This is a genomic window from Streptomyces sp. NPDC002125, assembly GCF_053593715.1.
In genome coordinates, this window is record NZ_JBSFDD010000022.1 from 57515 (window position 1) to 115185 (window position 57671).

At 71.4% G+C, this 57671-nt stretch carries 49 protein-coding genes (2 of these 49 running past the window's edge); 18 read left to right on the top strand and 31 right to left on the bottom strand.

The window, feature by feature from the left end; all coding sequences use genetic code 11:
• The 3 genes from ACWCQM_RS29815 to ACWCQM_RS29825 form a co-directional block, all read right to left on the bottom strand.
• Positions 1-1744: the 5' portion of an ABC transporter ATP-binding protein gene (locus ACWCQM_RS29815; protein ID WP_450918194.1), read on the bottom strand. Its footprint begins 17 nt before the window's first position; 1744 of the gene's 1761 nt are visible here — the first part of the coding sequence; the start codon lies at positions 1742-1744; its stop codon lies beyond the left edge, outside the window.
• Positions 1745-2094: 350 nt separating this feature from the next.
• Entirely contained in the window at positions 2095-2859 is a 765-nt protein-coding gene (locus ACWCQM_RS29820; RefSeq protein WP_267080166.1) for an NUDIX hydrolase, read from the bottom strand.
• 153 nt (positions 2860-3012) lie between these two features.
• The gene (locus tag ACWCQM_RS29825; protein WP_450918195.1) at positions 3013-4356 is read right to left on the bottom strand and encodes a DUF4192 domain-containing protein; all 1344 of its coding nucleotides are present in this window, start codon (positions 4354-4356) and stop codon (positions 3013-3015) included.
• Between the two features lie 111 nt (positions 4357-4467).
• On the opposite strand from ACWCQM_RS29825, the gene ACWCQM_RS29830 reads away from it, so the two are divergent.
• Positions 4468-6639, top strand: a complete 2172-nt coding sequence (locus ACWCQM_RS29830; protein WP_450918196.1) for a RecQ family ATP-dependent DNA helicase — start codon at positions 4468-4470, stop codon at positions 6637-6639.
• A gap of 216 nt (positions 6640-6855) precedes the next feature.
• Positions 6856-7488 carry a hypothetical protein gene (locus ACWCQM_RS29835; RefSeq protein ID WP_267080163.1) on the top strand — a complete coding sequence of 211 codons (633 nt, stop codon included), beginning with the start codon at positions 6856-6858 and terminating at the stop codon, positions 7486-7488.
• A gap of 56 nt (positions 7489-7544) precedes the next feature.
• Here the strand turns inward: ACWCQM_RS29835 and ACWCQM_RS29840 are convergent, their stop codons facing one another.
• The 6 genes from ACWCQM_RS29840 to ACWCQM_RS29865 form a co-directional block, all read right to left on the bottom strand.
• On the bottom strand, positions 7545-8210 hold the full coding sequence (locus ACWCQM_RS29840; RefSeq protein ID WP_450918197.1) for a hypothetical protein: 666 nt from the start codon (positions 8208-8210) through the stop codon (positions 7545-7547).
• Between the two features lie 60 nt (positions 8211-8270).
• The gene (locus ACWCQM_RS29845) at positions 8271-8981 is read right to left on the bottom strand and encodes a ribonuclease HII (RefSeq protein WP_267080161.1); all 711 of its coding nucleotides are present in this window, start codon (positions 8979-8981) and stop codon (positions 8271-8273) included.
• A 450-nt stretch (positions 8982-9431) separates the two neighbouring features.
• Positions 9432-11321 carry a DUF4153 domain-containing protein gene (locus ACWCQM_RS29850; protein WP_450918198.1) on the bottom strand — a complete coding sequence of 630 codons (1890 nt, stop codon included), beginning with the start codon at positions 11319-11321 and terminating at the stop codon, positions 9432-9434.
• A 265-nt stretch (positions 11322-11586) separates the two neighbouring features.
• Positions 11587-12504, bottom strand: coding sequence for an ADP-ribosylglycohydrolase family protein (locus tag ACWCQM_RS29855; RefSeq protein WP_450918199.1), 918 nt, complete (start codon positions 12502-12504; stop codon positions 11587-11589).
• Between the two features lie 12 nt (positions 12505-12516).
• Positions 12517-13176, bottom strand: a complete 660-nt coding sequence (locus ACWCQM_RS29860; RefSeq protein WP_450918200.1) for a histidine phosphatase family protein — start codon at positions 13174-13176, stop codon at positions 12517-12519.
• 201 nt (positions 13177-13377) lie between these two features.
• Positions 13378-13983: a YdbC family protein gene (locus ACWCQM_RS29865; RefSeq protein WP_450918201.1), complete on the bottom strand. Its 606-nt coding sequence runs from the start codon at positions 13981-13983 to the stop codon at positions 13378-13380.
• A gap of 203 nt (positions 13984-14186) precedes the next feature.
• On the opposite strand from ACWCQM_RS29865, the gene ACWCQM_RS29870 reads away from it, so the two are divergent.
• Positions 14187-14717 carry a TerD family protein gene (locus tag ACWCQM_RS29870; RefSeq protein ID WP_450918202.1) on the top strand — a complete coding sequence of 177 codons (531 nt, stop codon included), beginning with the start codon at positions 14187-14189 and terminating at the stop codon, positions 14715-14717.
• A 169-nt stretch (positions 14718-14886) separates the two neighbouring features.
• Here the strand turns inward: ACWCQM_RS29870 and ACWCQM_RS29875 are convergent, their stop codons facing one another.
• Positions 14887-17790 carry a vitamin B12-dependent ribonucleotide reductase gene (locus ACWCQM_RS29875; protein ID WP_450918203.1) on the bottom strand — a complete coding sequence of 968 codons (2904 nt, stop codon included), beginning with the start codon at positions 17788-17790 and terminating at the stop codon, positions 14887-14889.
• Between the two features lie 156 nt (positions 17791-17946).
• Entirely contained in the window at positions 17947-18462 is a 516-nt protein-coding gene (gene nrdR / locus ACWCQM_RS29880; protein ID WP_267080153.1) for a transcriptional regulator NrdR, read from the bottom strand.
• A gap of 574 nt (positions 18463-19036) precedes the next feature.
• Between nrdR and lexA the strand changes: the two genes are divergently transcribed.
• On the top strand, positions 19037-19834 hold the full coding sequence (gene lexA / locus ACWCQM_RS29885; protein ID WP_073748110.1) for a transcriptional repressor LexA: 798 nt from the start codon (positions 19037-19039) through the stop codon (positions 19832-19834).
• A 152-nt stretch (positions 19835-19986) separates the two neighbouring features.
• On the opposite strand, the gene ACWCQM_RS29890 is transcribed toward lexA, so the two are convergent.
• The 5 genes from ACWCQM_RS29890 to ACWCQM_RS29910 form a co-directional block, all read right to left on the bottom strand.
• Positions 19987-21954 carry an ATP-dependent DNA helicase gene (locus ACWCQM_RS29890; RefSeq protein ID WP_450918204.1) on the bottom strand — a complete coding sequence of 656 codons (1968 nt, stop codon included), beginning with the start codon at positions 21952-21954 and terminating at the stop codon, positions 19987-19989.
• Between the two features lie 50 nt (positions 21955-22004).
• Positions 22005-23855 carry an IucA/IucC family protein gene (locus tag ACWCQM_RS29895; protein ID WP_450918205.1) on the bottom strand — a complete coding sequence of 617 codons (1851 nt, stop codon included), beginning with the start codon at positions 23853-23855 and terminating at the stop codon, positions 22005-22007.
• Positions 23856-23915: 60 nt separating this feature from the next.
• Positions 23916-24584, bottom strand: coding sequence for a GNAT family N-acetyltransferase (locus tag ACWCQM_RS29900; RefSeq protein WP_450918249.1), 669 nt, complete (start codon positions 24582-24584; stop codon positions 23916-23918).
• Between the two features lie 98 nt (positions 24585-24682).
• Positions 24683-26596, bottom strand: a complete 1914-nt coding sequence (locus ACWCQM_RS29905) for an IucA/IucC family protein (protein ID WP_450918206.1) — start codon at positions 26594-26596, stop codon at positions 24683-24685.
• Positions 26597-26624: 28 nt separating this feature from the next.
• The gene (locus ACWCQM_RS29910) at positions 26625-28016 is read right to left on the bottom strand and encodes a diaminobutyrate--2-oxoglutarate transaminase family protein (RefSeq protein WP_450918207.1); all 1392 of its coding nucleotides are present in this window, start codon (positions 28014-28016) and stop codon (positions 26625-26627) included.
• Between the two features lie 346 nt (positions 28017-28362).
• On the opposite strand from ACWCQM_RS29910, the gene ACWCQM_RS29915 reads away from it, so the two are divergent.
• On the top strand, positions 28363-29571 hold the full coding sequence (locus ACWCQM_RS29915; RefSeq protein WP_450918208.1) for a trypsin-like serine peptidase: 1209 nt from the start codon (positions 28363-28365) through the stop codon (positions 29569-29571).
• Between the two features lie 76 nt (positions 29572-29647).
• Here the strand turns inward: ACWCQM_RS29915 and hflX are convergent, their stop codons facing one another.
• The 6 genes from hflX to miaA all read right to left on the bottom strand — a co-directional run bounded on the left by hflX (position 29648) and on the right by miaA (position 37587).
• Complete coding sequence (gene hflX / locus ACWCQM_RS29920; protein WP_450918209.1) at positions 29648-31168, bottom strand: GTPase HflX; 1521 nt, start codon at positions 31166-31168, stop codon at positions 29648-29650.
• A 133-nt stretch (positions 31169-31301) separates the two neighbouring features.
• Entirely contained in the window at positions 31302-32792 is a 1491-nt protein-coding gene (locus ACWCQM_RS29925; protein ID WP_450918210.1) for a M1 family metallopeptidase, read from the bottom strand.
• A 94-nt stretch (positions 32793-32886) separates the two neighbouring features.
• Positions 32887-35034, bottom strand: a complete 2148-nt coding sequence (locus ACWCQM_RS29930) for a RelA/SpoT family protein (RefSeq protein ID WP_450918211.1) — start codon at positions 35032-35034, stop codon at positions 32887-32889.
• A gap of 140 nt (positions 35035-35174) precedes the next feature.
• A complete protein-coding gene (dapF, locus tag ACWCQM_RS29935; protein ID WP_450918212.1) occupies positions 35175-36047 on the bottom strand; it encodes a diaminopimelate epimerase in 873 nt (290 codons plus the stop codon).
• Between the two features lie 55 nt (positions 36048-36102).
• A complete protein-coding gene (locus ACWCQM_RS29940) occupies positions 36103-36540 on the bottom strand; it encodes a hypothetical protein (RefSeq protein ID WP_267080802.1) in 438 nt (145 codons plus the stop codon).
• A 108-nt stretch (positions 36541-36648) separates the two neighbouring features.
• A complete protein-coding gene (gene miaA / locus ACWCQM_RS29945; RefSeq protein ID WP_450918213.1) occupies positions 36649-37587 on the bottom strand; it encodes a tRNA (adenosine(37)-N6)-dimethylallyltransferase MiaA in 939 nt (312 codons plus the stop codon).
• Between the two features lie 154 nt (positions 37588-37741).
• Here miaA and ACWCQM_RS29950 point away from each other — a divergent pair, with 154 nt between their 5' ends.
• On the top strand, positions 37742-37987 hold the full coding sequence (locus ACWCQM_RS29950; RefSeq protein ID WP_450918214.1) for an antitoxin: 246 nt from the start codon (positions 37742-37744) through the stop codon (positions 37985-37987).
• A gap of 84 nt (positions 37988-38071) precedes the next feature.
• Here ACWCQM_RS29950 and ACWCQM_RS29955 read toward each other — a convergent pair whose 3' ends face one another.
• Together ACWCQM_RS29955 and miaB are read right to left on the bottom strand one after the other, a co-directional pair.
• Positions 38072-38800 (bottom strand): class III extradiol dioxygenase subunit B-like domain-containing protein, encoded by a 729-nt coding sequence (locus ACWCQM_RS29955; RefSeq protein WP_450918215.1) that lies wholly within the window; start codon positions 38798-38800, stop codon positions 38072-38074.
• Between the two features lie 14 nt (positions 38801-38814).
• The gene (gene miaB / locus ACWCQM_RS29960) at positions 38815-40335 is read right to left on the bottom strand and encodes a tRNA (N6-isopentenyl adenosine(37)-C2)-methylthiotransferase MiaB (RefSeq protein ID WP_450918216.1); all 1521 of its coding nucleotides are present in this window, start codon (positions 40333-40335) and stop codon (positions 38815-38817) included.
• Positions 40336-40530: 195 nt separating this feature from the next.
• Here miaB and ACWCQM_RS29965 point away from each other — a divergent pair, with 195 nt between their 5' ends.
• Positions 40531-41448, top strand: a complete 918-nt coding sequence (locus ACWCQM_RS29965; RefSeq protein WP_450918217.1) for a YceI family protein — start codon at positions 40531-40533, stop codon at positions 41446-41448.
• A gap of 107 nt (positions 41449-41555) precedes the next feature.
• Positions 41556-42554, top strand: coding sequence for a TAXI family TRAP transporter solute-binding subunit (locus ACWCQM_RS29970; protein WP_450918218.1), 999 nt, complete (start codon positions 41556-41558; stop codon positions 42552-42554).
• A 19-nt stretch (positions 42555-42573) separates the two neighbouring features.
• Here ACWCQM_RS29970 and ACWCQM_RS29975 read toward each other — a convergent pair whose 3' ends face one another.
• Together ACWCQM_RS29975 and ACWCQM_RS29980 are read right to left on the bottom strand one after the other, a co-directional pair.
• Entirely contained in the window at positions 42574-43968 is a 1395-nt protein-coding gene (locus tag ACWCQM_RS29975) for a sensor histidine kinase (protein ID WP_450918219.1), read from the bottom strand.
• Positions 43969-43983: 15 nt separating this feature from the next.
• Positions 43984-44676: a response regulator transcription factor gene (locus ACWCQM_RS29980; protein ID WP_073748091.1), complete on the bottom strand. Its 693-nt coding sequence runs from the start codon at positions 44674-44676 to the stop codon at positions 43984-43986.
• Positions 44677-45074: 398 nt separating this feature from the next.
• Between ACWCQM_RS29980 and ACWCQM_RS29985 the strand changes: the two genes are divergently transcribed.
• The 9 genes from ACWCQM_RS29985 to ACWCQM_RS30025 all read left to right on the top strand — a co-directional run bounded on the left by ACWCQM_RS29985 (position 45075) and on the right by ACWCQM_RS30025 (position 52628).
• On the top strand, positions 45075-45860 hold the full coding sequence (locus ACWCQM_RS29985) for an amino acid ABC transporter ATP-binding protein (protein WP_450918220.1): 786 nt from the start codon (positions 45075-45077) through the stop codon (positions 45858-45860).
• Between the two features lie 63 nt (positions 45861-45923).
• On the top strand, positions 45924-46766 hold the full coding sequence (locus tag ACWCQM_RS29990) for a glutamate ABC transporter substrate-binding protein (protein WP_450918221.1): 843 nt from the start codon (positions 45924-45926) through the stop codon (positions 46764-46766).
• Between the two features lie 75 nt (positions 46767-46841).
• On the top strand, positions 46842-47510 hold the full coding sequence (locus tag ACWCQM_RS29995; RefSeq protein WP_073748088.1) for an amino acid ABC transporter permease: 669 nt from the start codon (positions 46842-46844) through the stop codon (positions 47508-47510).
• Positions 47507-48418 carry an amino acid ABC transporter permease gene (locus ACWCQM_RS30000; RefSeq protein WP_450918222.1) on the top strand — a complete coding sequence of 304 codons (912 nt, stop codon included), beginning with the start codon at positions 47507-47509 and terminating at the stop codon, positions 48416-48418. Before ACWCQM_RS29995 ends, ACWCQM_RS30000 begins: the two co-directional genes overlap by 4 nt.
• Positions 48419-48607: 189 nt before the next feature.
• Entirely contained in the window at positions 48608-50242 is a 1635-nt protein-coding gene (locus ACWCQM_RS30005; RefSeq protein WP_450918223.1) for an FAD-dependent monooxygenase, read from the top strand.
• 32 nt (positions 50243-50274) lie between these two features.
• Positions 50275-50361, top strand: coding sequence for a putative leader peptide (locus ACWCQM_RS30010; protein ID WP_311605579.1), 87 nt, complete (start codon positions 50275-50277; stop codon positions 50359-50361).
• A 75-nt stretch (positions 50362-50436) separates the two neighbouring features.
• Positions 50437-51144: a cysteine dioxygenase gene (locus ACWCQM_RS30015; protein WP_450918224.1), complete on the top strand. Its 708-nt coding sequence runs from the start codon at positions 50437-50439 to the stop codon at positions 51142-51144.
• On the top strand, positions 51141-51548 hold the full coding sequence (locus tag ACWCQM_RS30020; protein ID WP_450918225.1) for a rhodanese-like domain-containing protein: 408 nt from the start codon (positions 51141-51143) through the stop codon (positions 51546-51548). Before ACWCQM_RS30015 ends, ACWCQM_RS30020 begins: the two co-directional genes overlap by 4 nt.
• Before the next feature lie 363 nt (positions 51549-51911).
• On the top strand, positions 51912-52628 hold the full coding sequence (locus ACWCQM_RS30025; RefSeq protein WP_450918226.1) for a DUF6197 family protein: 717 nt from the start codon (positions 51912-51914) through the stop codon (positions 52626-52628).
• A gap of 126 nt (positions 52629-52754) precedes the next feature.
• On the opposite strand, the gene recX is transcribed toward ACWCQM_RS30025, so the two are convergent.
• From recX to ACWCQM_RS30045, 4 genes are all read right to left on the bottom strand, one after another.
• Positions 52755-53447 (bottom strand): recombination regulator RecX, encoded by a 693-nt coding sequence (recX, locus tag ACWCQM_RS30030; RefSeq protein WP_450918227.1) that lies wholly within the window; start codon positions 53445-53447, stop codon positions 52755-52757.
• Between the two features lie 3 nt (positions 53448-53450).
• A complete protein-coding gene (gene recA, locus ACWCQM_RS30035; protein ID WP_450918228.1) occupies positions 53451-54581 on the bottom strand; it encodes a recombinase RecA in 1131 nt (376 codons plus the stop codon).
• Positions 54582-54849: 268 nt separating this feature from the next.
• Entirely contained in the window at positions 54850-55974 is a 1125-nt protein-coding gene (locus tag ACWCQM_RS30040) for an AI-2E family transporter (RefSeq protein ID WP_450918250.1), read from the bottom strand.
• Between the two features lie 362 nt (positions 55975-56336).
• Positions 56337-56531 carry a DUF3046 domain-containing protein gene (locus tag ACWCQM_RS30045; protein WP_450918229.1) on the bottom strand — a complete coding sequence of 65 codons (195 nt, stop codon included), beginning with the start codon at positions 56529-56531 and terminating at the stop codon, positions 56337-56339.
• Positions 56532-56610: 79 nt separating this feature from the next.
• Here ACWCQM_RS30045 and ACWCQM_RS30050 point away from each other — a divergent pair, with 79 nt between their 5' ends.
• Positions 56611-57543: a hypothetical protein gene (locus ACWCQM_RS30050; RefSeq protein WP_450918230.1), complete on the top strand. Its 933-nt coding sequence runs from the start codon at positions 56611-56613 to the stop codon at positions 57541-57543.
• 11 nt (positions 57544-57554) lie between these two features.
• Here the strand turns inward: ACWCQM_RS30050 and ACWCQM_RS30055 are convergent, their stop codons facing one another.
• A protein-coding gene (locus ACWCQM_RS30055; RefSeq protein WP_450918231.1) for an AzlD domain-containing protein crosses the window boundary here: on the bottom strand, positions 57555-57671 show its 3' end. The gene runs 189 nt beyond the window's last position; only the last 117 of its 306 coding nucleotides appear in the window; its start codon lies beyond the right edge, outside the window — the gene reads right to left on this strand; it ends in the stop codon at positions 57555-57557.

Sequence of the window (57671 nt, forward strand, 5' to 3'; positions counted from 1 at the left end):
CTCGAAGGCTGGTGACCACATATGCGCAGATCAGAGCCGACAGGGAGAGGGACAACGCCAGCCCCACGGGCTGTGTCACGACCCGTACGGCGGCCATGGCCCACCGGTCCGTCTCGTACGGCCACTGCAGCCAGGCGAGTTCGCGGAGCCTGCCCGGCAGTCCGACGATCGAACGGGCGGACGGACCCGCGAGGAGCTTCTGGATCAGCGGTACGACAAGCACAGGGACCGCGAGCACCGCCGCGACTCCGGCGACGGCGAGCCTGAAGACACCTGCCGCCAACAGCCCCGCCCAGGCGCAGCCGACCGCCAGGCCCGCCCAACTGACGGCCAGCTGCGGCGCGTTCGCCGGGACGGTCACCAAGTCGCCGCCGTACACGAGACGCAGCGCTTCGGCATCCGCCAGTACGCAGAGCAGGGCGAGCAGCAGCGCGACGCCCGCGGACACCGTCAGCTTGGCCAGCAGAAGACCGAGTCGGCGCGGAACCGTTCCGCGTCCTGCGGCGAGCGCCGGGTAGCGGAACTCGTCCCCGAAGGAGAGGGCGCCCAGCAGCCCCGCCGCGAACGCCGCGGGCGGGAGGGGCAGCACGTCCGGCCAGGCGACCAGGAGATCGGGCAACGGCGTTCCGCCCGAGCGGGCCAGCAGCACGGAGACACCCGCCGAGACCAGCAGAACGGCCGTCATGATCATGACGGTTGTCCTCACGCCGAAGAGGCGGCGCAGTTCGTACCGGAGGGGCCGGAGCGGGCCACGGGCGGGACGTACGGGGATCGGAGGGGGCAGCTCCGAGATCGCCACGGCCGAGGCGGGCCCGGGCCGAACCGTCCTCGCCGTACCGCCCGCCGGACCCTGGGCCGGAGGGGCGACCGGGCCCGCGTCCCCGATCTCGTCGGCGAGTTGGTGCAGGGGCACACCGTGCCGGTACGCCGCGTCCCCGACCTCCGCGCAACTGCTGCCGTACACGGACAACCTGCTGCCGTCCTCGGCGACCACTTCGACCGAGCGCCGCGCGGCACGCGCCTCCCGGCTGACCACGGCTGCCAGACGCGCGGCATGCGGGGTCCGTACGGCGACCCGGGGCCGCAGCCGCGTACGGGAGAAGTCGGCGACGCCCTGGTCGGCGACGAGGCGCCCCTCCTCGATGGTGACCACACGGTCGGCCGCTCCGGCCGCCACCTTGGGGTCGCTGGTCGTGTGCAGGACCGTGCCGCCTTCGGCGGCGTGCGCGCGGAGCAGCCCGTGGAGCCAGTTCCTCTCCCTGGGCGACAGGCCGTCGGCGGGTTCGTCGAGAACGAGCGTGTGCGGATCACCGAGCAGCGCCGAGGCCAGGCCGAGCCGTCGGTCCATGCCCGCCGAGAGTGTTCCGATGCGCTGGTCCCCCAGCCCGGCGAGCCCGACGACTTCGAGCAGTTCGTCCGCTCGCGACGCGGGAACACCCGCGGCGGCGCAGAGCATGCGGAGCTGCCCCCGGGCGGTGCGCGCGGGATGGCCCGGTACGTCCCCGAGCAGCACCCCGACCTCGCGGGCGGGGTGGCCGATGCGGTGCAGCTGGCGGCCCCTGAAGTAGGTGACGCCCCTGCCTGCTTCGAGTTCGAGCATCAGACGGAGGGCGGTGGTCTTGCCGGAGCCAGGAGCGCCGAGCAGCGCGGTGACGCTGCCGGGCGGGGCTTCGAAGGTCAGGTCGTCCACGGCGGGCGGGCCGTCGCGGCGGGGTGTGCTGGTGAGTCCGATGGCCTGGAGCATCGCTTCTCTCGCGGAGGGTGAGACCGCTCGGCGGCAGGGTGGAGTACCCCAGCAAGATAACGCGACATTTCAGACTTTTGGTGCACCACAGCGCCTGAGGCGTTCCGCGGGTTCGAGCGGCGGACGCCGCCTTCGTCACCGGGCCCGGGCTCCAGGAGGACCGGGTCGGATCCTCCCGGAGTCCGACCGGCTCCAGGATTCCGGCTTCCCTATGACCTCGCGACTTCCGGGGTTCCGGCTTCCGGACTCCGTGAGACTTCGCGAATCCGGGCTTCCGACTTCCGTATGACTTCGCGACTTCGCGACTTCGCGACTTCGCGACTTCGCGACTTCCGGACGTCCGGGCTCCGTCAGACCTCCGGCCTGAGCATCGGAGGGTTGAGCACGGTGGCCGCACCCGCCCGGAAGAGTTGTGCGGGACGACCGCCCTGCCGGGTGGTCGTCCCTCCGGACGGAACCAGGAAGCCGGGTGTGCCCGTGACCTTGCGATGGAAGTTCCTGGGGTCCAGGACCACGCCCCACACCGCCTCGTACACCCTCCGCAGCTCGCCTACGGTGAACTCCGGTGGGCAGAACGCCGTGGCCAGCGAGGAGTACTCGATCTTCGAACGGGCACGCTCCACCCCGTCGTCAAGGATCCTCGCGTGGTCGAAGGCCAGTGGCGCGGACTGTTCACCGTCGCGGCCGAAGCCCCCTCCCGGCCCGAGCAGGTCCTCCACCGGCGCCCAGCGGGCACTGTTCGCGTCACCACCCGCACGCGGAGCGGGGAGGTCGGGCGCAAGTGCGAGATGGGCGACGCTCACGACCCTCATCCGGGGGTCGCGCGCGGGGTCGCCGTAGGTGGCCAGCTGTTCGAGGTGTGCGCCGTTGCCCACGGCGGGCGTGGCCGGGTCGTGGGCGCAGAGTCCCGTCTCCTCGACCAGTTCACGCGCTGCCGCCGCACCCAGGTCCTCGTCGGCGCGGACGAATCCGCCGGGCAGTGCCCACCTGCCCTGGAACGGTGATTCGCCACGGCGCACCACCAGGGCGCAGAGCGCGTGACGGCGCACCGTGAGGACGACCAGGTCGACGGTGACGGCGAAGGGCGGGAAGGTCGACGGGTCGTAGGGCGGCATGCCGAAATCATAGTCGTCTTCCTGACGATAAACACTCCCTTCGCGATGTTGGTTCCGTGCGCGGCACCTGTTCCGCGCGCGGCTGCGGTCCCCCTTTCTCCCCGGCCGGTCCCCGAGGGGCGCGGACCCCGTCCCCCGGCGGGCAGACGCCTGTCAGCCCCGGCTCTCGGCGCTCCCGTGCGCACGGCGCCGGGCCACCCGGACCCGGCGCCTGCCGGTGGACGGGCGCGGGCGGGGGGCCTCGCCCGGTGCGGTCCGGGCCGTCGCCCTCCGTGCGCGTTTCGCGGGCCGGGGGTGCGCCCGCCGGCTCCCGCCGCCGGGCTCCGGACGCCGGGCGGCACGATCCTGACGGCCGCCGTCCTCATGACCTGCACGCAGGTCACGTTCCCCTCGCAGACAACGGCGCAGCGTCTCCGGGTCCAGCCCCTGATTGCACGCCTGGTGCAGCAGTTGAGCGAAGGTGTAGTCGGGATCGGCCTTCAGGGCGAGCGCGAGCGCCACCCTGGCGCTCGCCTCGTCGCCGGTGGACCAGGAGACCCAGCCGGCCAGCGTGAGTGGCGCCGCCGAGTGCTCCACATACGGACCGACACACCTTCGGGAGAGCGCCCGCCAGAGCCGCAGCGCCGTCTCGGCCTCCCGCCCCTCCATCCATTCGGCGGCCCTGTCCCTGGTCTCCCGGTCCTGGAGACCGAGAATCACGGCCGCCGCCTCCTCCGGGGTGATCAGCGCGTCGTCAGCGGTGTCCGCCTCGGCGGCGCCCACGGCCGGAGCGGTCCCGAGGCGCTCCATGAGGTCACGCGCGACCGCCAGGGTCTCCCGCGCCACCTCGCCTCGCCCGTCGACATCGAGGATCCGGGACACCAGCACGGCGCCGGCCGAATCCAGAGCGCTCTCCTGCTCCTTCGCCGCCGGGGACTCCCACGGCGTGAGCCGCGCCTCCATGTCCCGCAGGGAACCGCGCACCTGGATCCCGGCGTACGCGGCCGCCGCCGCCATCACCGTGGTGCCCGGGAGTGCCAGCGGGTTGCCCTCGACCGGGCAGCAGCGGGCGTCGGGGCAGCAGTAGGACCAGTACCGGCCGTCGGAGATGCAGAGCGCTTCGAGTACGGGAACGTCGCGCGCCCCACAGGCGGTCCGCAGATACTGCGCGAGTGGCCTCAGCCGCTCCATGGTCTGCGGAGGGCTCTCCCCCTCGGCCGGGTCCTGGCACAGGAAGACGACGATGGCGTCGGGGCGCGACTCGCGCCTCTCACTCCCCGCGATCAGGCATTGCGCGAGCTGGTCGGCGACCGGCTCCCACTCCTGCGGCTCGCTCGGGATGCCCAGCCTCAGGCGGCCGCCGAAGCGGCCCCGCCCACCGTGCAGGGCCACCATGACCACGCTGTCGTTCGGATGGAAACCCATCAGATAGGGCAGGGCGTCTGCGAGCTCGGCGGGACCGCGCAGGGTGATCTGCTGCGTGTCGGAAGGGCCGATGGATTCGTGGTGGTTGTTCATGGGATGACCGTCCCGCGAGCCGCCGATTTCCGCGACCCCTGTGGATAAAGTTGTCCACAGGCCTCGCCCGGCCGTTCGCGGTTTGTCGTAGGCATCGGGTTGCATGGGGGCATGACCAACGCAGACCGCGCAGATCTCAGAGCCTCGGCCGATTCCGTACTTGCCCGCCTGGTCGGGGACGCCACGGGCGCCGCCCGGCTGCGCGAGGACCAGTGGCGGGCCATCGAGGCACTCGTCGCGGACAAGCGCAGAGCGCTGGTCGTCCAGCGGACGGGGTGGGGGAAGTCCGCGGTCTACTTCGTCGCGACCTCGCTGCTGCGCGCCCGGGGAAGCGGACCGACGGTGATCGTCTCGCCGCTGCTGGCGCTGATGCGCAACCAGGTGGCGGCGGCCGCGCGCGCAGGTATCAGCGCGCGCACGATCAACTCCTCGAACACCGAGGAGTGGGAGACCGTCCAGGCGGAAGTGGCCGCGGGCGAGGTGGACGTGCTCCTCGTCAGCCCCGAGCGGCTCAACAACCCGGACTTCCGTGACCAGGTGCTGCCGCGGCTCGCCGCCGCGACGGGTCTGCTCGTGGTCGACGAGGCGCACTGCATCTCCGACTGGGGCCACGATTTCCGCCCGGACTACCGAAGGCTGCGGACCATGCTCGCCGATCTGCCGGCGGGGGTTCCGGTGCTCGCCACGACGGCCACCGCCAACGCGCGCGTGACGGCCGACGTCGCGGAGCAGCTGGGCACGGGTGCGGGCACGGACGCGCTGGTCCTGCGGGGCCCGCTGGACCGGGAGAGCCTGAGTCTCGGCGTTCTCCAACTGCCCAACGCCGCCCACCGCCTGGCCTGGCTGGGCGATCATCTCGGGGAGCTGCCGGGCTCCGGCATCATCTACACCCTCACCGTCGCGGCGGCCGAGGAGATCACCGCCTATCTCCGCCAGTGCGGGTATCCCGTCGCGTCGTACACGGGCAGGACGGAGAACGCCGACCGGCAGCAGGCCGAGGACGATCTGCTGGCCAACCGGGTCAAGGCCCTCGTGGCCACATCAGCGCTCGGCATGGGGTTCGACAAGCCCGATCTCGGCTTCGTCGTGCACCTGGGTTCGCCGTCCTCCCCCATCGCCTATTACCAGCAGGTCGGCCGCGCCGGGCGTGGAGTGGATCATGCGGAGGTGCTGCTGCTCCCGGGCAAGGAGGACGAGGCGATCTGGCAGTACTTCGCCTCCGTCGCCTTTCCTCCGGAGGAGCAGGTGCGCCGGACCCTGGACGTCCTGGCGGAGGCCGGCCGTCCTCTTTCGCTGCCCGCCATGGAGCCGCTGGTCGATCTTCGGCGCACCCGTCTCGAGACGATGCTGAAGGTGCTGGACGTGGACGGTGCGGTGAAGCGGGTGAAGGGCGGCTGGATCTCCACGGGCGAGCCGTGGGTCTACGACGCCGATCGCTACGCGTGGGTCGCGCGGCAGCGGTCGGCCGAACAGCAGGCCATGCGTGACTACGCCTCGGGCACCGGCTGCCGCATGGAGTTCCTCCGGCGCCAGCTGGACGACGAGGAGGCCACCGCGTGCGGGCGCTGTGACAACTGCGCGGGCCCACGGTTCGACGACAAGGTCTCCACCGCGGCCCTGGACGGGGCGCGCGGCGAGCTGGGCAGGCCCGGCGTGGAGGTGGAGCCGCGCAAGATGTGGCCCACCGGACTGTCCGCCGTGGGGGTCGAGCTCAAGGGCCGCATCCCGGCGGGCGAGTTGGCCCGTCCCGGCCGGGCGCTGGGCCGGCTCTCGGACATCGGCTGGGGCAACAGACTCCGTCCGCTCCTCGCGGCGCAGGCCCAGGACGCCCCGGTCCCCGACGATGTGACCGACGCCGTGGTCACGGTCGTCAGCGACTGGGCGAAGGGGCCGGGCGGCTGGGCGTCCGGCGCCCCGGACGCGGCCCCGCGGCCGGTCGGTGTCGTCACGGTCGCCTCGCGCCGCAGGCCGCAGCTGGTCCAGTCGCTCGGCAGCCGCATCGCGGAGATCGGCCGGATGCCCCTGCTGGGTACGGTCGCCTACGCACCGGGGAGCGAGGACCTGCGGATCTCCCAGACCAACAGCGCGCAGCGGGTGAAGGCGCTGCACGAGGCCCTGGTCGTCGAGCCCGCCCTGGCGGAAGCTCTCGCGTCCGCCGGAGGCCCCGTCCTGCTCGTGGATGATCTCTCCGACACCGGGTGGACACTCGCGGTCGCGGCACGTCTGCTGCGCCGAGCCGGAGCGGAGGGGGTGTTTCCGCTGGTCCTTGCTGTTCAGGCGTGACAGTTGGCATCGTCCGGCGCTGAACGGGCAGGGATATCCGTACCATTCCGCCCCATTCCCGTCAGCCGCGCCAATTGCTCGTTGCCGCCCGCCGGTACGGCAGGAAGAATTGGAGTCGCTCCCCGCACGGTCTTTTCGCGGGCCCGGAAGGGCTGTGCCGCGGCGCGCCCTCACTCGACCCTGCCCGCATCATGGGCGCGTAGCGAAGGGAGGACCGTGACCTTCGGATTCGCTCCGTCCGCAGCCACTTCACTGTCCGCGTCCGCGGGCTCCGTCAACCACGTTGCCAGGATGCTCGAACCGGCCGAGTGGGCTGCGGCCGGCATACCGCTGCTCCGCAGTCCGCGTGAGGTCGTCAGCGGACTCCACGCCCGGCATCGGCCGACGCCCGCCACCGCGGTCGTCGCCGTACTGGATCACGAGGAGCGCCTGACGGCCAGCGCTTCGTTCACCCGGCGGACCACCCTGGCCACGGACGGCTGGGAGTTCCGCAACGCCCTGCTGGCGCATCTGCGCCGGGTGATCCCGCACGACCTGCGCCGCCGCACGCCGGTGCGTACGGCCGTCCTGCTCTACTGCCGCGAGGGCGACGAGCGGTGGACGGAGGAGGACGGGGCATGGATGTGGGGGCTGCGGGACGCCTGCACCCTGCACGGCCTTCGGTGCGGGGCCTACATCACCCTGACGCGCGGGGGCTGGCAGGTCCTCGGCGAGGGCCGGGGCGGGCGCAGACCGACGCTGTCGTCCAGGCCGTCGGCACTGGCCGACACCTCGGCCGACCCTGATCCGGTCCCGCTGCGCACCGGTGGCGGAGCGGCCGAAGCACTGCGTCGGAGCGCCGCCCGCTGAGAGGGACGTGGGCCCCGGACGTCCTCCTGGACGAGCGGGACCCACGGACGTGCGACTCAGACGCCGGCGCCGAGCGCCTCGTTGACCTTCTGCGGGTCCCCGCACACGATCAGCAGCACGCCGGCACGCTGCCGCGCGTCGGAAAGGGCGCGGGCCGAGGTCTCGTCGAGGTCGCCGTTGACCGCGACGACGATCACGGAACGCGAGGCGCAGCGGGCGGCGTTCGCCGTGCGGGCGAAGAAGACATCGTCACCCGCGTCGTGCTGGGCCCAGTACGCGGCCTCTCCGAAGGAGAGTTCGTGCGCGGCCCAGGGGTGCTGCTCGCCCGTGGTGAGCACCAGGATGTCACCGGGTGCCCGTCCGGAATCGAGCAGCAGGTCGACGGCCTCGTCGGCGGCGTCGACCGCGCCGCCCGCCGGGGCGGGGATCAGCTGGAACTGTGCGGCGGAAGAGCCTTCCGGCAGCTTCCGGGCGGCCGGTGCCCCAGCCGCGGCGGGCGCCGGAGCGGCCGGAACGGCCGGAACCGGCGGTGCGGGATGCGGGCGCTGCGCCGGAGGCGCGGGCCGCGCGGGGCCGCGGCCCGGGCTTCCGGGACGCGGCGTGGCCGCGGAACGCGGACCAGGTACGGGACGGGGGGTCGGCGCGGTGCGGCCGGCGGCCGGAGTAACGCGGGGACCCTGGGCGCTCTCGGGAATCTGAGGCTCCTCGGGGATGAGAGGCATGAATGGGTTGTCTGTCACGGCCGGCGCGGTAGGCGTCGGCGGATGGGTGCGCCTGTGCGATCAGAAGTCGAAGCCGAGCTGGCCCCCGCTTTCCAGTGCGGCCGCCTCGGCGGAGAATCGGACCTTCTTCAGGTGCTGCCACCTGGGCAGCGCGTCGAGGTAGGACCAGCTGAGGCGGTGGTGGGGCGTGGGCCCCTGTTCCTCCAGCGCGGCCCGGTGCACCGGTGACGGATAACCCGCGTTCGCGCCGAAGGCGAAGTCTGCGTACTGCCCCGTGTCCGCGCCCAGTTCGGCCATCATCGTGTCGCGGTGGACCTTGGCTATGACCGAGGCCGCGGCGACGGCGATGCAGGACTGGTCGCCCTTGATCACCGTACGGACGTTCCAGGGCTGCCCGAGGTAGTCGTGTTTACCGTCGAGGATCACTGCGTCGGGGCGCACGGGCAGGGCCTCCAGCGCCCTGACGGCGGCCAGGCGGAGCGCGGCGGTCATGCCGAGGTCGTCGATCTCCAGCGGCGAGGCGTGCCCCAGTCCGTAGGCGGTGACCCACTTCTCGAGCAGCGGGGCGAGTTCCGCCCGGCGCTTGGGGCTGATCAGCTTGGAGTCGGTGAGGCCCTCGGGGGGTCTGCGGAGACCGGTGACGGCCGCGCACACGGTGACGGGGCCGGCCCACGCTCCGCGTCCGACCTCGTCGACACCTGCGACGGTCCTGGCACCGGAGGTAGCGCGAAGTGAGCGCTCGACGGTGTGCGTGGGTGGTTCGTACGGCATGGCGCCTGCCAGGTTACGCCGATGGGCACGGCAAGAACACCCCGGGGGCACCGTCCGGTGATCCGGTCCGCACGAGGCCGCACGAGGGGCGCTGCGGACCGGTCTCCGACGGGCGGGGCGGGGCGGCGGGCACGGGGGCACGCACCCCTGGACCGGCCGGGCACTCTCTACGGCCCCGACGCCCAGAGATTTACACCCGCACATTCCGGAACGGTCACTCGTCAGGGAGAGACCACCTGCCCGTGAAAGCCGTATGAACCTCTCGACGTCTCGTCGCATCGCATTCGTGAACCCGGCGCGGACGCTCACCCTGCCCCCGGACACGGCGCCCGGAGGACCTGGGAGGCGCCGGGCGCACGGCCCGGGCACGTTTCCGTCAACGCCTGGCACGCGGCCAGGTGTTCGGAGTGTCGAGCCGTGCGCCGAGGCCGGCCGGCGGGCCGGGACGGCTCAGTACGGGTCGTAGGAGTCCTCCTCGTACCCGTCCCGCTCGTCGGCTTCCCTGCCCACGCCGTAGCACTCGCTCCCATGGTCCTCCAGGGGGTGCTTCTCCAGGATGTCCCGGGCCCGCACCTCACCCCAACTGGTGGCGTACCACGGAGTGTCCGACGTGGCGGCGTCGTGCTGGAAGTTCTCCAGCGCACAGGAGCGCAGAGGCTCCGGCAGTCGGTTCAGGGCCGGCACCGCGTCCGCCGAGAGCCCCTTGAGGTACTGGATGTCGATGGTCCTGTCGCTGGCGTACCGCTGGACGTTCTGTTCGGCGATCTGCCCGTCGGGCGAGATCAGTCCGAACGCCAGCACACCGACGGCCGCGCTCACGGCGACGGCGCGCGGCAGCATCCTCGCGCCGAAGACGCCGGCCGCGAGGATGAGGACGAGGACCACTCCGAGCCAGAGCTCCACCGCCGCCACCGAGATGCGCAGCCGGGTCAGCCCGAAGGCGTCGACATAGAGGTCCATGCGGCGCAGCGCGGAGGCCACGACCACCAGCGTGAGTACACAGAGGGTGCCGAGCACGCTCCGTACAAGCGTGCGGTCGCGGGGACCGCCGCGCGGAGCCCAGCGCAGGGCGAGGGCGATGACGAGCAGCGTCAGCACGGTGGCCCAGAGGAGCTGCCAGAAACCCTGGCGGGCGTACGCGGCGGGCGTCAGCCCCGTCTCCTCCTGCACCTTGTCGTATCCACCGAGGAGGACGACGAGCTGAAGCGCGATGAAGGCCGCGAAGAGCAGGTTGAGCACGACCAACGGAAGTGCCCATTCCACGCGGCTTCTGGCCTTGCCGGGGCGTACGACGATGCGGTCCCACCGCACCGGCGCGGCGGCGGTGTAGGCCGCGGCGAGGGCTCCGACGAGGCCGAGCGCGAACAGGAAGGCGCGCCACGGGCTGTCGCCGATCGAGACATCGGGGCTGAGGCCGCTCAGCAGATCGGCGAAGGCCGCGTCCGCACTGGCGAACAGCGCTCCGAACACGATGAGCAGCACGAGGGCCACCACCGAGGTGCGCACCACGGTGCGCACCCTCCCCCGGGAGTCGTCCGCCCGGTCACGCGCCCCGCGCCACCCCCAGCGCACGCCCCCCGCGACGGAGGTGAACAGCCCCACCGATCCGAGCAGGACGCCTGGCCAGCTGCGGCTGCCGTGCAGGGTCAGCGAGCCGAGGGCGAGGGCCGTCACCACGGCGAGGAAGACCGGCCAGCCCGCGTCACGGAGCACGGGAACCGCGAGCAGCCCGAGGCCGCCCACCGCCCAGACGGCGGTCCAGGGCCGCAGCCTGCGCCCTGCCTCGCGTGCGGCGAAGTACGCCCCCACGGCGGCCGGCGCGGTCACGATCAAGAGGTTGACCCCCAGGCCGTCACCGAGCAGCAGCCCGCTGAGCAGGGCAGTGGCGAGGACGGACCAGAGCGTCGCCGCGCCGATCCCGGCCGGGGGCGGGGGCCGCAGCCGGGCCAGCAGGCTCGGCGGCTGCTGCGGCCCTCGGCGCTGCCAGACATCCGCCGGCGGCGGCCCCTGGAGGTAGGCGGGCATCTTCGGCACGTCCACGTCCGGGTTCTGCGGCGGCACGGGCGCTGCGGGCGTCTGCTGCGGCACGCTTGCCGCCTTCGCCCGACGCGTGCCCTCGGAGGCGGCACCGCTCTCCGTCCTGACCTCGCGGGTGCCCCCGGAGCCGGCATCGCTCTCCGCCTTGACCTCGCGCGTGCCTTCGGAGGCGGCTCCGCTCTCCGGCTTCACCCCACGAGTGTTTCCGGAGGCGGCATCGCTCTCCGGCGCCGGCTTCGCGGCCTCGTCGGACGCGGGTGATGCCTCTGGTCTGCTGGATGCCTCGGACGGCTGATCTGACATGGGACCCCTCCCCCCACCGGGGTCCGCTCGCACGGCCACTTCGCGGCGCGAAGGCCCCGGTGTTTCTGGTCGCGCGCCATCAAGATCAATGAGGGCGGCGTGGCGGAAAGAGTAAGTCCCGAGCGGGCTCTCCGAGCGGTCAGAGCCTGCCCTGTGGCAGGACCGTGACAGTAGACATGACAAAGGGCGCCCCAGGCCGCATCCCGAAGCCGGCGCTGCGGCAACAGGCCTCGCGGGATCCGTCAGCAGGCCCCCGTGGGGTCTGTCAGCGGCTCGCCAGGGTGAGGGGGACCCAGCCGGGCAGCTCTTCCGTCCGGTCCAGCCAGTCGGACGGAGGGGCACCGGCCGCACCCCCCGAGGCGACGACGCCGCCGACGATGGCGCACGTGGTGTCCACGTCGCCGCCCGCCTGCGCCGTCACCCAGAACGCCTCTTCGAAGTCGCCGAGACTCCGCGCCGCCGACCAGAGCGCGAACGGCACGGTGTCGTGCGCGCTCGTCCGGCGGCCGTTGCCCAGTACCGCCGCGACCGTCCCCGCGTCCTGGTAGTCCAGCATGTCGCGCGCCCGGCGCAGGCCGGCGCCGACCGCGCTGCGCGGGATGAGCGCGACGACTCCGTCGAGCAGGCCGGCCGGCGTGGGCGGCCCTCCCGGCGCCGCTACCAGGGCGGCGGCCGCGGCGACAGCCATGGCGCCCACGACGGCCTCGCGGTGCTGGTGGGTGGTGTACGAGGAGATCTCGGCCTGATGGGTGGCCTGCTCGGGGTCGTCCGCGTACCAGGCGCCGAGCGGCGCGATACGCATCGCCGATCCGTTGCCCCAGGAGCCCTGGCCCTGGAAGAGCGCCGCCGCGAGCTCGCGCCAGTCGCCGCCCTCCCTCACGAGCCTGAGCAGCCGGTTCACCGCGGGCCCGTAGCCCCGGTCGAAGTCGTGATGCGTGGCGAAGGACCGGGCCAGCGCGTCCTGGTCGACGCGCTCGTGCTCGGCCAGCACGGCGAGCACGGAGCAGGCCATCTCGGTGTCGTCGGTCCACTGCCAGGTGCCGGGCGGCAGGGCCCGGTTCTTGAGCAGGGGGTAGTTGGCCGGGACGAAGAACTGGGAGCCGAGGGCATCTCCCACGGACAGTCCACGCAGGCTGGCCAGAGCGCGTTCGAAGCGCCGGTCGGAAGCGGAGTCAGCGGTCATCGCACTGCCACTCTATCCGGTGATGCCGTACGGCTCAGGGGTCCGCCACCGTTCGAAGGGCCTGTCGAGCGTGTAGCGGCCGTTCTCGCCGAGCAGCAGCGTCCTGGATTCGCCGTTGCCCGGGTTGGACAGCGATTCGAACTCCGCCACCGACCAGTGGAACCACCGCATGCAGAACAGCCTCATGGTCAGCCCATGGGTGACCAGCAGGACGTTCGGCGGGTGGTCGGGGGCCTCGAAGCTGCGGTGGAGGCTCTCCAGGAAGGCGTCGACCCGGTCGTAGACGTCCGCCCCGGACTCGCCCTGGGCGAAGCGGTAGAAGAAGTGGCCGTACGCGTCCCGGTAGGCCTTCTGCAGCCTGACGTCGTCGCGGTCCTGCCAGTTGCCCCAGTCCTGCTCGCGCAGCCGGGGCTCCTCCCTGACACGTACGCGCTCCAGGTCGAGGCCGAAGGCCCGGAACGTCTCGTGGGTGCGCCGGTAGGGCGAGATGTACACGCTGACCCGCTCGTCCCCGAACTGGTCGCGCAGGAGGACACCCGTCTCCCGTGCCTGATGCAGGCCCCTCCCGGTGAGCCTCAGGGCGTGGTCGGGTTCACGTTCGTAGACCGTGTCGTCGACGTTGCCCTCCGACTCACCGTGCCGGACGAGAACGATGCGCTGCGGTCGTGCCATGTACCGACCCTAGAGGGCGTTCGGCGCGTTCGAGCGGTTGTGCGGGCCCCATCGGGCGTATGTGACCAAGGGAACGGCGGTACGGGGGCGTGTCGGCCGGCAGAACTGCCGGCGGGAAGCCGGTCGCACCCGTTCACGACAGAACGGCCGCCGGGAAACCGGGGTGGCACCGTCCGCCGCGGAACAGCCGTCGGGAGCCGGTCACACCGTCCAGGAGGGTTCCAGCTGCACCACGTCCCCCGTGAGCGTCTCGACGTCGCTCTCGGCCTCCGCCCGCGCCGAGAGCCGGGCGATGCTCTCGGGCCGGTACTTGCCGCGCTCCGCGCTCGACTGCCACATCGAGAGCACCAGGAACTCGTGTCCCGGCGCCTCCCCGAAGACGCCGCGCAGCATCCCGGGGGATCCCGCCATGGCCGGGTTCCACACCCTCTGCTGCATGAGCGCGAAATGGTCGACACGGTCCTCGTACACGCGGCTGTGCGCCACCCGCACCACGTCCGCGTCGGTGAAGTGGGGTTCGAAACCGGTCTTCACGTCGAAGCGGTACTCGAAGAGCTTGACCTGCATGTCCTTGTACGTGCCGGACTGCTCGGCGGCCAGCCGACTGTGTTCCCGGGCCATGAAGGAGTCGTAGAAGACCCGGTTCTCCCAGAAGGCGAACACATGGGCCACGTCGGGCTGCCCCCGGCTCCACCCGCCGCTCTGCCCCCGGAATCCGGGCTCGCCGAGCAGACCCGCCCACTTCCGCTGCCCCCGCTCGAAACCGCGGCGGTCCACCACGGTGCAGCGAATCCACTTGACCAGCACCGCGCCATCGTACGGCGCCCGGCGTGGCGCGGGTCACGCTCCGGGGGTTCCGGCCGCCGTCGGCGCCCCGGGATCGCGCGGCCCCGCCGTGCGATGGCCCGAATCCGCCGTCCGATTCCAACGCGGTTGGATTCACGGACAGTTACGGACATGATCTGAGGGTGGAAGCGGTCCGTCGGCCCAGCAGCGAGGAGGCACGTCCGGTGAGCACTCCCAACAAGGACATCGAGAAGGTCGAAGTGAGGGTCAAATGGGACCCCAGCGCCTTCGGTGAACCCGCCAACGACCTCGACATCATCGCGGCCACGTACGGGGCGGAGGCGCCCTACGGAAGTCCCGCCTACCTCGTGCACTTCGACAGCAGGTCCCCGGACGGCACGATCACCCTGAACCGGGACAGCCGGACGGGCCAGGGCTTCGGCTTCGACGAGGTCATGACGCTCGAACTGGACCGGCTCTCGGACGCGTACGCCAGGGTCGTGGTCGGCGTCGCGATCCAGCAGCGCGACGGCCACAAGACCTTCGGCGAGATAGAGCACACGGCCGTGCAGATCAGCGAGGGCTACACCAGTCTGGCCGAGGACGACTTCTCCCGGGTGGCGTCCGCGACCGCCGCGGTCGTCGCGGAATTCGTACGGGACGCCTCGGGGGCCTGGGGCTTCCGCGCGGCCGTCCGGGGGTTCGAGGGCGATCCCGGCTCGTTCGCCGCGACGATGGGCAGCCGCTCGGACTGACACCCGGCGTCGTGCCGCTCCGCCACGGCCGCGCGGCCGTGGCCTCCCGGGACCGCCCCGCGCCACGCGAAAGGGGACCGGCCACAGGCCGGTCCCCTTTCGTCAGCTGCTGGTCAGCCGCTTGTGCGGATCACGTCGGACATGGCGTCCGGCGCCGTTCCGCCCGGTGTCAGCTGCAACCGCTGGTCGAGCCGCAGCCCTCGCAGATGTAGCAGGACCCGGCCCGCTGCATCTTCGTACCGCACGAGAAGCAGAGCGGGGCGTCCGCGCTGATGCCGAGCTGCATCTCGACCAGTTCGGCCGAGGTGTGCGCGGCCCTGGGGGCCGGCTTCTCCGCGGCGCTCTCCTCGGGCGACGCGACCGCCTTGAGCGGCTCGACGTGCACGGGAGCGGACTGCGCCAGGCTCTCCATGTCGTCGTCGCCGAACGCGGGCTCGTACGAACCGGTGTCAAGGTGGCGCTGACGCTCCTCGGCCGAGTGGATGCCGAGCGCCGAACGCGTCTCGAAGGGCAGGAAGTCGAGCGCCAGGCGGCGGAAGATGTAGTCGACGATCGACTGCGCCATCCGCACGTCCGGGTCGTCCGTCATACCGGCCGGCTCGAAGCGCATGTTGGTGAACTTGGAGACGTAGGTCTCCAGCGGCACGCCGTACTGCAGGCCGACCGAGACCGCGATCGAGAAGGCGTCCATCATGCCCGCGAGGGTGGAGCCCTGCTTGGACATCTTCAGGAAGACCTCGCCGAGACCGTCGTCCGGGTAGGAGTTGGCGGTCATGTAACCCTCGGCTCCACCCACCGTGAAGGAGGTGGTGATGCCGGGACGGCCCTTGGGCAGACGCTTGCGGACCGGACGGTACTCGACGACCTTCTCGACGGCCGTACGAATGGTGTCCTCGGCCTTGGCGGTGACCGCCTCCTTCTCCTTCTCCTTGGTCTTGGCGGAGAGGGGCTGGCCCACCTTGCAGTTGTCGCGGTAGATCGCGAGCGCCTTGACGCCCATCTTCCACGCCTCGAAGTAGACCTCCTCGACGTCCTCGACGGTGGCCGTCTCCGGCAGGTTCACCGTCTTGGAGAGCGCGCCGGAGATCCACGGCTGGATCGCCGCCATCATCCGCACGTGGCCCATGGCCGAGATGGAACGCTCGCCCATCGCGCAGTCGAAGACCTCGTAGTGCTCGTTCTTGAGGCCGGGCGCGTCGATCACGTTGCCGTGGTCGGCGATGTGGGCGACGATCGCCTCGATCTGCTCCGGCTGGTAGCCGAGGCGGCGCAGCGCCTGCGGGACCGTGCCGTTGACGATCTGCATCGAGCCGCCGCCGACGAGCTTCTTGAACTTGACCAGGGCGAGGTCGGGCTCGAGACCGGTGGTGTCGCAGGACATCGCGAGACCGATGGTGCCGGTGGGGGCGATGACCGAGGCCTGCGCGTTGCGGAAGCCGTTCTTCGCGCCGAGGCGGAGCACGTCCTGCCAGGCCTCCGTGGCGGCGGCCCAGATCGGCGAGTCCAGGTCGTCCACGTGGACGGCCACGGCGTTGGCGTCGGAGTGCTGCTTCATGACGCGCTGGTGCGGCTCGGCGTTGCGGGCGTAGCCGTCGTACGCGCCGACGACCGCGGCCAGCTCGGCGGAGCGGCGGTAGGACGTGCCGGTCATCAGGGAGGTGATGGCTCCGGCGAGCGCGCGGCCGCCGTCGCTGTCGTACGCGTGGCCGGTCGCCATCAGGAGGGCGCCGAGGTTGGCGTAACCGATGCCCAGCTGACGGTAGGCGCGGGTGTTCTCGCCGATCTTCTGGGTCGGGAAGTCCGCGAAGCAGATCGAGATGTCCATCGCGGTGATGACCAGCTCGACGACCTTGGCGAAGCGCTCGGACTCGAAGGACTGGCGGCCCTCGCCGTCGTCCTTGAGGAACTTCATCAGGTTCAGCGAGGCCAGGTTGCACGAGGTGTTGTCCAGGTGCATGTACTCGCTGCAGGGGTTCGAGCCGTTGATGCGGCCGGACTCCGGGCAGGTGTGCCAGTGGTTGATGGTGTCGTCGTACTGGATGCCGGGGTCGGCACAGGCCCAGGCGGCCTCCGCCATCTTGCGGAAGAGGGACTTGGCCTCCACCTCTTCGATGACGTCACCGGTCATCCGGGCGCGCAGGCCGAACTTCCCGCCGGACTCGACGGCCTTCATGAACTCGTCGTTCACGCGGACCGAGTTGTTGGCGTTCTGGTACTGGACGGACGTGATGTCGTCGCCGCCCAGGTCCATGTCGAAGCCCGCGTCGCGCAGGGCGCGGATCTTCTCCTCCTCCTTCACCTTGGTCTCGATGAAGTTCTCGATGTCGGGGTGGTCGACGTCGAGGATGACCATCTTGGCCGCGCGGCGGGTGGCGCCACCGGACTTGATCGTTCCCGCGGAGGCGTCGGCACCGCGCATGAAGGAGACCGGACCGGAGGCGTTGCCGCCGGAGGAGAGCAGCTCCTTGGAGGAGCGGATGCGGGAGAGGTTCAGGCCGGCGCCGGAGCCGCCCTTGAAGATCATTCCCTCTTCCTTGTACCAGTCGAGGATGGACTCCATGGAGTCGTCGACGGCCAGGATGAAGCAGGCCGAGACCTGCTGCGGCTGGGGCGTGCCGACGTTGAACCAGACCGGCGAGTTGAAGCTGAAGATCTGGTGCAGGAGGGCGTAGGCCAGCTCGTGCTCGAAGATCTCCGCGTCGGCGGGGGACGAGAAGTAGCTGTAGTCCTCGCCGGCCTTCCGGTAGGTCTTCACGATCCGGTCGATCAACTGCCGCAGGCCGGTCTCCCGCTGCGGCGTGCCGACGGCACCCCGGAAGTACTTGCTGGTGACGATGTTGACCGCGTTCACCGACCAGAAGTCGGGGAACTCGACGCCACGCTGCTCGAAGTTGATCGAGCCGTCGCGCCAGTTGGTCATGACGACGTCACGGCGCTCCCACGCGACCTCGTCGTACGGGTGCACGCCGGGGGTCGTGTGGATGCGCTCGATGCGCAGGCCCTGCTTGGTCGCAGTCGACTTGGCTCCCTTGGTGCGGGAACCTCGTGCCGGGCCGCTCGCCGTCTCTGTCATGCCGCCTCCCATATGTGGGCAAAAACGCCCTGAAGTGCCCAGTTCTTCCCAGGGCACAGTCTGTGTCTGATGCTCCGGACGCCACGCACAGCGCCCCGGAGCAGGTCTGGTGCCGCCCGCCGCCGGCTCTCCCGCCCTGCCGGCCGGCCTTGGTGATCAATCAGCGGCGACAGCGGCGGGCTCGGGAGCCTCGAGGGGCTCGCCGTTCCCGCATTGCTCTGCCCGGGGCCGCTGTTCGCGCAGCTCCCCGATGGCTGTCTCGAAGTCTTCGAGCGAGTTGAACGCCCGGTACACGGATGCGAAGCGCAGGTACGCGACGAGGTCGAGCTCCTGCAGGGGGCCGAGTATGGCCAGGCCCACGTCGTGGGTCGTCAGCTCGGCGCTGCCCGTGGCCCGCACCGCCTCCTCGACCCGCTGGCCGAGCTTCGCGAGCGCGTCCTCGGTGACCGGCCGCCCCTGGCACGCCTTGCGGACACCCGAGATGACCTTGGTACGGCTGAAGGGCTCGGTCACGCCGCTGCGCTTGACCACCATCAGCGAGCAGGTCTCCACCGTCGTGAAGCGACGGGAGCAGTCGGGGCACTGGCGGCGCCGTCGGATCGACGTCCCGTCGTCCGTCGTGCGGCTGTCCACGACCCGGCTGTCGGGGTGCCTGCAGAAGGGGCAGTGCATGGCTCCATCCCTCCTTCACGGCACGTCTGATTCAGCCCTCGACGGCCCGTTCCCGGGCCCTTGAGGACAGCCACAAGCATAGGCGATGAACTTGGGCCGCCGAGACCGGGGACCACTACTTGTGGGTTGCGTCGGCAATCCAACCACTACATCTAGGGTTTCGCCCCACTCATGCCCCCGCGCGTGTCGCGCCCGGCCGAAGACCGGGAGGCAGCCTACGGCCCGGCACGAGGGTACGGGAAACGCGCGGCCACCGGGTCCACGGGCCCGCCCGCCGGGCAGTCCGGCACGACAGCCGGGCGCCCCCTGGGCGGCGCCTCGCACCCTCCCGGGGCGACACCCCCGCGACACCCCGGGCGAGCGCACCCCCGCGCACGGGAACAGACCGGTGGAGCGCTAGCGTGGACCCCCGGAACGCCGGTCCCCGGCGGGCCCACCGCATCAGCTCATACACCTCGCAGCAACCACGTGACAGCCCTTTATTTGTTTTTCACTCGAACGTGTGTTTGGCGCAACCTTTCGAAAGCTACTACCGTTGCCTAACTAGGGAGACCATTCGAGAGGGGCCGCCGACGTGACCACCACCGCAGACAGTGCCACCATCACTGCCCAGGACCACCGCTCCCAGAGCCGACTTGAGCCGGTGCATGCCATGAATGACTCAGTCATGAACGCGGAGGGCCCAGAGCCCGCGCGACCCGCGCGCTCCTTGCCCGGCCGCCCCCCAGGAATCCGGGCGGACAGCTCGGGGCTCACGGACCGGCAGCGACGCGTCATCGAGGTGATCCGGGACTCCGTGCAGCGGCGTGGCTATCCCCCGTCGATGCGCGAGATCGGCCAGGCGGTGGGGCTGTCCAGCACCTCGTCGGTCGCCCACCAGCTGATGGCCCTGGAGCGCAAGGGCTTCCTGCGCCGCGACCCTCACCGGCCGCGTGCCTACGAGGTGCGGGGGTCGGACCAGCCCAGCACCCAGCCGACCGACACCACGGGGAAGCCCGCCGCTTCCTATGTGCCGCTCGTCGGCCGGATCGCAGCCGGCGGGCCGATCCTCGCCGAGGAGTCCGTCGAGGACGTCTTCCCGCTCCCCCGCCAGCTCGTCGGTGACGGCGAGCTCTTCGTGCTGAAGGTTGTCGGCGACTCGATGATCGAGGCCGCGATCATGGACGGCGACTGGGTCACCGTCCGGCGCCAGCCCGTCGCGGAGAACGGCGACATCGTCGCGGCCATGCTGGACGGCGAGGCCACAGTGAAGCGCTTCAAGCGTGAGGACGGCCATGTGTGGCTGCTCCCGCACAACTCCGCCTACCAGCCGATTCCCGGTGACGAGGCCACGATCCTGGGCAAGGTCGTGGCCGTGCTGCGGCGCGTGTGAGCTCCGCCGGTCCGGACTGGGCCCCGGGACCTCTGCGCCGGTTCCGGGGCCCTGCCATAGCGGCTCTGAAGCCGCGGGGCGACTGCCTGAGCGGCCCCTGAAAGGGCTTTCCCAGGGGCGCCTGCGCGGTGCGAGAACCGCCTCCGCGCCCTCTAGGGGGCGGCCTTGGCCGCCGCGTCGATCGCCGCGAGCGAGCGCCGTGCCTGATTGCGGTCCGTGGTGTACCAGAAGTCGGGCAGCGAGGCCCGGAGGTAGCTCCCGTACCGGGCATTGGCCAGCCGGGGGTCGAGCACCGCGACCACGCCCTTGTCGCCCATGGCGCGGACGAGCCGGCCTGCACCCTGCGCCATCAGCAGCGCCGCATGGGTCGCCGCCACCGCCATGAAGCCGTTGCCGCCCGCTTCCTCCACCGCCTTCTGGCGCGCGCTCATCAGCGGGTCGTCGGGCCTCGGGAACGGAATACGGTCCATGATCACGAGCTGACAGCTCGGACCGGGGACATCGACACCCTGCCAGAGCGACAGCGTCCCGAAGAGGCAGGTCTCGGGATCCGCCGCGAAGTTCTTGATCAGCTCCCCGAGGGTCTCCTCCCCCTGCAGCAGGATCGGCTTGTCCTGCCTGCCGCGCAGCTCCTCCGCGGCGGCCTGGGCCGCCCGCATGGAGGAGAAGAGCCCCAGGGTGCGGCCACCGGCCGCGTCCACCAGCTCGGCGAGCTCGTCGAGCATGTCGGTGCGCGATCCCTCCCGGCCGGGCGTGGCCAGGTGCCGGGCGACGTACAGGATGCCCTGCTTCGGGTAGTCGAACGGCGATCCGACGTCGAGGCCCTTCCACTGCGGGATGTCGTCGCCGGCCGTGCCCTCGGGCGCGAGCCCCAGCGACGCCCCCACGCCGTTGAAGTCGCCCCCCAGCTTGAGGGTGGCCGAGGTCAGGACCACCGAGCGCTCGGCGAAGAGCTTCTCGCGCAGCAGCCCGGACACGGAGAGCGGCGCCACCCGCACGGACGCGCCGAAGCGGTCGTGGCGCTCGTACCAGACGACGTCGTACTCGGAGCCCTGGGTGATGCGCTCCGCCACGCTGTGGATCGACTCGACCGACGCCATGGCCTGCTTGCGGACCGCGTCCTCGTCCTGGACGGACTTGTCGCGGGTGCCGCCGAGGGCGGAGATCACCGTACGCGCGGCGTCACGCAGGGCCATCAGGGCATAGCCCAGGTCCTCCGGCACCTCCTCCAGGCGTCCGGGGAGCGCCAGCTCCATGACCCGCTCGAACCCCTCCGACGCGGTCAGCAGAGCGTCGGCCGCCTTCTCGTTGACCAGCTTGGCGGCACGGCGCACCGCGCGGTTCACCTGGCCGGGTGTGAGCTCCCCGGTGGCCACACCGGTGACCCGCGAGACCAGCTCGTGCGCCTCGTCGACGATCAGCACCTCGTGCTTCGGGAGCACCGGGGCGCCCTCGATCGCGTCGATCGCGAGCAGGGCGTGGTTGGTGACGACGACATCGGCGAGCTTGGCGCGCTCGCGCGCCGTCTCCGCGAAGCACTCGGCGCCGTACGCGCACTTCGAGGCGCCCAGGCACTCGCGGGAGGAGACGGAGACTTGCGCCCAGGCCCGGTCCGAGACGCCGGGCGTCAGGTCGTCCCGGTCGCCCGTCTCCGTGTCGTCCGACCAGTCGCGCAGGCGCAGCAGGTCCTGGCCCAGCTTGCTCGACGGCGCCGCCGCCTCGAACTGGTCGAAGAGCCCCTCCTCCTCGTCCTGCGGGACCCCCTCGTGGAGCCGGTGCAGGCAGAGGTAGTTCGACCGGCCCTTGAGCATCGCGAACTGAGGACGGCGGCGCAGGAGCGGGTGCAGCGCGTCCACCGTGCGCGGAAGGTCCCGCTCCACCAGCTGGCGCTGGAGGGCGAGCGTGGCCGTGGCCACCACGACCCGCTCGCCGTGGGCCAGCGCCGGCACCAGGTAGCCGAGGGACTTCCCGGTGCCTGTGCCGGCCTGGACGAGCAGGTGGGCGTTGTCGTCGACGGCCTGGGCGACGGCCTCGGCCATGGACACCTGGCCGGGCCGCTCCGTACCGCCGACGGCGGTGACGGCGGCGTGCAGGAGGTCGGGGAGAGATGGCTTCGTCATAGCCCGTCCACCCTACGGCGCACCACTGACATCAGTGCTCCCTCCCGGACTCACACGGAGGGGTGGAGCGGATTGGGAACCCTGCCGTGCACGGCGGCGTGCGGGCGTTCCGGCCGGTCGCGGTAGCCGTCCAGATGCAGACGATTGCGGTTCAGGCAGAGGCGCTCGATCGTCGGCGTCAGCATGTCGAAGATCTCGAACCGCTCCTTGAGCTCGGGGAAGCGGGCGTGATGACGCAGGATCTCGGCACGGACGAGTGACCAGAATTCACCCTCCGGGACGTCGAGTTGCTCCTCGCAGAGCGGGGACAGATAGCGGAAGACGCCCACGAAGAGCCCGGAGTGGATGAACTGGGTGAGGAAGGAGGGGTCCTCCGTGAGCAGGATGGCCCGGACGTCATCAGGCATCGTGTCGTGCTCGGGCACCGGCCGGCCGCTGACGTTCACGTCGTCGACGAAGTCCTTGATCGCGAGGCGTACGGGCACGTCATTCTCGTCGAAGACCACGATGGCGTTCTCGCCGTGCGGGGAGAACACGGTGCCGTAGCGGTAGAGGAAGTGCAGGAGCGGCGGCAGCAGGGCGGCGAAGAGACGGGTCAGCCAGGCGGCCGGGGTCAGCCCGGAGCGGGCGACGAGTTCGGCGGTGAACGAGCGGCCGTCGGGGTCGGTGTGCAGCAGCGAGGCGAGCGTACGGGCGCGTTCCCCGGGGGCGAGCCGCGGCTGGAGGGGCTCCCGCCAGATCGCTCCGAGGATCTCCTTGAACTGGTAGGGCGACTCGGGGAGGTGGTCGTAGAGCGGGTGCTCGACGGTCACCGAGGCGACCTCTCCCAGCAGGATGACGCCGCAGGTGTCGCGGAGGAACGGGTCGCCGTCGCACAGGCCCTGGACCCAGGCGGTGACGGCCGGGGCCGCGAGCGTGCGTTCGGTCGGCAGGCCGCGCCAGACGAGGGTGTTGAGGATCGACAGCGGCAGCTTGACCGTGTGCCGGTCGGGCCGGTCGACGTTGGTGAACGTACGGATGGACTGCTGCGGCAGCCGGAGGTCGTCGTCGGTGTGCAGGGGCACGATGTCCCCGTCGGCGATGGCGGGGGCGAAGAGGGGAACGATCCACTCGTCCCACTGCCAGGGGTGCACGGGGAGGAAGAGGTAGTCCTCGGGGGCCAGGCCCCGGCCGCGCAGGACCGCGTCGAAGGACTCCCGGACGGGCGGGTCCAGCTCACGGTCGTACAGGTCCCCGGGGGTGGCCAGCCGACGCACGCCCCGGTAGCCGGCTATGCGTGTGCTGACGGCGATCCAGGGCAGTGCGGTGGGTGTGCGCGCCTCGGGGGTGTAGCGGGCGGCGTCGGTGGCGGAGAACCCGAGCCGGCCCTTGTTCGCCACCAGCCAGGGATGCCCGGTCTGGTGGCCTTCGAGCTCCGCGTAGGGGAGTTCGGCGAGCTGCGGCGCGTGGAGCGCGTGGTGGTCGAGCCGGGCGTCGGCGGTGAGCGTGGCGGTGAGCTCACGGATGAGGTGGCCGAGGGTGGCGCCGTCGAGACCGAGGAGCCGGCGGCCCCGGGCGAGAAAACGCAGCGGATCGCGGAAGGGGGTGCCGTCGTCCGGGCCGGCCGTTGCCGCTGCTTCGGTGATCGACCCGGGGTCGACGCGCCAGCTTCCGTAGACGCCCCGCCGGGCGTGGAAGCTCAGGATTCCGCCGTCGTCGAGCGACAGGGTGTAGATGCCGGTCCGTCCCGCGCCGCCGTCCGTCCGGGGCACCGGCTCGACGACTTCCTCGTAGGCGAACTCACCGAGCATCTTCGCGAGGAGTCCGGCCGCGACCCGGTCCCAGACGGTCCGGTTGAGTTCTGGCGTGTCGAGCGGCGAATGACGCTCCGTCGGGTGATGGCTCGCAGGATATGTCGGCACGGGGACTCCTCCGGGTGGGACCGTTGGGGTTCGAGCGGGCTGTGTGGTTCGGCGAGTTGTTCACAGGTGGTCACGGTGGGCTCGGTCGCGGGTCATCAGGGCGGCGCGCTTGTCGGGGAGTTCCACTTCCGCGCAGAAGCGGAAACCCGCGCTCAGGAAGGCCGAGACCGACGGGGTGTTGCGCAGGTCCGGTTCCGCGACCACACGGGCGCAGAGCGGGCGGTTGTCGAGTACGAGGTCGGCGACGGCCCGGAGCAGCACGGAGCCGATGCCGCGGCCCCGGTTTCCCACTCCGCCGATGAGGAGATGGACGCCGGTGTCGTGGGGCCTGGCCGGGTAGTGGCGGGCCAGTGGGTCCAGATCCGCCCGGTAGATCTCCCAGTAGCTCATCGGTGTCCCGCCGAGCACCCCGAGGCAGGGGACGCTGCGGCCGTCCCCTTCGAGCTGTGCCCTCAGGTGGTCGGCGGTGACCGACTCGGGTCCCGCGAGCTCCCAGAAGGCGGCGACGGCGGGGTCGTTCATCCAGCGGCTGATCACGGCCAGATCGCGTTCGAGCTCCACCGGGACCAGCTGGAAGAGCCCCGCCGGTGTGGTGACGGGGTTCCACGCGCCGGGGCTCCCCACGAGGGCCGAGGCGTCGGCCGGGCCGCCGGCCGGCCGGCGGTCGTCGCCGAGCAGGGCGAGGAGCTCCTCGGTGAGCCGCAGCTCCAGGGTGTCCTCGGTGCCCATGGCGTCCGCCGGGGCGGCATCATCGGCTGCGGCCTCGGTGTGCGCATCGGCCTGGTGCACCGTGGCGCTCTCCTCTCGTCGTTCAGGCGGTCATTCCCTCAGCTGCGGAGGGGGTTGGCGATGGTGACGTACACGGACTGGGTGTCGACCGGGCCGACCAGTTCGTCGAGGCCGTGGAGCCGGGTCAGCAGGTTGGCCTTGCAGCGCAGTTGGGGGGTCCCGAGGAGATACTCGGGCAGCGGGGAGCCCAGCGCCACAGCGCCTTCGAGGAACCGGCGGAGCGCGGCGAGGAGCAGTTGCTCGTCGGCGAGGCCCTGGGAGCCGAAGGCCCCGATGAGTCCGAAGACGTTGTTGATGCCGAGGTAGTAGGCGAACCGCTCGTCGGTGACGGCGTCGGAGACGAAGGTGTCGCTGACGGAGCCGATGCCCGGGAGGCGCTGTTCGAGCGCGGAGCGGTGGGACTCCCGGAAGTAGTAGCCCTGGTTGTCGCGGTACCTGCCGCCGACGGGCCAGCCGTCCGGATCGAGGAGGACGAGCGTGTTCTGCTGATGGGCCTCCAGGGCGACGCCGGCGTGGGCGTCGAGCCAGAGGACGGGCAGGACCACGCGGTCGAGGTAGCGCAGGAACCACTCGGCGCAGACGGCTCCGGTCGTCCTGCCCGTACGGGCGGCGAGGGCGTGGACCGTGTCGGCGAGCCGGGAGTGCGTACCGGTCCTGCCGGGCCAGGGCCGGGGGGTGGTGAGCCCGGCGATGCACACCGCGTCGTCGGCCGGGCCGAAGGGGTTGTGGCGGAGCATCACGTCGAGGCCGGGGACGGGGCTGCCGTCCGTACCGTCGACGGCGAGCCAGGCGGGGTCGCGCACGATGTCGAATCCGGGGTGCTCGCGCTGCCACCGCTCGGCGAGTCCGGTGCGCAGCAGGCGGTGGACCTCGGCGCCGCGGTGGAGCTCCTTGCGGAGGTTCTCCCGGCGGGAGTTGGTGATGCGTACGCCCAGGGAGAGCTTCAGCATGAGGTCGGAGCCGGGCCGGTGCACCGTGCGCACGGACGAGGTGGGGTGCCAGCGTTCCCCGTACGGACCGAGGTCGTGCAGGAGGCCCTTCTCCACAAGTGCGACGACCTCGGGGCGGCGCAGGACCTCGGCCGCCTGCCAGGGGTGGAGCGGAAGGGCGGCGGCGCCCTCGGGAAGGCTCAGTCCCTCGGCGTGGGGGGCGAGGAGTGCTTCCGCGGGGACCGGGCGGCCCGCCTTGGTCCAGGAGGACTCCGTGGCCAGCACGGAGCGGTCCACCGCCATCCAGTGGAGCGGGAAGGAACCGCGCAGCTCGGGTGAGTAGAGCAGCGCTTCGGACTCCGAGAGGCCCTCGCGGCTCTTGGGCGTGGGGTGCAGGGGGTGGCCGAGGACCAGGGACTGTTCGGCGGTGAGGAAGAGGTCGGCCTCGGAGGGCGCGGTGGGCGTCCGGCGCCGGTCCGCGATGAAGGCGGCCGTGTGCCGGACGGAGTCCGCCACCCTGGCGACCAGGTCCGCTCCGGTGTTCCGCCCGCTCTCGCGCCCCAGGAGCGCCGCCACGGTGACGGCGTCGGCGCCCGGGGCGCCGGCGGGCGCGTTCTCCAGGACGGGCGTGCCGAAGCGGTGCCAGCCGGTCGCGGACCAGTGGGCGACGGGGACGAGCAGGGCGGTGCCGCTCGCGGGGAGCGGGATGCGCAGGGTGCTTCCCTGCGGCCGGGGCAGGTCGTTCTCCCGGGTCCAGCAGCGCAGGAGGTTCTCCGTACCGGCCGAATCGGCGGCCCTCAGCGGGTCCGGGTGGTCCAGCGGGTCCTGCTCGGCGGGGCAGGGCCGGTGGGCCTGGTGGCCGCTGGCGGAGGGGTCCGCTCCGGGGCGCGGGGCGTCGTACGGGCCGGCCTTCTGGCGCGGCACGGTCGTCGACTCGACGGCGAGGGTGCCGTCCGGCAGGTCCTGCCCTCGCTGCTGGCTGGTGAGGGGGCCGTCGGCCTCGGGCGCAGGGGTGGGGTTCACGGCGGTCTTCCTTGTGAGAGGTCCGGGATCAGCGGGTCGGCCCGGCAGCGGCCCGGCGGTGCGGAGATCGCTCGGCCGCTCTCAGCGCGTCGGCGAGGCGGTCGACGACCGCCGTCGCCTGTTCGTCGGTGAGAGTGAGGGGAGGGAGCAGCCGGACAACGGCGTTGTGGCGTCCGCCGAGTTCGACGATGAGACCACGGCGCAGGCATTCCTGCTGAACTGCCGCGGCGAGGGCGGGGTCCGGGGGCGGGGCGGAGCCGTTCTCGGAGGTGACGTCGAGCGGATCGGCCTCGGGATCGACGAGTTCGATGCCGATCATCAGTCCTCGGCCCCGGACGTCGCCGATGCTCGGGTGATCCGTGCTCAGCGCCTGGAGCCGGGCGAGCATGCGCGCGCCGAGCGTGCCCGCGCGTTCGGCGAGGCCGTTCTCCCGTACGTACGCGAGGGTCGCGGCACCGGCCGCCATGGCGAGCTGGTTGCCCCGGAAGGTGCCCGCGTGGGCGCCCGGTTGCCAGAGGTCGAGTTCGGAGCGGTAGACGATCACCGCGAGGGGCAGCGAGCCACCGATGGCTTTCGAGAGCACCATCACGTCGGGGACGATACCGCTGTGTTCGACCGCCCAGAAGGTGCCGGTCCTGCCGACTCCGGTCTGCACCTCGTCCGCGATCAGGGCGATGGACCGCTCGCGGGTGATCTCCCGCATCCGGCGCAGCCAGCCGTCCGGGGCGGGGTTCACTCCTCCCTCGCCCTGGACGGGCTCCACGATCATCGCGGCGGGGGCCGGCACACCGCCCTTGGGGTCGTCCAGGAGGTGTTCGGTCCAGCGCGCGGCGATGTCCGCGCCCCGCTCGCCGCCGGCTCCGAACGGGCAGCGGTAGCTGCGCGGGAAGGGCAGCCTCGTCACCCGGACGTCCTGGGCCCCGCCCGACGCGGCCAGCGCGCCCTCGGTCATGCCGTGGTACGCCCCGGTGAAGGCGAGGATGCCGCTGCGCCCGCCGGCTGCGCGGACCAGCTTGAACGCCGCCTCGACGGCGTCCGTCCCGGCCGGACCGCAGAACTGGATGCGGGCGTTGTCGGCGAGTTCCCTCGGAAGGGTGGCGAACAGCTCGGTCGTGAAGGCGTCCTTGACGGGGGTCGCGAGGTCGAGGACGTGCAGCGGGGCCCCGGAGTCGATGACCTTCCTGATGGCCTCCAGCACCACGGGGTGGTTGTGGCCGAGCGCCAGCGTGCCCGCCCCCGAGAGGCAGTCGAGGTAGCGGCGCCCGTCGGCACCCTCGATGGTCATGCCTCGCGCGCGTACCGGCACGATCGGCAGGGAGCGCGCGTAGGTGCGGGCCGCCGACTCCCGTTGGGCCTGCCGCCGCAGAATTCCCTCGTGCGCAGCGGGAAGTGCCACCGGAGCTGGTTCGGTCACGGCCACGACTGTCGGTCCTCCCGCATAACAGTTGCGTTGCACATCGGTACGTCCCCAGGGGGCACGAACGCGCGGTTGAACGCTGTCCTGGTGTCCCCCGTACGTACCAACGACGCGGAAGGCGGGAGATCACGGGTAAATCGGAAGATCCTTGCGCACGCGGAACCGTGGACCTGCCGCGCGCCGTCCCTCACGGCACCGGCATAGTGGGTGCCGCACCCGGGACGGGGCCGCCGCTCCGACGTCCCCGGGGCCTGCCGCGGTCCGGCGAGGTCGGCGCCGCTCGCCCCAAGTCCCCGGTGCAGTACCGAAGTCAGTGACGAAGTCCCAGGGGGATCACCAGATGCGACCCATGCGCCCGATCGATACCGCACTCCGCGGGAGGAGCGCCCGCCGCACTCCCCGGGTGTTCGCCGCAGCCGCCCTCGCCGCTGTTCTGACGCTCACGGCCACGGCCTGCGGCCCGGAGGAGGACGGGGCGCTCAGCGACCCGAGCAGCTCCGCCGGGTCCGCCGACGGCAAGGTCGTCATCCCGGACGATCTCAAGGAGCGGCTCAAGGAGCACGGGATCGATCTCGAGAAGTGGCGGGACGGCGAGTGGAAGAACTGGGACAAGGACACCTGGCTGCGTGAGGCCAAGGACTACGTCAACCCGATCATCGAGGACCTCTGGAACCCGGACCGGATGCGCGAGGCGGACAAGCCCCCGGAGAACCCGGTCGATCCCGACATCTCCGGTGACGAGGGCGTGACGGACCCGACGCCCGCCCCGGTCCGTGCGGCCGGCCTGAAGACGCCGTACCACGACAGCGCTCCGGCGTCCGGCAAGCTCCTCTTCGACGGGCCCCAGGGTTCGATGGTCTGCTCGGCGACCGTGGTGAAGGACCCCGCGCACCCGGGCAAGTCCAACATGGTGTGGACCGCCGGGCACTGTGTGCACGCGGGGAAGGACGGCGGCTGGTACCGCAACATCGCGTTCGTCCCGTCGTACAACGACAGCGGGCTCTCCACGGCCGAGCTGGAGAACGCGTCCAAGGAGCAGATCGCCCCGTACGGCGTGTGGTGGGGCCAGTGGGCACAGACCTCCGACCAGTGGATCGAGCAGGGTGCCGCGACCGGCGGCCAGGGCGCTCCCTACGACTTCGCGGTCCTTCAGGTCGCCCCGGAGAAGGGCTCCACGGGCAAGTCCCTCGAGGAGACCGTGGGTTCGGCGCTGCCGGTCGAGTTCAACGCCCCCGCGGTGCCGGACATCGCGGACATGACAGCGACGGGCTACCCTGCCGCTCCTCCGTACGACGGCCAGAAGGCGTTCCGGTGCTCGGACAAGCCTGGCCGCCTCGCCCTGTTCGAGAACCAGCCGACGATGTACCGCGTCGGATGCTCGATGACCGGCGGCTCCTCCGGCGGCGGCTGGGTCGCGAAGGGGCAGGACGGTGAGCCGGCGCTCGTCTCCAACACCTCGATCGGCCCGGTGTCGGCCGGCTGGCTGGCCGGTCCCCGGCTCGGCCCCGAGGCCAAGGGCGTCTACGAGGCCGTCAGCAAGAAGTACGCGGGCCAGTAGACCGGCACGCGCACGAGAAGGCCGGGCTCCCCTCGCGGGGGAGCCCGGCCTTCCGCGTTTCACACGCTCCGGCGGGTCAGTGGGCGACCGGCACGAACGCCGCGAGGTCCGCGGCGAGCTCCTCGTGGACCCGCGCCTTGAGCAGCGTGCCCTCCGGGGTGTGCTCCTCGGAGATCACCTCGCCCTCGGCGTGCACCCGGGAGACGAGTCCGCCCTGGGTGTAGGGCACGAGTGCCTCGATCTCCACCGACGGCCGCGGCAGCTCGGCGTCGATGAGCGCGAGCAGCTCGTCGATCCCGGCACCGGTCCTGGCCGACACCGCGATCGCGTACTTCTCGGTGCGCAGCAGGCGCTGGAGCACGAGCGGGTCCGCCGCGTCCGCCTTGTTGATCACGACGACCTCGCGGACGTCGACCGCGCCGACCTCCCGGATCACCTGGCGCACGGCGGCGAGCTGCTCCTCCGGGACCGGGTGCGAGCCGTCGACCACGTGCAGGATCAGGTCGGACTCGCCGACCTCCTCCATCGTGGAGCGGAACGCCTCGACCAGGTGGTGGGGCAGATGCCGTACGAAGCCGACGGTGTCGGCCAGGGTGTAGAGCCGCCCGCTCGGGGTCTCGGCCCGGCGCACGGTCGGGTCAAGGGTGGCGAACAGGGCGTTCTCCACGAGGACACCGGCACCGGTGAGCCTGTTGAGCAGGGAGGACTTGCCGGCGTTGGTGTATCCGGCGATCGCGACCGAGGGCACCTTGTTGCGCTTGCGTTCCTGGCGCTTGAGGTCGCGGCCGGTCTTCATCTCCGCGATCTCCCGGCGCATCTTCGCCATCTTCTCGCGGATCCGGCGCCGGTCCGTCTCGATCTTGGTCTCACCGGGGCCGCGCGTCGCCATGCCGCCACCGCCGCTGGAACCGCCGCCGCCCATCTGCCGGGACAGCGACTGACCCCAGCCGCGCAGGCGCGGCAGCATGTACTGCATCTGTGCCAGCGAGACCTGGGCCTTGCCCTCACGGGACTTGGCGTGCTGGGCGAAGATGTCGAGGATCAGGGCGGTCCTGTCGACCACCTTGACCTTGACGACGTCCTCCAGGTGGATCAGCTGGCCGGGGCTGAGCTCACCGTCGCAGACGACGGTGTCGGCCCCTGACTCGAGGACGATGTCGCGGAGCTCCAGCGCCTTGCCCGAGCCGATGTAGGTCGCCGGGTCGGGCTTGTCGCGCCGCTGGAACACGGCGTCGAGCACCAGGGCGCCCGCCGTCTCGGCGAGTGCCGCGAGCTCCGCGAGGGAGATCTCCGCGTCGTGGACCGTCCCGGACGTCCAGACACCGACGAGCACCACGCGCTCCAGGCGCAGCTGCCGGTACTCGACCTCGGTGACGTCCTCGAGCTCGGTGGAGAGACCCGCGACACGGCGGAGCGCCGCACGCTCGGAACGGTCGAGCTGCTCGCCGTCCCGCTCTCCGTCGATCTCGTGGCTCCAGGCGACGTCCTCTTCCATCAGGGCGTCGGCCCGAAGGCTCTCGGTGAGGCTCTCGGAGACGGGTTCCGTGGCGCTCTGCGCGTCCTGCGCGTCCTGGGGAAGGGAGGAAGAGGAGGTCATTGGATCCTTACGTCGATAGAAGTCCGTTACGTCAGTCACAACGCGTGACCCTGCCGGATGATTCCCAGAGGCGGGATCCACCGGCCGGCCGCCGTGCCGACGCGTCGATAGTGGCATGTCCTCGCCCGCCCAGTCACTCCGGTTTCGGTGCGCGGGCGGGGCTCTGCGGGGCGACCGCGGCCCGCGGTGCCTCGCTGCGCCAGTCCGGGTGCCCCGGCATGGGCGGGGTCCTGCTCGCATAGAGCCAGCCGTCGAAGAACGCCGTCAGGTCCCGTCCCGCGATCCCGGACGCCAGGTCGGTGAACTGCCGGGTGGTCGCCGATCCGTCCCGGTGGACGCTCACCCAGGCCCGCTCCAGGCGGTCGAACGCGGCCTTTCCGATCTCCTCGCGCAGCGCGTACAGGATGAGGGCGCTGCCGTCGTACACGACCGGCCTGAACAGGCTGATCTTGTGGTCGGGGGTCGGTACGTCGGGGCGGGCGGGCGGGCCTCCGGCGGCGCGCCAGGTGTCGGAGCGCGCGTAGGCCTCGCGCATCCGCCGCTCCATCGGCTTCCCGGCGTGCTCCTCGGCGTAGAGGGCCTCGTACCAGGTGGCGTGCCCCTCGTTGAGCCAGAGGTCGGACCAGGTCCGCGGGGAGACGCTGTTGCCGAACCACTGGTGGGCGAGCTCGTGGACCATGACCGATTCGACGTACCACTCGGGGTAACCGGTCCCGGTGAACATGGAGCGTTCGAAGAGCGAGAGCGTCTGGGTCTCCAGCTCGAAGCCCGTCTCGGTGTCGGCGACGAGCAGTCCGTACGTCTCGAACGGGTAGGGCCCGACCTGCTTCTCCATCCAGGCGAGCTGGTCGGGGGTCTTGCGGAGCCAGGGTTCCAGCTTCGCGCGGTCGGCCGCGGGCACGACGTCGCGGACCGGCAGGCCGTTCGGACCGGTGCGCCTCAGGACGGCCGAGCGGCCGATGGAGACCTGGGCGAGCTCCGTGGCCATGGGGTGGCTTGTGCGGTAGGTCCAGGTGGTCGTGGCCGCGTGTTCGCGCTTTCCGGCGAGGAGGCCGCCCGCCACGACGGTGAGGTCCTTCGGCGCGGTCACCCGGAAGGTGAAGTACGCCTTGTCGGCGGGGTGGTCGTTGCCGGGGAAGACCCGGTGCGCCGCGTCGGCCTGGTTGGCCATCGCGAGTCCGTCCGCGGTCGGCACCCAGCCGCCGTTGGCCTGGTCCCCCGTGGGATCGCTCGTGTGCCGGACGGTGATCCGTACGGGCGCACCGGCGGGGAGCGCGGTGGGGGTGTCGACGACCAGGTCCTCTCCGGCGGTGGCGAACTCCGAGTCGCGCCCGTCGACTTCGACGGAGCTGACGGTGCCCCGGGCGAAGTCGAGGTTGATCCGCTCCAGGGGCTCGGTCGTCCGCGCGTCGATCGTGGTGACGGCGTCGAGTGGCTTGGTGTTGCTGCCCTTGTAGGTGAGCGAGACGTCGTAGGCGAGGACGTCGTAGCCGGGGTTGCCGAGATGGGGGAAGAGCCGGTCGCCGATGCCGAGCGGCTCGGGTGCGGGCAGGGTCGCGGCGACGAGGGTGACCGACGCGGTGGCCAGCAGTGCGGCGCGCAGTCGGCGGGAGGTGAGCGGCATGGACTACGGCTACCAGCGCGCACCGCCCGCGCGGGGGCGCCGCGCGCCGCACCCACCCGAACGAGGTCTCCGGTGAGCGGCAGGAAGAGGCGGGTCAGCCCGTGGCGGCCGGCTGCTGGGCGCGGCTCACGTCGTAGACGCCGGGCACGTCACGCATCGCCCGCATGAGGCCGGGCAGTCCCGCGGCGTCCGGGAGCTGGAGCGTGTAGGTGTGCCGGACCCGCTGTTCGCTGGGCGGTTCGACGGTCGCGGCGACGATGGCGGCCTCCGCTGTCGCGATGGCCTCGGTGAGGTCGGCGAGCAGCCGGGGGCGTCCGAAGGACTCGGCGACGAGGGTGACCCGGTAGTCGGCGGTGCCGCTCCACTCACCCGGGTCGTTCCATCGGGCGCCGACGGCCGCCCGGCCGAGTGCGCGCATCCGGGCCACCGCGGGACACTCCTCGCGGTGCACGGTGACGGCACCGCCGCGCACCGTGAACCCGACGATGACGTCGGGCGGGACGGGGGTGCAGCAGCCGGCGAGCCGGACCTGTGCTCCTGGGGTGTCCACGGCCACGCTGGGCGTCCTGCCGCCCGCCCTGCCCCGGCCGTTCGCCGCCTCCTCGGACGGCTGGGCCTGCGGCCGCTCCGCGTCGGGCCTGCCGCCGTGGGGCCCCTGCGCGCCGTCGGGATGGGCGTCGAGCCACGCCGTGATCGCGATCCTGGCCGCGGGGGTACGGACGTGGTCGAGCCACTCGGGCGAGGGGCCGGAGGAGGCGTCCTGGGCGAGGAGCAGCTGCACGGTGTCGCCGTCGTTCAGCACGGTGCTGAGGGTGGCCAGCCGGCCGTTGACGCGGGCGCCGATGCTGCCGTGCGCCTCTTCGCCGTACTGCGCGTACGCGGCGTCGACGCAGCTGGCGCCCGCGGGCAGGCCCAGCGTGCCCCCGTCGGTCCGGAATACGGTGATCTCCCGGTCCTGCGCGAGATCGGCGCGCAGCGTGGTCCAGAAGGTGTCGGAGTCGGTGGCCGACTCCTGCCAGTCCAGGAGGCGGGAGAGCCAGCCGGGCCTGGTCGGGTCGGCGCGCTCGCCGTCGGCCGGCTCGGCCTGGTGCGCGGCGTTGGTGCCGTCCTGGGTGTAGGGATTGCCCAGCGCCACGACGCCCGCCTCGGCGACCTTGTGCATCCGGTGCGTGCGGATGAGGACTTCGGCGACCGCGCCCTCCGGGCCGACGACGGCGGTGTGCAGGGACTGGTAGAGGTTGAACTTGGGGGCCGCGATGAAGTCCTTGAACTCGGAGATCACCGGCGTGAAACACGTGTGCAGTTCACCCAGGACGGCGTAACAGTCGGCGTCCTCGCCGACCAGCACCAACAGCCGTCCGAAGTCGGTGCCGCGCATCTCGCCGCGTTTCGTCCTCACCCGGTGCACCGAGACGAAGTGGCGCGGTCTGATGAGGACTTCGGCGCTGATGCCGGCCTCCCGGAGGGTCGACCTGACGCCCTCGGCGATCTCCGTGAGTGGGTCCTGCGCGTCGGCCCAGGCGGTGATCAGCGCCTGGGTGCGTTCGTACTCCTGGGGGTGGAGGATCGCGAAGACGATATCCTCCAGCTCCGTCTTGAGGGCCTGCACGCCGAGCCGTTCGGCGAGCGGGATGAGTACGTCCCGGGTGACCTTGGCGATCCTGGCCTGCTTCTCGGGGCGCATGACACCGAGGGTGCGCATGTTGTGCAGCCGGTCGGCGAGCTTGATGGACATCACCCGGACGTCGTTGCCGGTGGCGACGAGCATCTTGCGGAAGGTCTCGGGCTCGGCGGCGGCGCCGTAGTCGACCTTCTCCAGCTTGGTGACCCCGTCGACCAGATAGCAGACCTCGTCCCCGAACTGCTCCCGCACCTGGTCGAGCGTCACATCCGTGTCCTCGACCGTGTCGTGGAGGAGCGAGGCGGTCAGGGTCGTCGTCTCCGCGCCGAGTTCGGCGAGGATCAGGGTCACCGCGAGCGGATGGGTGATGTAGGGCTCGCCGCTCTTGCGCATCTGGCCGCGATGGGAGGACTCGGCCAGGACGTAGGCCCGGCGCAGGATGTCCAGGTCGGCGTCCGGGTAGTGCGCCCTGTGTGCCTCGGCGACGTGCCCGATGGCGTCGGGCAGCCGGTCACGCGAGGCCGGCCCGAGCAGGGCGACACGGCCCAGCCTGCGCAGATCGATCCGTGGACGACCGCGCTTGCGAAGGGGAGCACCTGGATTGGTGGCCTCTGCGCTCATGGGGCACCTCCGGCAACGTCGACCGGCGGTGGAGAGGTGCGGGTACACCTCCGGGCCGGTGCTTGATGCTATCGACCCCACCACGTGGCGCAGTCCAGCTCTCGCCCAGCGTGAAACGGATCACCCATTCGAGCGAAGCTCTAACCGATCATCGTTTCGAGCCAGGAGGGGTCGATCACGCCTTCGGCGACGATCACGGCGGGTCCCGTCATGTCGATCCCGCCGTCGGGATGTTCGGTGATCACCAGGGTGCCTCCGGGGAGGTCCACGGTGTACGTGGCGGGGGTGCCGGTCAGGGCCGGGTCCAGGCCGTCCCTGCGAGCGGCGGCGACGGCCACGGCGCAGGCGCCGGTGCCGCAGGAGCGGGTCTCGCCGGAGCCGCGCTCATGGACGCGCATCGCGACATGGCGGGGTCCCCGGTCCGCGACGAACTCGATGTTGACGCCGTCCGGGTAGACGGACGCCGGGCTGAACGGCGGTACGGAGAAGAGGTTCCCGGCGTGGTCCAGGTCCTCGACGAAGGCGACGGCGTGCGGATTGCCCATGTTCACGTTGCGGGCGGCCCAGCTGCGGCCGTCCACCGAGACCGTGACGCCGTCCTCGGGCAGCACCGCCCGGCCCATGGACACGGTGATGTCGCCGTTCTTCGCGAGGTGGACCCGCTTGACCCCGCCCCGGGTGGCGACGGTCAGATCGCCCTCGGCGACGAGTCCGGCGCGCTGGAGGTAGTGGGCGAAGACACGGACGCCGTTGCCGCACATCTCGGCGACGGAGCCGTCCCCGTTGCGGTAGTCCATGAACCACTCGGCCTCGCCCGCCATGTCCCGGGCGTCGGGGTGCGCCGCGGACCGCACGACGTGCAGCAGCCCGTCGCCGCCGATGCCCGCCCGGCGGTCGCAGAGCCGGGCGACGACGGAGACGGGCAGGTCGATGGCGTTGTCCGGGTCGGGAACGATCACGAAGTCGTTCTCGGTGCCATGCCCCTTGAGGAAGGCGATCTGCGAAGTGCTCACGTGCCCACTGTACGAGGCTCCGCCGACAGCCCGCCGGACCGGCCCCCGGGGCGCCTCAGCGCAGCCGGGCCACGCGCCAGACGGCCAGGGCCACCAGTACGGCGCAGAGCGCCACGTACAGCGCGATCACTCGCCAGTCGGGGCGTTCGCCCGCTCCCTTGTCCGGAAGGCCGGGCCAGGTGTGGCCGACGCGGCGCGCGGCCATCATGCCCCAGCCCGCGGCGCAGGAGCTGATCAGCAGTCCCAGCATCGCCACGACGGCACCGCCGTCGCCGAATTCGAAGGCGAGCGGGAAGGCGAACATCAGGGAGCCGAGCGCCGCCAGCACCACGATGGGCGCGAGCTGCCAGATGCGCAGGCGGCGGGCGGGGCGGAGCTCGACCTCGACCTCGGGGGCCACGTCGTGCTCGTCGGGCCCGTCAGGACTGAGACGTCCTGCCTCGTGCCGCGTATCCGGTGCGTCTTGGTCTGTGTCGCGAGGGCCGGCCTCCATCGCCACGCGCCCTCCCATACTCGGACTCCACTGGTCGATCGATGCTCGATGATGGCACGCTCGCGGCCGCCGAAATGACGGGCTGAGCTTCCCGATGCCATCACGTGATCAGGCTGTGACCGCTCGTTCGACCAACGCCAGCGCCCGGTGCGGGAGTTCTCCGCGGTGTGCCTCGGCACCGCTCAGCCACCGGACGCGCGGGTCGCGCCTGAACCACGAGTCCTGGCGGCGCGCGAAGCGTTTGGTGGCGCGTACGGTCTCGGCGCGCGCCTCCTCCTGCGTGCACTCCCCCGCGAGCGCCGCGAGCACCTGCTGGTAGCCGAGGGCGCGGGAGGCGGTGCGTCCCTCGCGCAGCCCCACGGCCTCCAGGGCGCGCACCTCGTCGACGAGCCCGGCCTCCCACATCCGGTCCACCCGGGTGCTGATCCGCTCGTCGAGCTCGGGCCGTTCGACATCGACACCGATCTGGACGGCGTCGTAGACGGGCTCCTCTCCCGGCAGGTTGGCCGTGAAGGGCTTTCCGGTGATCTCGATGACTTCCAGGGCGCGGACGATGCGGCGCCCGTTGCTGGCCAGGATGGCGCGGGCGGCCTCGGGGTCCGCCTCGGCGAGCCGGGCGTGCAGGGCGCCGGAGCCGCGCTCCACCAGCTCCTGTTCGAGCCGGGCGCGCACCTCGGGATCCGTGCCCGGGAACTCCAGCGCGTCGATCGCGCCCTTCACGTAGAGACCGGAGCCGCCCACCAGGACGGGGGTCCGCCCCTCGGCCAGCAGCCGGTCGATCTCGGCGCGGGCGAGCCGCTGGTACTCGGCCACGCTGGCGGCCTCGGTGACGTCCCAGATGTCCAGCAGATGGTGCGGGACGCCGTCGCGCTCGGCAAGGGTCAGCTTCGCGGTGCCGATGTCCATGCCGCGGTAGAGCTGCATGGAGTCGGCGTTGACCACTTCGCCGCCGAGCCGCTGGGCGAGGAAAACTCCGAGATCGGACTTTCCGGCCGCGGTGGGGCCGACGACGGTGATGACGCGGGGGGCGGGAGCGGGTCTTCTCACCGGGACAGTCTCCCAAACTTCGGGGCGCTCCCGGACCGGCGCGGACCGGCCGGCGGGCGGCACCGGGCGGCGCGTGCGGCCACGGCGAGCGACGCGTGTTCACCCTGCGACGAGTAAAATGTGATCACAGTCCCCCCAGCACGGAAGGTGACCCATGGGTTTCCTGGACAACCTGAAGGCCAAGCTGGCCCCGGCCAAGGAGAAGGTCGGCGACCTCGCGCAGCAGCACGGGGACAAGATCGACCAGGGCCTCGACAAGGCCGCCCGCACGGTCGACCAAAAGACCAAGGGCAAGTACAGCGACAAGATCGTGTCCGGCACGCAGAAGGCCAAGGACGCGGTCGACCGCCTGGGACAGAAGAACGAGGGCGGTACACCTCCCCCGCCGCCCGCCTCCTGATCCGGGCAGCGGCGTGACCGAGGGCCGTGGAGCGATGACCGCTCCACGGCCCTCACCCGTTCCGACGAGAGGCCGGCCGGCGGTTCAGGACCAGGCCGCGACGACGTATCCCACGCCGTACGGCGCGTCCTCGTGCAGCAGCTTCCCGCCGAGCTCCGCCCCCTGGGCCGCGCCCGCGAGCACCTGCCAGGGCGCCCGGCCCGAGGCCTTCAGTCCGTACGCCAGCGACGCGTCCAGGGCGCTCAGCGCGGCCAGGTCGGCGCTGCCCAGCGCACGGGCCGCCTCGGCGTCGAAGTCCGCGGCGCGCTCGTCCAGGTAGCCGGGCGCCTTGACCGTGCGGCAGGCACTGCCGTCGCCCATGACCAGCAGGGCGACACGCTGCGGGCCGCCCGCCAGTCCGGCTCCGGCCCGCAGGCAGCTCCCGGCGTCGAGGCGCTCATCCACGCCGAACCCTTCGACGGGGGTGCCGGCCCAGCCCGCGCGCTCCAGGAGCCAGGCTCCGACGGCGAGGGACGCCGGGAGGGCCCGGTCCGGTGCGGGGGTCCCCGCGGGCGCCTCACCCAGCCGCACGGTGAGGTCCACGCCGAACCCGGCGAAGGAGCCGGCGGAGCCCGGGGGGAACGGCCCGCTCCCGTCCGGCCCCGCCGGCCCCGCCGGCCCCGCCACGATCAGCAGGTCCGGTCGCGCGGCGGCGAGGACGCCGAGGGCGTCGAGGCACGCGGCCCTCGCCGCGTCGAGTTCGGGCGCGGCGCCCGCGGCCACCTCGGGGACCAGGAGCGGCGGGCAGGGGCAGACGGCGGCAGCGGCAAGCATGCCGGTCAGCGTACTCAGTCGCAGCCGCAGCCCGGGGTGGCGGCCGCGGGGAGCGGCGCCGGTGCGCCGATGCCGGGCAGGCCCAGCATGACTCCGGCGGGCCGGGGCGCGTCGGCGGCGGTGCGCTTCTCCCAGGCGTCGCCCGAGCGGGTGTGCCGCACGCCCAGGGGCGCTCCTTCGGCGAGCAGGTGGTGCGGGGCGGCGTAGGTGATCTCGACGGTCACCACGTCCCCGGGGCGCACGTCCTGGGAGGGCTTGGTGAAGTGCACCAGGCGGTTGTCGGGTGCGCGGCCGGAGAGCCGGTGCGTGGCGCCGTCCTTGCGGCCCTCGCCCTCCGCGACCATGACCTCCAGGACGCGGCCGACCTGCTTCTTGTTCTCCTCCCAGGAGATCTCCTCCTGGAGGGCGGACAGGCGCATGTAGCGCTCCTGGACGACCTCCTTGGGGATCTGCCCCTCCATGTCGGCGGCGGGGGTCCCGGGGCGCTTGGAGTACTGGAAGGTGAAGGCGTTGGCGAAGCGGGCCTCGCGCACCGCGTGCATGGTCTGCTCGAAGTCCTCCTCGGTCTCGCCGGGGAAGCCCACGATGATGTCGGTGGAGATGGCGGCGTCCGGCATCGCGGCGCGCACCTTCTCGATGATCCCGAGGAAGCGCTCCTGGCGGTACGAGCGGCGCATGGCCTTGAGGATCGTGTCCGACCCGGACTGCATCGGCATGTGGAGCTGCGGCATCACGTTCGGCGTCTCGGCCATCGCGGCGATCACGTCGTCCGTGAAGTCGCGCGGGTGGGGCGAGGTGAAGCGGACGCGCTCCAGGCCCTCGATCGTGCCGCAGGCCCGCAGCAGCTTGGAGAAGGCCTCACGGTCGCCGATGTCGGAGCCGTAGGCGTTCACGTTCTGGCCGAGGAGGGTGATCTCGCTGACGCCCTCCGCGACGAGTGCCTCGATCTCGGCCAGGATGTCGCCGGTGCGGCGGTCCTTCTCCTTGCCGCGCAGGGCCGGGACGATGCAGAAGGTGCAGGTGTTGTTGCAGCCGACGGAGATGGACACCCAGGCGGCGTACGCGGACTCGCGGCGGGTGGGCAGCGTGGAGGGGAAGGCCTCCAGGGACTCCGCGATCTCGACCTGCGCCTCCTCCTGGACCCGGGCGCGCTCCAGGAGCACCGGCAGCTTGCCGATGTTGTGCGTGCCGAAGACGACGTCCACCCAGGGGGCCCGCCGGACGATCGTGTCGCGGTCCTTCTGGGCGAGGCAGCCGCCGACGGCGATCTGCATCCCGGGGCGCTTCGTCTTCATGGGGGCGAGGCGGCCGAGGTTGCCGTAGAGCTTGTTGTCGGCGTTCTCACGCACCGCGCAGGTGTTGAAGACGACGACGTCGGCGTCGCCGTCGGAGCCCTCGGGGGCGCGCACGTAGCCGGCGCCTTCCAGAAGACCCGACAAGCGCTCGGAGTCGTGGACGTTCATCTGGCACCCGTAAGTGCGTACCTCGTAGCTCTTCTGGACGTCCACTGCTTCGCTCCGGTTGCCGCTGCTCATGGGACAAGGGTAGGCGGTGGCCGGAGCTCCTCGTCCGGGCTCCCTCCGTCACGCCCGGCGCCCGGGACGCCGGCCGGCGGGTTCGCGGCCACGGGAGAACACCGGGCGTCGCGGGACGTTCAGCCCGGGGGGCGTTGAACGGCGCGTTCCGGCCAGTTCATATGCTGATCGTTCCACGCTCGAAAGGTGTATGTGATGGTCCTCTCCCTCCTCCGCGGCAGGCGATCCAAGGCGGCCTCCGGTGGTGGTGGGACGAGATTCAGCTATCCCGTTCCTCCCGGGGCCGGGACAGTCACCTGCGAGGTCGTCGACCCGATGGGAGCGCCGCTCGGCGGCGCGGAGATCACCGTCACGGCCCAGGATTCGGCCCGGACGGCCGCGAAGGGGACCACGGACCTCTTCGGCCTGTTCGTCGCGGCTCTGCCTCCCGGCGACTACCGCCTGCTCATGACGGCCGAAGGCATGCAGCCCGCCAGCTGGACGTTCGCCATCGCCGCGGGCGAGACCCTGTCGATGGACCGCGTGCAGCTGGACGTGGCCCGGCAGCTGGAGCCCCCGGCCCCGGGCACCTGGCTCTTCGACCCGCCGCACACCGCGATCCGTTTCATCGCACGGCACGTCGGCATGGCCAATGTGCACGGGCGCTTCACCACCTTCGAGGGCGGTGTCCGGATCGCGCCCGTCATGGAGGATTCTCAGGTCGAGATCCGCATCGACGCGTCGAGCATCACCACGGGCAACAAGACCCGGGACAACCATCTGCGCTCCGCCGACTTCCTGGACGTGGAGAACTACCCGTACCTCCACTTCGCCAGCAGGCGCTTCGCGTACCGGGGCGGGAACAACTGGACCGTCCAGGGAGGGCTGACCATGCACGGGGTCAGCCGCTCCGTCTCCCTGGACACGCAGTACCTGGGCGCCGTCAACGGCGGTTACGGCGAGGAGCTGCGCTGTGCCGCGCGTGCCACCGCCGAGCTGCACCGCGAGGACTACACCCTGAACTGGCGCAACATGCTCGCCCGCGGCATCGCCATCGTCGGGCCGACGATCCAGCTGGAACTGGACATCCAGACCATGTTCCAGGGCCCCGACACCCCGACGCCCCCGGAGTGAGGGAAGGGCGGAGCGCCCGCGCGGCCCCGCCCGCCAGGCGTGGGCCCACGGGCGTGTGACCTGTCCGCCCTGGCCAGCACGGGCACGCGAATGGCAGGATCGCGCCCATGCCGCACGCACTGTCCCGTTTCGGTCGGCGGCGCACCCTTCAGGGGGGCGCCGCCGTCGCCGTCGTGCTCGGACTGCTGCTGTGGTGGGTGCTGCCGATCGGCGAGGAGGAGCCGAGCGGCTCCCTCACCTTCTCCACCGGCGTACGCAGCGGGGTCTACCAGCGCTACGGACAACGGCTGGAAGGCGCCCTCGCCAAGGACATGCCCAAGGTGTCGATACGGCTCCGCAACAGCGAGGGCTCCCAGCAGAACGTCGAGCGGGTCGCGACCGGGAAGGCCGACTTCACGATCGCCACCGCCGACGCCGTCGCCACGTACCTCCAGAGCGGGAAGCCCGGCGCCGAGCGGCTGCGGGGGTGCGTCCGGCTGTACGACGACTACGTCCAGCTGATCGTGCCCAGGGACTCGGGGATCCGGAAGGTCGCCGATCTGCGCGGCAAGCGGATCGGTGTGGGGCAGAAGGGGTCCGGGGTGCTGCTCGTCGCGGACCGGCTGATGCAGGCGGCGGGCCTCGATCCGACCGGGGACATCACTCCCGTCCACGCCGGGATCGACACGATGCCGGAGAGGCTCGCGGACGGCCGGATCGACGCCTTCTTCTGGTCCGGCGGGCTGCCGACCGCCGCGGTGCAGGATCTCTCGGAGAAGTTCGCGATCCGGCTGGTGCCGCTGGAGGACGCGCTGATCACCGAGCTCCAGGCGGTCGGCGGGTCCACCCGCTACTACCGTTCGGCCGTGATGCCCGCCGACGCCTACGACGACGCGCAGCAGGGGCAGGCCGTGCAGACGGTCGCGGTGTCCAATCTGCTGATCACCACGGACCGCACGGACCCGCTGATGACCGAGGCCTTCACCCGCACCGTGATCGACAGCCGCGACCGGATCGGCCGCGAGGTGCACTCGGCTCAGCTGGTGGACCTGCGGACGGCGATCTACACCGATCCGCTGCCGCTGCACGACGGCGCCAGCCGCTACTACCGCTCCGCCAAGCCCTGACGGGGCCCGTGCGCCCCTCTCAGGCGTGCGGAGCGTCGCGCGGCACCGTGACGGTCACCCGCAGGCCGTGCGGCTCGTGCGGGGCGTAGCCGATCGATCCGCCGCCCGCCGCGAGCAGGGCGCGCGAGATGGAGAGCCCGAGTCCCGATCCCTTGATGTTCTGGTGCCGGCCGCTGCGCCAGAAGCGGTCGCCGACGCGCTCCAGCTCCTTCTCGGTCAGCCCTGGGCCTCGGTCGGCGACGACGATCGTGGCGCAGGGGCCGTCGGTGCCCGCCGTCACGCGGACCTCCTCCCCCGCCGGGGTGAACTTCAGCGCGTTGTCGATGACGGCGTCCAGCGCGCTGGAGAGGGCGATGGCATCCGCCCAGCCGGTCACCGCGGGCGCCCCCTCCAGCGTCAGCCGTACGCCCTTCTCCTCGGCCAGCGGACGCCACGAGGCGACCCGTTCGCCCGCGAGGGCGGCGATGTCGGTCAGCTGGAGATCGGCCGCCGCGTGCTCGGCCAGGGCGAGGTCCAGCAGGTCGTCGAGGACCTGGGCGAGGCGCTTGCCCTCCGTGCGGACGGAGGCGATCTCCTCGTTGCCCTCGGGGAGTTCGAGCGCGAGCAGCTCGATCCGGAGCAGGAGCGCGGCCAGGGGGTTGCGCAGCTGGTGCGAGGCGTCGGCGACGAACGCGCGCTGCTGCTCCAGGACCTCTTCGACGTTGTCGGCCATCTCGTTGAACGAGCGGGCCAGGCGCCGTAGTTCCGGGGGGCCTCCGGACGCGACGACCCGGGATCTCATCCGGCCGCTCGCGATGTCGTGGGCGGCGGCGTCCAGGACCCGTACGGGCAGGAGCACCCAGCCCGTGAGGCGGAACGCGGCACCGACCGCCACCAGCATGGCCAGGCTCTCGCCGAGGGCGATGAGCAGCCAGCCGCGGAGTATGCGGGAGCGCATCTCCCCGGTGGGGGACTCGGTGACCACGACGGCGACCACGTCTCCGTCGCGTACGACCGGGGAGGCGACGACGATACGGCCGTCCTGCCAGGGCCAGACCTGGGGCGGGTCGTGGGAGCGGCGGCCGAGCAGTGCCTCCTGGAACGCCTCGCGCCCCTCCCCCTCGACGGGCAGGGACCAGGCGGCGGGCGCCTTCGCGAGGGCGCGGTCGTCCCGGTAGAAGACGCCGGCCCTGATGCCGTACACCGAGTCGTAGGCCTCGAGTTCGGTCTGCAGGGTCCGCTGCCGTTCGTCCGTGCCCCCGGCGGGCTCGCTGACGAACTGGGCCAGCGCGCCGAAGCGCGCGGTGTCGTCGATCCGGTCGATGACGACGCGCTGCTGTTCCGCGGCGGCCACCCGCACGGCGAGGGGGAAGCCGAGCGCGAGCAGCACGGCGGCCATCAGGACGATGAGCAGAGGGAGCAGACGGGTGCGCACCGGGAGCGTACGTCCTCAGGCCGAGGGCTGGACGAGCCGGTAGCCGACTCCTCGTACGGTCTCGATCAGCGCGGGCAGCCGCAGCTTGGAGCGCAGCGACGCCACGTGCACCTCCAGCGTGCGGCCCGTTCCCTCCCAGCTGGTCCGCCACACCTCGCTGATGATCTGCTCGCGGCGGAAGACCACACCGGGACGCTGGGCGAGCAGCGCGAGCAGGTCGAACTCCTTGCGGGTGAGCTGGACCTCCTGGCCCTCGACGCTGACCCGGCGGGTGGGCAGCTCGATCCGGACCGGGCCGAGCAGCAGGGCGGCGAGCGGGGTCTGCCCGGTGTCCTCGCCGGACGGCCTGCGCCGGGCGACGGCGTGGATGCGGGCCAGGAGCTCACCGGTGTCGTAGGGCTTCACGACGTAGTCGTCGGCGCCGAGGTTGAGGCCGTGGATGCGTGAGCGGACGTCGGACCGCGCGGTCACCATGATCACGGGGATCGCGGAGCGCTTGCGGATCTTCCCGCACACCTCGTAGCCGTCCTGGTCGGGCAGCCCGAGGTCCAGGAGCACGACCCCGAAGGGCTCCTTGTCGGCCGGCAGCAGCGCCTTCAGGGCCTCCTCGCCGCTGCGGGCGTGGACGACCTGGAAGCCGTGGCGTGCGAGCACGGCGGACAGGGCCGCCGCGACATGGTCGTCGTCCTCGACGAGCAGCAGTCTCATGGGTCCCCCTCTCCGCCTCTTCTGTGGCCACCTGGTGGCTCGGTCTCGTATCCCGGTTCCCGTGCGGCTCTGCGGGGTACGGGGCAGCGCCCGGGAACCGTGCGTGACCGTACACCGGTGTTCAGTCCGGCGAACCTTCCCGTACGGCGACGATTCACTTCATCCCGTACCAGGGCATCCACGCCGATGACGGGTACGACAGTCAAGCCCCTGCCCGTTACCACCAGGTTTCCGTTACCCACCCGGTACGCCTCCGAGCGCGCCGTGGCGTCCCGTTCACGCGGTGTGTCCGGTTGCGGCCGGATCGTTATGCTCAATTTCCGCTCAGATGTAATGACGTTGGTAGCACTGCGTCACTAAGGTCCTTCCCTAACCGAGGAGGACGGAGCAAGAAGCCGATGAGCGGAGTTTCAGTGACCAAGGCCGCCGAGGATGCCGCACCCGCGGGGGACGACCTTGTCGTACTGAGCAACGTCAACAAGCACTTCGGCGCGCTGCATGTGCTCCAGGACATCGATCTGACCATCGCCCGTGGCGAGGTCGTCGTAGTCATCGGGCCCTCCGGGTCCGGGAAGTCCACGCTGTGCCGCACGATCAACCGCTTGGAGACGATCGACTCGGGCGCGATCACGATCGACGGCAAGCCGCTGCCCGAGGAGGGCAAGGAGCTGGCCAGGCTGCGTGCCGATGTCGGCATGGTCTTCCAGTCGTTCAATCTCTTCGCGCACAAGACGGTGCTCGAGAACGTGATGCTGGGCCAGGTCAAGGTCCGCAGGACGGAGAAGAAGCTCGCCGAGGAGAAGGCGCGGGCGCTGCTCGACCGCGTGGGCGTCGGCGTCCAGGCCGACAAGTACCCGGCGCAGCTCTCCGGCGGTCAGCAGCAGCGTGTGGCGATCGCCCGCGCGCTGGCGATGGACCCCAAGGTCATGCTCTTCGACGAGCCCACGTCGGCGCTCGACCCGGAGATGATCAACGAAGTGCTCGAGGTCATGCAGCAGCTGGCCCGGGAGGGGATGACGATGGTCGTCGTCACCCACGAGATGGGCTTCGCACGTTCCGCCGCCAACCGTGTCGTCTTCATGGCGGACGGAAAGATCGTCGAAGAGGCGACGCCGGACCAGTTCTTCAGCGCTCCGCGCAGCGACCGGGCCAAGGACTTCCTGTCGAAGATCCTTCACCACTGATCCCGCACAGCTGGTCACGCACCGGCTGAACACCCACATCGCGTCAACCCAGGGAAAAGAATCATGCAGCTTCGCAAGGTCACCGCCGCCTCGGCCGCCGTGCTCGCCCTCGCCCTCACCGCCACCGCCTGTGGCTCCGACGACAAGGACGACGCCTCGGGTTCCGGAGGTGGCGGCAAGATCACCATCGGCATCAAGATCGACCAGCCGGGCATCGGTCTGAAGACCCCGGACGGCAAGTTCACCGGCTTCGACGTCGATGTCGCCACCTACGTCGCCAAGGAACTCGGCTACGACGCCAAGGACATCGAGTTCAAGGAGACGAAGAGCGCCGACCGCGAGACCGCCATCTCCCGTGGTGACGTCAAGTTCATCGCCGCCTCCTACTCGATCAACGACGAGCGCCTGCAGAAGGTCGACTTCGCCGGTCCGTACCTCCTCGCCCACCAGGACATCCTGGTCCGCGCGGACGACGACACGATCAAGTCGCCCGAGGACCTGAACAACAAGAAGCTCTGCTCGGTCACCGGCTCGACCTCGGCGCAGAACGTCAAGGACAAGCTCGCCCCGAAGGCACAGCTCCAGGAGTACGGCGGCTACTCCGAGTGCCTGACCGGCCTCGAGAACAAGGCCGTGGACGCGCTGACCACGGACGACAGCATCCTGGCCGGCTACGCCTCGCAGGACGCCAACAAGGGCAAGTTCAAGCTGGCCGGCTTCAAGATGACCAACGAGAACTACGGCATCGGCCTGAAGAAGGGCGACGCCGACCTCAAGAAGAAGATCGACGCCGCGCTCACCAAGATGGTCTCGGACGGTTCGTGGCAGAAGGCCGTGGACGCGAACTTCGGTCCCGCCGGCTACAAGAACGAGGAAGCTCCGAAGATCGGCAACGTCGTCAAGTGAAGCAGGGCTGACCGGGCGCGCCGCCGCTGAACGGCGGCGCGCCGTGCCCTCCTACACGCGGAAGCACGGGAGATCGTGTTCGACTTTCTTGATGGTTATGACCTGCTGGGGGCCTTCTGGATCACGGTGAAGCTCACCGTGTTCTCCGCCCTCGGCTCCCTCATATGGGGAACGCTGCTGGCCGGCATGAGGGTCAGCCCGGTCCCTCTGATGCGCGGTTTCGCGACCGCCTACGTGAACGTGGTCCGGAACATTCCGCTGACCGTGATCATCGTCTTCGCCTCGCTGGGCCTTTTCCAGACCCTCCAGATCACGCTCGGGGGCGGTGGCGACTTCAAGGTCATCAACTTCCGGCTCGCGGTGCTCGCCTTCGTCGTCTACACCGCGTCGTTCGTGTGCGAGGCCCTGCGTTCGGGCATCAACACGGTGCCGGTCGGCCAGGCCGAGGCGGCCCGGGCCCTCGGGCTCAGTTTCACCCAGGTGCTGCGACTGATCGTGCTCCCGCAGGCGTTCCGGTCCGTGGTCAACCCGCTGTCCAACGTGCTCATCGCGCTGACGAAGAACACCACCGTCGCAGCGGCGATCGGGGTCGCGGAAGCCTCGTACCTGATGAAGGAAATGATCGAGAACGAGGCCCAGCTGCTGCTGATCGCGGGTGTGTTCATCCTCGGCTTCATCATCCTGACCCTCCCGACCGGCCTCATCCTCGGCTGGGTCGCCAAGAAGGTGGCGGTGAAGCGATGACTTCCGTCCTCTACGACGCGCAGGGGCCCCGCGCCAAGCGGCGCAACATCCTGTACACCGTTCTGTTCGTGCTGGCTGCCGCGGCGGTGCTGTGGTGGGTGTACGACGGCCTCGCCGAGAAGAACCAGCTCGACTGGGTCAAGTGGAAGCCGTTCTTCACCGACACCCAGGCCTGGGAGACGTATATCTGGCCGGGCTTCCAGAACACGATCAAGGCGGCGTTCTTCGCCCTGCTCATCGCTCTGCCGCTGGGCGCGCTGTTCGGCATCGGGCGGCTCTCGGACCACCGCTGGGTGCGCGTACCGAGCGGCGTGGTCGTGGAGTTCTTCCGCGCCATCCCCGTGCTGCTCCTGATGATCATCGCCAACGCGGTCTACTCCGAGTACACCACCCTCGAACCGGACACCCGTCTGCTGTACGCGGTTGTGACGGGGCTGGTCCTCTACAACGCCTCGGTCCTCGCCGAGATCGTGCGGGCCGGCATCCTGACACTCCCCCGCGGACAGTCGGACGCTGCCAAGGCGATCGGCATGCGCAAGGGCCAGACGATGGTCTTCGTGCTGCTGCCGCAGGCAGTCACGGCCATGCTCCCGGCCATCGTCAGCCAGCTCGTGGTGATCGTGAAGGACACCGCCCTCGGTGGCGCGGTGCTCAGCTTCCCGGAACTGCTCGCCTCGGTCCGGCCGATGGCAGCGAACTACGGGTCGAACACCATCGCGTGTTTCACGATCATCGCGGTGATCTACCTCGCCCTGAACTTCGCCCTGACCTCTCTCGCGAGCTGGCTGGAGCGGCGGCTCCGGCGCGGCAAGAAGAGCACCGGCGCGGTCGTCGGCGCCGCGCCCGGTGGCGGCCTCGAGATGATCGAGGCGCCTGCGACGAAAACCGGTGGCAGCGACCAGGTCTGACGTACGGTCGGAACTGTCCACGAGCGAGGGGCGCGGCGATCACGCCGCGCCCCCCGCCACGTTCCTGGGTCACTTGACGCATGCACCGCCAGTGGGTTGCATACGTCAGGTGATCCCGCTCCGAGCAACCGCCGCCGCAACCCTCGCCTCTCCCTCGACCCCGACGACCGGCGCCGGAGGGATCACACCGTGGACCCGGTGATCGTCGTCGGCGCCGGGCCGGTCGGCCTGTCGCTGTCGCTCGCCCTGGCCGCCCAGGGTGTTCCCTCCGTCCTGCTCGACGAGGGACCGGGCAAGGAGGAACCCCGTCCCGCGCGCACCGTCGTGCTGCGCGAGGACACCGCCGACCTGATGGAACGCCTGGACTGTCCCGCACTGCGCGACGAGGGCCTGCGCTGGGCCGGCTGGCGCTCGGTCCGCCGCAAGCAGCTGGTACGGGCCGTGCCACTGGGCGAGGAGGAGGGCACCGTACCGCTGCCCTCGCCCGTCCATCTGCCCCAGCACGCGCTCACCCGGGGGCTACGGGCCGCAGTGGCCGCGCAGGACCTGGTCAGCATGGTGCCGTTCAGCAGGGTCGACACCCTGGAGCAGGACGCGCACGGGGTGACGGTGCACACCCGGGAGCCGGGATCGACCTGGTGGCGCGGGAGTTACCTCGTGGGCTGCGACGGCGCCCGGTCCACCGTGCGCAAGCTGCTGGACATCCGGTTCCCCGGCCGTACGGCGGTGGAGCGGCACGCCGTCGCCGCGCTGCGCGCCGAACTTCCTTGGCCCGGCGAGGCCGTGCTCCATCGCGCCCCGCCCTGGCGTACCGGTGGCGCCGAGGTCACCGCGCGACCGCTGCCGGACAGGGTCTGGCGGCTGGACTGGCTCCTTCCCCCGCGCGGCGAGCTGGTCACCCCCGATGCCCTGATCACCCGGATCCGCGACACGCTCGAGGGCTGGTGCGGTGAGACGCCGCCCTACGAACTGCTGGACACCGGCGTCTACACGCTCCACCACCGGCTGGCCAGGAGGTGGCGGTCGAAGCGTGCCTTCCTGGCGGGGGACGCCGCCCATCTGCTGGGCGCGCTCGGCACCCAGGGCGTGGACGAGGGGCTGCGGGACGCCGAGAACCTGGCCTGGAAGCTGGCGCAGGCCTGGCACCAGGGAGCCTCCGAACTGCTGCTCGACAGCTACCAGGCCGAGCGCAGGGCGGCGGTCGCGTCCAGGCTCCGCGCGGCCGACCAGTCGTTGCCGATACTGCGGGGCGGCGGGGGCCTGAGGACGCTGATGCCCGGGAGCACACGGGGGCACGACACGCTGCTGGCCGACGGGCATCTGGGATGCGGGCCGCTGGGCGCACCCCCGTCGTACACGCACTCCCCCCTTTCGCCTCAAAGCGCCGATGGACATGCCTCGGTGGGGACGGCGCCAGGTGCGCCGGTCGCCGATGTGCGGGTGACGGCGCCCGACGGGACGGCCGTACGCCTGCGTGAGCGGCTGGGCCGGGGGCCCCTGCTGGTGATTCTGGTCGCACCCGGGACCGGGGTGTGGGACCGGCGGCACTGGCTGACCGCGGGTGTCATGCCCCGGCTCGTCGAAGCCGTGGACGCCCTCCCCGTGAAGGCCGAACTCCTGGTGACCGAGAGCTATCCGGGCGCCACGGCCCACACGGTCCTGCTGGTCAGGCCGGACGGGCATCTCGTGGCGGCCTTCAACGGGGTGCGCCCCGCGGAGCTCTTCGCGGCGGCCGACGCGGCGCGCGGCGGTGGCACGGACACGGCGCGCGGGGACGGGGCGCGTACCACCGCGAGCTCCGACAGGACCGCGGACGTCAATTGACCGCCGCAGGCGCACATGGTGTACTCCAGATCATGACCGACACCGATGTGCGCCTGTGGCGGAGGGTCCATATGGACCTCGTCCGCTATGCGGGCTGCGTGTGTCGCCCGTCCTGCTGACTCGCTTCCTTCGGCACGCCGCGCTGTCTTCCGCGCGCGCTTGTGCTTCCACGCGAACTTCTCAGGACGGTCCCTGTGTCTGCACCCTCCCCTTCCCTGCCCACGCCCGCGTCCCCTTCGGCATCCGCGTCCCCGTCGGCATCCGCATCCGCCGACGGCACCGGCCCTGCGGCCACGACCGCCGTGGATACCGCCTCGGCTGCCGCGAGCCCTCTCGACACCGCCTCTGCCGCTGCGACGGCCGGCCGAGCGGGCGCCGTCGCTCCGGCGACCGAGAGCACGGGCGGCCCCGCGCCGACCGTCGCCGAACTGCTCGATTTCGTCCGGCGGACCGCGGAGGACGCCGAGCTCGTCGCCTCTCTCCCGCTCGACCCGGAGGGGCGCACCTGGCTGCGGCTCGAAGGTCCCGGCGGCAGCGAGGCGTGGCTGATCAGCTGGCCGCCCGGCACGGGCACCGGCTGGCACGACCACGCCGAGTCGACGGGCGCGTTCACCGTCGCCACCGGCGCCCTCAGGGAACACTCGCTGGCCGCCCGGCTTCCCACCGACGGCTGGAAGACCCTCGAACTGAGCGAGGGCGTCGACCGGACCCGTCAGCTGGCGACCGGCCAGGGCAGGGCCTTCGGCCAGCACCATGTGCACGAGGTGCTGAACGAGTCCGAGCACGACCACGCCGTCTCGGTGCACGCGTACTATCCGCCGCTGCCGCAGATCCGCAGGTACAGCCGCACGGGTGCGGTGCTGCGCCTCGAGCAGACCGAGCGTCCGGAGGACTGGCAGTGAGCGGCGAGGACCGGAACCGCCCCGAGCCGGTGGGCATCGACGAACTGCTCGACCGGGTCCGGGAGGGCTACGAGCGGATCGGTCCCGAGGAGGCGGCCGCAGAGGCCGCCGAGGGAGCGCTGCTGGTCGACATCCGCTACGCGGCGCTGCGCGAGAAGGACGGCCTGATCCCCGGGGCGCTGGTCGTGGAGCGCAACGAGCTGGAATGGCGGCTCGACCCTCGCGGCAGCCACCGCGCCCCGCAGGCGGTCGGCCACGATCTGCGGGTCGTGGTGATCTGCAACGAGGGTTACGCGTCGAGCCTCGCGGTCGCCTCCCTGCACCAGCTGGGACTGCACCGGGCCACGGATCTGACCGGCGGCTTCCAGGCATGGCGGACGGCCGGACTCCCGGTCGCCCTCTGACGGGGAGCACGCGGCTTCCCCGTCGCCCTCTGGCAGAGGGGCCCACGGCTCCCCCGTCGCTCGCTGACGGGGAGCACACGACTTCCCCGTCACTTTCTGTCAGAGCGCACACGGCTTCCACGCGTCAGGCCGGCAGCCGCTGGGCCGCCGGCCTGACGCAGCCGGCCACCGGCGGGTCCGCAGCCGGCGTCCCGTTGTCCGGCCTCCCCACCACCGCCGCCCCTTCCGTCGGCGGTGCGGTGGTGACCGGCCCCGAATGCGCCCCCGACCCACCCGAACGCTGCTCCCCGGTGGAGCAATCGCCTCGCGCGACGGACATTCGCCTCATCACTGAGGACCGGAATGTACGGAGATGTCGCGCCGATGGATACCGCTCAGCTCACCCCGGACCAGCTCGACGCGCAAGCCTCCCGGCTGCACGCGACGGACGCCTGGCAACGCATCGTCACTGGCTGGGACCACACCGTCGAGGAGCCCGCCCACCCGCCCGCCGTACCGGACGGCGGGGAATCGCCGCCTGTACCCGGCGGTGATGTATCGCCGTGCCTACCGGACGGCGAGGCACCATCGCCCGTACCGGACGGTGAAGCGCGGCCCGCGGCCCCTGCCGACTGGCGGAATCTGCTCTCCATGCCCGTCGACCGGCTCATCGACGAGTCCTTGCGGACGCTGCCCGCGCCGCCGCCCCCTGAGCGTCCGCTCCCCGGGCGGCTCGGCGCCGTACTGCCCGAGCGTCTGCATGCGTGGCGCCGGATCGGGCAGCCCGATGTGCGCCCTTCCACTCATCTCGGCCATGCGCGGCGCATCCTGACCGAGTGGGGCTGGCAGAACACCCCGTACCGTCTGCGCAACGCGCGAGGTGCGCGCTGCCTCTGCGGGGCCATGCTGACTGCGCACCGGCTCGGTTACGGCTCGCTGGAGACCGTGGACCGGGCAGGTGCCTGGCTCATCACCGAGCTGCGCTCCCAGGGCTGGACCGGACTGATCGGCCCCTGGAACCGGGAGCCCGGCCGCACCGCGGCAGATGCCCTGGCCCTGATCGACGCCACGATCACGCGGGCGTCCCTGGCCGGGCACTGAGCCCGGACCGTCCGCCGGCGGTGGCCCCCTCCACCACCGCCGCCGCGCGGCCGTTCACATGCCCGTCCCGCTCCGGTCCTCTCGCGCTCCGTCCCCCGTGCCCTGTCCCTGTCCCCCGTCCCCCGTTCAGAACGGCTCGTCCAGCCCTTCCGTGTCCTCCCCCTCCGCCTCGAGCGCTTGGCGCACCACGCGCAGAGCCATGCCCTCCCCGTATCCCTTGCGGGCGAGCATTCCGGCGAGCCGGCGCAGGCGCTTGTCGCGGTCCAGCCCCCGGGTGGAGCGGAGCTTTCGCGCTACGAGCTCCCTGGCGGTCTCCTCCTCCTGCTCGGGATCGAGCTGCCCGACCGCTTCGTCGATCACAGTCGGATCGACGCCCTTGGTACGCAGCTCCCGCACGAGGGCGCGTCGGGCGAGCCCTCTGCCGTGGTGCCGGGACTCGACCCAGGCGTCCGCGAACGCCGCGTCGTCGATCAGGCCCACGTCCTCGAACCGGGACAGCACTTCCTCGGCCGCCTTGTCGGGGATCTCCCGCTTGCGCAGAGCGTCCGCCAGCTGCTTTCGCGTCCGCGGGGTCCCGGTCAGCAGTCGCAGACAGATGTTCCGCGCCTGCTCGACCGGGTCTCGCGGTTCCCCCTTCTCGGCCCTCGACGAGGAGGGGGAACCGCTGCTCCTGGAACGGGAGCGGGAACGACGGCCCGCTCCCTCGCCGAACCCGGCCCCCCGACCGGGCTCAGGCTGATCCTCGGAGATCTCTGCGGCGAACTGGGGGCCGGGGTCCGCACCGGTGTCGGCGCCCGGCCACTCCGTGCGACGCGTCACGGCCTAGCTCTTGGCCGCTGCGGCCTTGGCGGTCTTGGCCTTGGTCGCCGGAGCGGGCACCGACTTCGCAGCACCGTCGGCCGAGGCCCCCGCGGTGGCCGCCGCATCCGCCGCGGGCTCCGCCGCCGCGTCCTCCGGACGGACTCCCACACCGAGCTTGTCCAGGATCTTCTTCTCGATCTCGTTGGCGAGGTCGGGATTGTCCTTGAGGAAGTTGCGGGAGTTCTCCTTGCCCTGGCCGAGCTGGTCACCCTCGTAGGTGTACCAGGCACCGGCCTTGCGGACGAAGCCGTGCTCGACTCCCATGTCGATCAGGCCGCCCTCGCGGCTGATGCCCTGGCCGTAGAGGATGTCGAACTCGGCCTGCTTGAACGGCGGCGCGACCTTGTTCTTGACGACCTTGACGCGCGTGCGGTTACCCACGGCGTCGGTGCCGTCCTTGAGCGTCTCGATCCGGCGGATGTCCAGACGCACCGAGGCGTAGAACTTCAGCGCCCGGCCACCGGTCGTGGTCTCCGGGGAGCCGAACATCACACCGATCTTCTCGCGCAGCTGGTTGATGAAGATCGCGGTGGTCTTGGACTGGTTGAGCGCGCTGGTGATCTTACGGAGCGCCTGGCTCATCAGGCGGGCCTGCAGACCCACGTGCGAGTCGCCCATCTCACCCTCGATCTCCGCACGGGGCACCAGGGCCGCGACGGAGTCGATGACGATCAGGTCCAGGGCGCCGGAGCGGACCAGCATGTCCACGATCTCCAGCGCCTGCTCGCCGTTGTCGGGCTGCGAGAGGATGAGGCTGTCGATGTCGACGCCGAGCTTCTTCGCGTACTCCGGGTCGAGAGCGTGCTCCGCGTCGATGAACGCCACCGAGCCGCCGAGCTTCTGCGCGTTCGCCACGGCGTGCAGCGTCAGCGTCGTCTTACCGGAGGACTCCGGTCCGTACACCTCCACCACTCGGCCGCGCGGGAGGCCGCCGACGCCGAGCGCGACGTCGAGCGCGGTGGACCCGGTGGGGATCACCTCGATCGGCTCGTTCGGCCGCTCACCGAGGCGCATCACCGCGCCCTTGCCGAATTGCCGTTCAATCTGTGCGAGTGCGGCGTCCAGCGCCTTCTCGCGGTCGGTTCCTGCCATGGGTTCCACCCGATTTGCTTGAGTCGATCGCTTCACGTCACAGACGCTAACCCCTGCCACTGACAATGGGCCTCGACGTCCTCCCGGCCTGTGGACAACTCCACGGTCGGGCCCGGGAAAACCCGGCCGGAATTCCATGAGAATGGATGTTCGATTTTAGTGTCAAGCGCGCCACGCCGGGCCGACACAGCCGAGAGTAGCGGCTTATAGCAGTCGGAAGCGATCAAGTCAATGAAACGGCGGGGATCACCACCCGCCGCCGTCCGCCTCAGCTCCGGCGCCTGTCGTTCACCGCGCGGCGGATCCTCGTCAGCACCGGCTCGCCCCGGCGCCAGCGGCGGTGGCCGCCCTGCACCCTCGGGTCGTCCGTCACGGCGTAACGCTTCACGTACGCGCCCAGGAACGCCTGGAGCGTCGCCACGGCCGGAATGGCGATCAGCGCACCGACGGCGCCCATCAGCGCGGTGCCCGCGACCACCGATCCGAAGGCGACGGCCGGGTGGATGTCGACCGTCTTGGACGTGAGTTTCGGCTGCACCACATAGTTCTCGAACTGCTGGTAGACCACGACGAAGCCGAGCACCCACAGGGCGTACCAGGGGTCGACGGTGAAGGCGATCAGCATGGGCAGCGCACCGGCCAGATAGGTGCCGATCGTGGGGATGAACTGCGAGACGAGACCGACCCAGACCGCGAGCGCCGGTGCGTAGGGCACACCGAGGACCAACAGCAGGATGTAGTGCGCGACGCCGGAGATCAGCGCCATCAGCCCGCGCGAGTAGATGTAGCCACCGGTCTTGTCGACCGCGATCTCCCAGGCGCGCAGTACCTCGGCCTGCCGGGCGGGCGGCAGCACGGAGCACAGCGCGCGTCGCAGCCGGGGGCCGTCGGCGGCGAAGTAGAACGAGAACAGGAAGATCGTGAGCAGCCGGAACAGCCCGCCGAGCACGGTCGTGGAGACGTCGAGCACTCCGGTCGCGCTGTTCTGCACGTACTTCTGGAGCCAGTCGGAGTGCAGCAGGCTGTCCTGCACCTCGACCCTGGAGAGCTCGGTGCGGAAGGTCTGGTTGACCCAGTTGATCACCGAGTCGAGGTACTTGGGGAACTCCTCGACCATGTCGACGATCTGGCCCGCGAGCATCGAGCCGAGCAGGACGACGAAGCCGACCCCGGCGATCAGAACGGCGAGGAAGACCAGGAAGGTGGCGAAGCCCCGTCGCATCCCGCGGCCTGCCATGCGGCTGACGGCGGGCTCGATCGCCAGCGCCAGGAAGAAGGCGATGAGGATGTTGGTCAGCAGCCCGATGAGCTGGTCGAAGGCCCAGCTGCCGAGCTGGAAGCACGCGTAGAGCGCGAGGGTCATGACCACGGCGCGGGGCAGCCAGCCGGGCATGCGGACGGGACCGTTGCCGGGCGGCGGATTGGGTGGAGCGGCCGGCGGGACGGGCGGTGAGGCGGGCGGCTGGGTCTGGGCGGTCTCGTCTGTCGGTGCCACGGGACAAGTCTCGCTCACCGCTGCGACGGCCCAGCACCCACGGGCGCCGCCGACTTCACGGGACTACTCCGCGCGGCCCCGGCGGGCGCACGTGGCCGCGCTCGCCGACGCCCGTTGCGGCGCCCCCACCGCGCTTCGCGGCACCCGTCACAGCACGCCGCAGCCCATGCCGACGCACGTCGCAGCCGACAGACGCCGCCCATGCCGGCGCACGTCGCAACCCCTGCCGTAATCGGCTCAGTCGCTCGTCGGCGCCCGGCTCAGCGCTTGTCCGAGGGCACTCCGACCGCCGTGCAGACCCCGCGCCACACGTCCTTGGCCTCCCAGCCCGCGGCCAGGGCCTCGTGGACCGTACGGCCGCCGAGTTCGGCCATGACGTGGTCGCGCGCGAAGGAGTCGGCGTACGCCTCGCCGAAGTGATCCGCCATCCGTTCCCAGAAAATCGTCAACCGCATGCCCTCAGTATCCCGCTCCTGAGAGTGCAGCCGGGCCGGGAGGGCCTGCGGGCGGCTCTTTCCCCTCTACGGTCGGTCCATGGCTGGAACCGGAGCACATCCCCTCGCCCGCGCCGAGCAGTTCATCTGGCTCACCGCACGCGTCCTCGAACAGCGGCGGTTCGCCCATCTCTTCCTGGAAGGGGGCGCGGACCCCGTCGAGACCGCGCTCGCCGCCTATCTGAACGACGACGGCGGCTACGGCCACGCACTCGAACCCGATGTCCGGGGCCCCGTCAGCCAGCCGCTGCACACCGCTCACGCGCTGAGCGTCCTCGACTCGATCGGACGGTGCGGCGGTCTGCGCGTGGAGCGGATCTGCCGCTATCTCACCGATGTGTCGACCAGGGAAGGCGCTCTGCCCGCGCTCCACCCCTCGCAGCGCGGCTACCCCGCCGCGCCCTTCATCCCCGTCGTCGACGACCCGCCGGCGGAGCTGCTGGCGACGGGTCCGGTCGTCGGGGTGCTGCACCGCAATCAGGTCTGGCACGCCTGGCTGTTCCGGGCCACCGACTTCTGCTGGGCCGCGGTCGACTCACTGACGCAGTCCCATCCGTACGAGATCGAGGCGGCCGTCGCCTTCCTGGACGGTGTCCCGGACCGGGCGCGTGCCGAAGCCGCCGCCGACCGGCTGGGGCAACTGGTCCGTGAGCAGCGGCTGGTGGTGCTGGACCCGCGGCACCGCGCGGACTGTCCGGTGGCCCCCGGTTACGCCCCCGGGGAACACCACTTCGCCTACGACTACGCCCGGGACCCCGGGTCCCTCGCCCGCCGCTGGTTCAGCGAGGGCGAGATGGAACGCTCCCTGGATCATCTGGCCGCCGGGCAGCAGGAGGACGGCGGCTGGCCGGTCAACTGGCGTCAGTGGGCTCCCGGAACGGCCCTGGAGGGCCGTCCCATCGTGACGCTGCGGGCTCTGAGGACGCTGCGGGCGTACGGGCGCGACCTCGGCCGGGCCGGGGCGGCGGACTGATCCGTCCGGCTTCAGAGCAGGGCGCGGACCACTGCGGTGACCACGACGGCGGCACCGACCACGACCAGGAACGGGGCCCGCAGGACGAGGGCGACGGCCGCCGCCCCGAGTCCGGCCGCCCTCGCGTC

Excerpts from the sequence above, each read along its gene's own strand:
- hflX (WP_450918209.1), bottom strand. The coding sequence starts at position 31,168 with ATGACCTCCTCTTCCTCCCTTCCCCAGGACGCGCAGGACGCGCAGAGC.
- ACWCQM_RS29990 (WP_450918221.1), top strand. The coding sequence starts at position 45,924 with ATGCAGCTTCGCAAGGTCACCGCCGCCTCGGCCGCCGTGCTCGCCCTC.
- ACWCQM_RS29915 (WP_450918208.1), top strand. The coding sequence starts at position 28,363 with ATGCGCCCGATCGATACCGCACTCCGCGGGAGGAGCGCCCGCCGCACT.
- recA (WP_450918228.1), bottom strand. The coding sequence starts at position 54,581 with ATGGCAGGAACCGACCGCGAGAAGGCGCTGGACGCCGCACTCGCACAG.
- ACWCQM_RS29875 (WP_450918203.1), bottom strand. The coding sequence starts at position 17,790 with ATGACAGAGACGGCGAGCGGCCCGGCACGAGGTTCCCGCACCAAGGGA.
- ACWCQM_RS29970 (WP_450918218.1), top strand. The coding sequence starts at position 41,556 with ATGCCGCACGCACTGTCCCGTTTCGGTCGGCGGCGCACCCTTCAGGGG.
- ACWCQM_RS29940 (WP_267080802.1), bottom strand. The coding sequence starts at position 36,540 with ATGGAGGCCGGCCCTCGCGACACAGACCAAGACGCACCGGATACGCGG.
- ACWCQM_RS30000 (WP_450918222.1), top strand. The coding sequence starts at position 47,507 with ATGACTTCCGTCCTCTACGACGCGCAGGGGCCCCGCGCCAAGCGGCGC.
- ACWCQM_RS29850 (WP_450918198.1), bottom strand. The coding sequence starts at position 11,321 with ATGTCAGATCAGCCGTCCGAGGCATCCAGCAGACCAGAGGCATCACCC.
- ACWCQM_RS30025 (WP_450918226.1), top strand. The coding sequence starts at position 51,912 with ATGGATACCGCTCAGCTCACCCCGGACCAGCTCGACGCGCAAGCCTCC.
- ACWCQM_RS29890 (WP_450918204.1), bottom strand. The coding sequence starts at position 21,954 with ATGACGAAGCCATCTCTCCCCGACCTCCTGCACGCCGCCGTCACCGCC.
- ACWCQM_RS29985 (WP_450918220.1), top strand. The coding sequence starts at position 45,075 with ATGAGCGGAGTTTCAGTGACCAAGGCCGCCGAGGATGCCGCACCCGCG.
- ACWCQM_RS29925 (WP_450918210.1), bottom strand. The coding sequence starts at position 32,792 with ATGCCGCTCACCTCCCGCCGACTGCGCGCCGCACTGCTGGCCACCGCG.
- ACWCQM_RS30010 (WP_311605579.1), top strand. The coding sequence starts at position 50,275 with ATGACCGACACCGATGTGCGCCTGTGGCGGAGGGTCCATATGGACCTC.
- ACWCQM_RS29980 (WP_073748091.1), bottom strand. The coding sequence starts at position 44,676 with ATGAGACTGCTGCTCGTCGAGGACGACGACCATGTCGCGGCGGCCCTG.
- ACWCQM_RS29820 (WP_267080166.1), bottom strand. The coding sequence starts at position 2,859 with ATGCCGCCCTACGACCCGTCGACCTTCCCGCCCTTCGCCGTCACCGTC.
- ACWCQM_RS29955 (WP_450918215.1), bottom strand. The coding sequence starts at position 38,800 with ATGCTTGCCGCTGCCGCCGTCTGCCCCTGCCCGCCGCTCCTGGTCCCC.
- ACWCQM_RS30045 (WP_450918229.1), bottom strand. The coding sequence starts at position 56,531 with ATGCGGTTGACGATTTTCTGGGAACGGATGGCGGATCACTTCGGCGAG.
- ACWCQM_RS29965 (WP_450918217.1), top strand. The coding sequence starts at position 40,531 with ATGGTCCTCTCCCTCCTCCGCGGCAGGCGATCCAAGGCGGCCTCCGGT.
- miaB (WP_450918216.1), bottom strand. The coding sequence starts at position 40,335 with ATGAGCAGCGGCAACCGGAGCGAAGCAGTGGACGTCCAGAAGAGCTAC.
- ACWCQM_RS30040 (WP_450918250.1), bottom strand. The coding sequence starts at position 55,974 with ATGCCCGGCTGGCTGCCCCGCGCCGTGGTCATGACCCTCGCGCTCTAC.
- ACWCQM_RS29950 (WP_450918214.1), top strand. The coding sequence starts at position 37,742 with ATGGGTTTCCTGGACAACCTGAAGGCCAAGCTGGCCCCGGCCAAGGAG.
- ACWCQM_RS29840 (WP_450918197.1), bottom strand. The coding sequence starts at position 8,210 with ATGCCTCTCATCCCCGAGGAGCCTCAGATTCCCGAGAGCGCCCAGGGT.
- ACWCQM_RS30050 (WP_450918230.1), top strand. The coding sequence starts at position 56,611 with ATGGCTGGAACCGGAGCACATCCCCTCGCCCGCGCCGAGCAGTTCATC.
- ACWCQM_RS29930 (WP_450918211.1), bottom strand. The coding sequence starts at position 35,034 with ATGAGCGCAGAGGCCACCAATCCAGGTGCTCCCCTTCGCAAGCGCGGT.
- ACWCQM_RS29900 (WP_450918249.1), bottom strand. The coding sequence starts at position 24,584 with ATGGGCACCGAGGACACCCTGGAGCTGCGGCTCACCGAGGAGCTCCTC.
- ACWCQM_RS29860 (WP_450918200.1), bottom strand. The coding sequence starts at position 13,176 with ATGGCACGACCGCAGCGCATCGTTCTCGTCCGGCACGGTGAGTCGGAG.
- ACWCQM_RS29830 (WP_450918196.1), top strand. The coding sequence starts at position 4,468 with ATGACCAACGCAGACCGCGCAGATCTCAGAGCCTCGGCCGATTCCGTA.
- ACWCQM_RS29825 (WP_450918195.1), bottom strand. The coding sequence starts at position 4,356 with ATGAACAACCACCACGAATCCATCGGCCCTTCCGACACGCAGCAGATC.
- ACWCQM_RS29845 (WP_267080161.1), bottom strand. The coding sequence starts at position 8,981 with ATGCCGTACGAACCACCCACGCACACCGTCGAGCGCTCACTTCGCGCT.
- nrdR (WP_267080153.1), bottom strand. The coding sequence starts at position 18,462 with ATGCACTGCCCCTTCTGCAGGCACCCCGACAGCCGGGTCGTGGACAGC.
- ACWCQM_RS29855 (WP_450918199.1), bottom strand. The coding sequence starts at position 12,504 with ATGACCGCTGACTCCGCTTCCGACCGGCGCTTCGAACGCGCTCTGGCC.